This window comes from Bradyrhizobium sp. GCM10028915, assembly GCF_042666195.1.
GTDB lineage: Bacteria > Pseudomonadota > Alphaproteobacteria > Rhizobiales > Xanthobacteraceae > Bradyrhizobium > Bradyrhizobium canariense_D.
Window position 1 is genome coordinate 1,216,105 of record NZ_JBHTFN010000044.1, and the last position, 55,361, is coordinate 1,271,465.

General features: G+C 64.1%; 58 protein-coding genes and 1 tRNA gene (2 of these 59 only partly in view). 18 read left to right on the forward strand and 41 right to left on the reverse strand.

Features of this window, described 5'->3' with window-relative positions:
• On the reverse strand, positions 1-642 hold the start of the coding sequence (locus ACFQX9_RS26020) for an exopolysaccharide transport family protein (protein ID WP_085353383.1). It extends 1,635 nt beyond the left edge of the window; the window shows 642 of its 2,277 coding nt (coding positions 1-642); it begins with the start codon at positions 640-642; its stop codon lies beyond the left edge, outside the window.
• Positions 643-845: 203 nt separating this feature from the next.
• Between ACFQX9_RS26020 and ACFQX9_RS26025 the strand changes: the two genes are divergently transcribed.
• The 3 genes from ACFQX9_RS26025 (at position 846) to ACFQX9_RS26035 (ending at position 5,087) form a co-directional block, all read left to right on the forward strand.
• Positions 846-1,979: a glycosyltransferase family 4 protein gene (locus ACFQX9_RS26025; RefSeq protein ID WP_085353585.1), complete on the forward strand. Its 1,134-nt coding sequence runs from the start codon at positions 846-848 to the stop codon at positions 1,977-1,979.
• 120 nt (positions 1,980-2,099) lie between these two features.
• A complete protein-coding gene (locus ACFQX9_RS26030; RefSeq protein ID WP_377791023.1) occupies positions 2,100-3,650 on the forward strand; it encodes an undecaprenyl-phosphate glucose phosphotransferase in 1,551 nt (516 codons plus the stop codon).
• 180 nt (positions 3,651-3,830) lie between these two features.
• Positions 3,831-5,087 (forward strand): O-antigen ligase family protein, encoded by a 1,257-nt coding sequence (locus tag ACFQX9_RS26035; protein WP_377791024.1) that lies wholly within the window; start codon positions 3,831-3,833, stop codon positions 5,085-5,087.
• On the opposite strand, the gene ACFQX9_RS26040 is transcribed toward ACFQX9_RS26035, so the two are convergent.
• On the reverse strand, positions 5,056-5,532 hold the full coding sequence (locus tag ACFQX9_RS26040) for a MarR family winged helix-turn-helix transcriptional regulator (protein WP_051112981.1): 477 nt from the start codon (positions 5,530-5,532) through the stop codon (positions 5,056-5,058). The genes ACFQX9_RS26035 and ACFQX9_RS26040 overlap by 32 nt on opposite strands.
• Before the next feature lie 146 nt (positions 5,533-5,678).
• On the opposite strand from ACFQX9_RS26040, the gene ACFQX9_RS26045 reads away from it, so the two are divergent.
• Positions 5,679-6,875: an FAD-dependent monooxygenase gene (locus ACFQX9_RS26045; protein WP_018455134.1), complete on the forward strand. Its 1,197-nt coding sequence runs from the start codon at positions 5,679-5,681 to the stop codon at positions 6,873-6,875.
• A gap of 158 nt (positions 6,876-7,033) precedes the next feature.
• Here ACFQX9_RS26045 and ACFQX9_RS26050 read toward each other — a convergent pair whose 3' ends face one another.
• The 3 genes from ACFQX9_RS26050 to ACFQX9_RS26060 are packed head-to-tail and all read right to left on the reverse strand — an operon-like array spanning position 7,034 to position 9,816.
• The gene (locus tag ACFQX9_RS26050; RefSeq protein WP_204511369.1) at positions 7,034-8,212 is read right to left on the reverse strand and encodes a trans-acting enoyl reductase family protein; all 1,179 of its coding nucleotides are present in this window, start codon (positions 8,210-8,212) and stop codon (positions 7,034-7,036) included.
• Between the two features lie 14 nt (positions 8,213-8,226).
• Positions 8,227-9,009: a DUF169 domain-containing protein gene (locus ACFQX9_RS26055; protein WP_377791025.1), complete on the reverse strand. Its 783-nt coding sequence runs from the start codon at positions 9,007-9,009 to the stop codon at positions 8,227-8,229.
• Positions 9,010-9,066: 57 nt separating this feature from the next.
• Positions 9,067-9,816, reverse strand: a complete 750-nt coding sequence (locus tag ACFQX9_RS26060; RefSeq protein WP_377791026.1) for a YdcF family protein — start codon at positions 9,814-9,816, stop codon at positions 9,067-9,069.
• A gap of 182 nt (positions 9,817-9,998) precedes the next feature.
• Here ACFQX9_RS26060 and ACFQX9_RS26065 point away from each other — a divergent pair, with 182 nt between their 5' ends.
• The 3 genes from ACFQX9_RS26065 to ACFQX9_RS26075 all read left to right on the forward strand — a co-directional run bounded on the left by ACFQX9_RS26065 (position 9,999) and on the right by ACFQX9_RS26075 (position 11,891).
• On the forward strand, positions 9,999-10,940 hold the full coding sequence (locus ACFQX9_RS26065) for an acetamidase/formamidase family protein (RefSeq protein WP_018455138.1): 942 nt from the start codon (positions 9,999-10,001) through the stop codon (positions 10,938-10,940).
• Between the two features lie 200 nt (positions 10,941-11,140).
• On the forward strand, positions 11,141-11,338 hold the full coding sequence (locus ACFQX9_RS26070) for a hypothetical protein (RefSeq protein ID WP_007603456.1): 198 nt from the start codon (positions 11,141-11,143) through the stop codon (positions 11,336-11,338).
• Between the two features lie 73 nt (positions 11,339-11,411).
• Positions 11,412-11,891 carry a GcrA family cell cycle regulator gene (locus ACFQX9_RS26075; protein ID WP_377791027.1) on the forward strand — a complete coding sequence of 160 codons (480 nt, stop codon included), beginning with the start codon at positions 11,412-11,414 and terminating at the stop codon, positions 11,889-11,891.
• Positions 11,892-12,195: 304 nt separating this feature from the next.
• Here ACFQX9_RS26075 and ACFQX9_RS26080 read toward each other — a convergent pair whose 3' ends face one another.
• A complete protein-coding gene (locus ACFQX9_RS26080; RefSeq protein WP_204511371.1) occupies positions 12,196-13,752 on the reverse strand; it encodes a porin in 1,557 nt (518 codons plus the stop codon).
• A gap of 406 nt (positions 13,753-14,158) precedes the next feature.
• Between ACFQX9_RS26080 and ACFQX9_RS26085 the strand changes: the two genes are divergently transcribed.
• Positions 14,159-14,665, forward strand: coding sequence for a MarR family winged helix-turn-helix transcriptional regulator (locus ACFQX9_RS26085; RefSeq protein WP_007611061.1), 507 nt, complete (start codon positions 14,159-14,161; stop codon positions 14,663-14,665).
• Positions 14,666-14,675: 10 nt separating this feature from the next.
• Here ACFQX9_RS26085 and ACFQX9_RS26090 read toward each other — a convergent pair whose 3' ends face one another.
• The 3 genes from ACFQX9_RS26090 to ACFQX9_RS26100 form a co-directional block, all read right to left on the reverse strand.
• Positions 14,676-15,794, reverse strand: a complete 1,119-nt coding sequence (locus ACFQX9_RS26090) for an alpha/beta hydrolase family protein (RefSeq protein WP_377791028.1) — start codon at positions 15,792-15,794, stop codon at positions 14,676-14,678.
• Positions 15,795-16,069: 275 nt separating this feature from the next.
• Positions 16,070-17,041 (reverse strand): SDR family NAD(P)-dependent oxidoreductase, encoded by a 972-nt coding sequence (locus ACFQX9_RS26095; protein ID WP_377791029.1) that lies wholly within the window; start codon positions 17,039-17,041, stop codon positions 16,070-16,072.
• 144 nt (positions 17,042-17,185) lie between these two features.
• Positions 17,186-18,094: a dihydrodipicolinate synthase family protein gene (locus ACFQX9_RS26100; protein WP_377791030.1), complete on the reverse strand. Its 909-nt coding sequence runs from the start codon at positions 18,092-18,094 to the stop codon at positions 17,186-17,188.
• Positions 18,095-18,425: 331 nt separating this feature from the next.
• Between ACFQX9_RS26100 and ACFQX9_RS26105 the strand changes: the two genes are divergently transcribed.
• Positions 18,426-18,665 (forward strand): hypothetical protein, encoded by a 240-nt coding sequence (locus tag ACFQX9_RS26105; protein ID WP_007603449.1) that lies wholly within the window; start codon positions 18,426-18,428, stop codon positions 18,663-18,665.
• Positions 18,666-19,046: 381 nt separating this feature from the next.
• Here ACFQX9_RS26105 and ACFQX9_RS26110 read toward each other — a convergent pair whose 3' ends face one another.
• The 11 genes from ACFQX9_RS26110 to ACFQX9_RS26160 form a co-directional block, all read right to left on the reverse strand.
• The gene (locus tag ACFQX9_RS26110) at positions 19,047-19,382 is read right to left on the reverse strand and encodes a hypothetical protein (protein WP_143273391.1); all 336 of its coding nucleotides are present in this window, start codon (positions 19,380-19,382) and stop codon (positions 19,047-19,049) included.
• Positions 19,383-19,617: 235 nt separating this feature from the next.
• Positions 19,618-19,965 carry a hypothetical protein gene (locus ACFQX9_RS26115; RefSeq protein ID WP_018455146.1) on the reverse strand — a complete coding sequence of 116 codons (348 nt, stop codon included), beginning with the start codon at positions 19,963-19,965 and terminating at the stop codon, positions 19,618-19,620.
• A 666-nt stretch (positions 19,966-20,631) separates the two neighbouring features.
• On the reverse strand, positions 20,632-21,102 hold the full coding sequence (locus tag ACFQX9_RS26120; protein ID WP_377791031.1) for a hypothetical protein: 471 nt from the start codon (positions 21,100-21,102) through the stop codon (positions 20,632-20,634).
• A gap of 51 nt (positions 21,103-21,153) precedes the next feature.
• Positions 21,154-21,465, reverse strand: coding sequence for a hypothetical protein (locus ACFQX9_RS26125; RefSeq protein WP_085353403.1), 312 nt, complete (start codon positions 21,463-21,465; stop codon positions 21,154-21,156).
• Between the two features lie 164 nt (positions 21,466-21,629).
• A tRNA-Pro gene (locus ACFQX9_RS26130) sits at positions 21,630-21,707 on the reverse strand.
• 110 nt (positions 21,708-21,817) lie between these two features.
• Positions 21,818-22,396 (reverse strand): MerR family transcriptional regulator, encoded by a 579-nt coding sequence (locus ACFQX9_RS26135; RefSeq protein ID WP_377791032.1) that lies wholly within the window; start codon positions 22,394-22,396, stop codon positions 21,818-21,820.
• A 27-nt stretch (positions 22,397-22,423) separates the two neighbouring features.
• Entirely contained in the window at positions 22,424-22,765 is a 342-nt protein-coding gene (locus ACFQX9_RS26140; RefSeq protein ID WP_018456841.1) for an integration host factor subunit alpha, read from the reverse strand.
• A gap of 133 nt (positions 22,766-22,898) precedes the next feature.
• On the reverse strand, positions 22,899-23,879 hold the full coding sequence (locus ACFQX9_RS26145; RefSeq protein WP_026233249.1) for a beta-ketoacyl-ACP synthase III: 981 nt from the start codon (positions 23,877-23,879) through the stop codon (positions 22,899-22,901).
• Positions 23,876-24,937 (reverse strand): phosphate acyltransferase PlsX, encoded by a 1,062-nt coding sequence (gene plsX, locus ACFQX9_RS26150; protein ID WP_247338762.1) that lies wholly within the window; start codon positions 24,935-24,937, stop codon positions 23,876-23,878. Before plsX ends, ACFQX9_RS26145 begins: the two co-directional genes overlap by 4 nt.
• Positions 24,938-25,234: 297 nt before the next feature.
• Positions 25,235-25,798 carry a YceD family protein gene (locus ACFQX9_RS26155; RefSeq protein WP_377791033.1) on the reverse strand — a complete coding sequence of 188 codons (564 nt, stop codon included), beginning with the start codon at positions 25,796-25,798 and terminating at the stop codon, positions 25,235-25,237.
• Positions 25,795-26,346, reverse strand: coding sequence for a ubiquinol-cytochrome C chaperone family protein (locus ACFQX9_RS26160; RefSeq protein WP_085383899.1), 552 nt, complete (start codon positions 26,344-26,346; stop codon positions 25,795-25,797). Before ACFQX9_RS26160 ends, ACFQX9_RS26155 begins: the two co-directional genes overlap by 4 nt.
• Positions 26,347-26,444: 98 nt before the next feature.
• Between ACFQX9_RS26160 and ACFQX9_RS26165 the strand changes: the two genes are divergently transcribed.
• On the forward strand, positions 26,445-26,930 hold the full coding sequence (locus ACFQX9_RS26165) for an outer membrane protein assembly factor BamE (protein WP_085383900.1): 486 nt from the start codon (positions 26,445-26,447) through the stop codon (positions 26,928-26,930).
• A gap of 85 nt (positions 26,931-27,015) precedes the next feature.
• Positions 27,016-28,017: a tripartite tricarboxylate transporter substrate binding protein gene (locus ACFQX9_RS26170; RefSeq protein ID WP_026233252.1), complete on the forward strand. Its 1,002-nt coding sequence runs from the start codon at positions 27,016-27,018 to the stop codon at positions 28,015-28,017.
• 73 nt (positions 28,018-28,090) lie between these two features.
• Here ACFQX9_RS26170 and ACFQX9_RS26175 read toward each other — a convergent pair whose 3' ends face one another.
• From ACFQX9_RS26175 to ACFQX9_RS26250, 16 genes are all read right to left on the reverse strand, one after another.
• Complete coding sequence (locus tag ACFQX9_RS26175; protein WP_085353407.1) at positions 28,091-28,354, reverse strand: acyl carrier protein; 264 nt, start codon at positions 28,352-28,354, stop codon at positions 28,091-28,093.
• The gene (locus ACFQX9_RS26180) at positions 28,351-29,829 is read right to left on the reverse strand and encodes a hypothetical protein (protein ID WP_377791034.1); all 1,479 of its coding nucleotides are present in this window, start codon (positions 29,827-29,829) and stop codon (positions 28,351-28,353) included. The genes ACFQX9_RS26175 and ACFQX9_RS26180 overlap by 4 nt, the downstream gene beginning before the upstream one ends.
• A gap of 35 nt (positions 29,830-29,864) precedes the next feature.
• A complete protein-coding gene (locus tag ACFQX9_RS26185) occupies positions 29,865-31,415 on the reverse strand; it encodes an amino acid adenylation domain-containing protein (protein WP_377791035.1) in 1,551 nt (516 codons plus the stop codon).
• Positions 31,412-32,320, reverse strand: a complete 909-nt coding sequence (locus ACFQX9_RS26190) for a class I SAM-dependent methyltransferase (protein WP_377791036.1) — start codon at positions 32,318-32,320, stop codon at positions 31,412-31,414. The genes ACFQX9_RS26185 and ACFQX9_RS26190 overlap by 4 nt, the downstream gene beginning before the upstream one ends.
• A 650-nt stretch (positions 32,321-32,970) precedes the next feature.
• Positions 32,971-35,091: a sodium-translocating pyrophosphatase gene (locus ACFQX9_RS26195; RefSeq protein ID WP_026233254.1), complete on the reverse strand. Its 2,121-nt coding sequence runs from the start codon at positions 35,089-35,091 to the stop codon at positions 32,971-32,973.
• A 235-nt stretch (positions 35,092-35,326) separates the two neighbouring features.
• Positions 35,327-36,325, reverse strand: a complete 999-nt coding sequence (thiL, locus tag ACFQX9_RS26200; protein WP_026233255.1) for a thiamine-phosphate kinase — start codon at positions 36,323-36,325, stop codon at positions 35,327-35,329.
• Positions 36,326-36,501: 176 nt separating this feature from the next.
• The gene (nusB, locus tag ACFQX9_RS26205; protein ID WP_007611091.1) at positions 36,502-36,999 is read right to left on the reverse strand and encodes a transcription antitermination factor NusB; all 498 of its coding nucleotides are present in this window, start codon (positions 36,997-36,999) and stop codon (positions 36,502-36,504) included.
• Between the two features lie 2 nt (positions 37,000-37,001).
• Positions 37,002-37,493, reverse strand: coding sequence for a 6,7-dimethyl-8-ribityllumazine synthase (gene ribH / locus ACFQX9_RS26210; protein WP_018456854.1), 492 nt, complete (start codon positions 37,491-37,493; stop codon positions 37,002-37,004).
• Between the two features lie 72 nt (positions 37,494-37,565).
• Positions 37,566-38,189, reverse strand: a complete 624-nt coding sequence (locus tag ACFQX9_RS26215) for a riboflavin synthase (protein ID WP_085383906.1) — start codon at positions 38,187-38,189, stop codon at positions 37,566-37,568.
• Positions 38,189-39,337, reverse strand: a complete 1,149-nt coding sequence (gene ribD / locus ACFQX9_RS26220; RefSeq protein ID WP_085357405.1) for a bifunctional diaminohydroxyphosphoribosylaminopyrimidine deaminase/5-amino-6-(5-phosphoribosylamino)uracil reductase RibD — start codon at positions 39,335-39,337, stop codon at positions 38,189-38,191. Before ribD ends, ACFQX9_RS26215 begins: the two co-directional genes overlap by 1 nt.
• A complete protein-coding gene (nrdR, locus tag ACFQX9_RS26225) occupies positions 39,334-39,816 on the reverse strand; it encodes a transcriptional regulator NrdR (RefSeq protein WP_007603426.1) in 483 nt (160 codons plus the stop codon). The genes ribD and nrdR overlap by 4 nt, the downstream gene beginning before the upstream one ends.
• A 29-nt stretch (positions 39,817-39,845) precedes the next feature.
• Positions 39,846-41,144: a serine hydroxymethyltransferase gene (gene glyA / locus ACFQX9_RS26230; protein WP_018456858.1), complete on the reverse strand. Its 1,299-nt coding sequence runs from the start codon at positions 41,142-41,144 to the stop codon at positions 39,846-39,848.
• A 247-nt stretch (positions 41,145-41,391) separates the two neighbouring features.
• On the reverse strand, positions 41,392-41,613 hold the full coding sequence (locus ACFQX9_RS26235) for a hypothetical protein (RefSeq protein WP_018456859.1): 222 nt from the start codon (positions 41,611-41,613) through the stop codon (positions 41,392-41,394).
• 37 nt (positions 41,614-41,650) lie between these two features.
• Entirely contained in the window at positions 41,651-41,887 is a 237-nt protein-coding gene (locus ACFQX9_RS26240) for a hypothetical protein (RefSeq protein WP_026233256.1), read from the reverse strand.
• A 202-nt stretch (positions 41,888-42,089) separates the two neighbouring features.
• Positions 42,090-42,608 (reverse strand): transcriptional regulator LdtR, encoded by a 519-nt coding sequence (gene ldtR / locus ACFQX9_RS26245; protein ID WP_018456861.1) that lies wholly within the window; start codon positions 42,606-42,608, stop codon positions 42,090-42,092.
• A gap of 406 nt (positions 42,609-43,014) precedes the next feature.
• On the reverse strand, positions 43,015-43,512 hold the full coding sequence (locus ACFQX9_RS26250) for a DUF6163 family protein (protein WP_007611119.1): 498 nt from the start codon (positions 43,510-43,512) through the stop codon (positions 43,015-43,017).
• 122 nt (positions 43,513-43,634) lie between these two features.
• On the opposite strand from ACFQX9_RS26250, the gene hemB reads away from it, so the two are divergent.
• From hemB to ACFQX9_RS26265, 3 genes are all read left to right on the forward strand, one after another.
• Positions 43,635-44,696: a porphobilinogen synthase gene (hemB, locus tag ACFQX9_RS26255; RefSeq protein WP_018456862.1), complete on the forward strand. Its 1,062-nt coding sequence runs from the start codon at positions 43,635-43,637 to the stop codon at positions 44,694-44,696.
• Between the two features lie 345 nt (positions 44,697-45,041).
• Positions 45,042-45,581 (forward strand): RDD family protein, encoded by a 540-nt coding sequence (locus ACFQX9_RS26260; protein ID WP_007611123.1) that lies wholly within the window; start codon positions 45,042-45,044, stop codon positions 45,579-45,581.
• A 149-nt stretch (positions 45,582-45,730) separates the two neighbouring features.
• Positions 45,731-46,507, forward strand: coding sequence for an arginyltransferase (locus tag ACFQX9_RS26265; RefSeq protein ID WP_018458387.1), 777 nt, complete (start codon positions 45,731-45,733; stop codon positions 46,505-46,507).
• A gap of 121 nt (positions 46,508-46,628) precedes the next feature.
• Here ACFQX9_RS26265 and ACFQX9_RS26270 read toward each other — a convergent pair whose 3' ends face one another.
• Positions 46,629-47,981, reverse strand: coding sequence for an Nramp family divalent metal transporter (locus ACFQX9_RS26270; RefSeq protein WP_018458388.1), 1,353 nt, complete (start codon positions 47,979-47,981; stop codon positions 46,629-46,631).
• A gap of 167 nt (positions 47,982-48,148) precedes the next feature.
• On the opposite strand from ACFQX9_RS26270, the gene ACFQX9_RS26275 reads away from it, so the two are divergent.
• Positions 48,149-49,393, forward strand: coding sequence for an MFS transporter (locus ACFQX9_RS26275; protein ID WP_018458389.1), 1,245 nt, complete (start codon positions 48,149-48,151; stop codon positions 49,391-49,393).
• A gap of 114 nt (positions 49,394-49,507) precedes the next feature.
• Here ACFQX9_RS26275 and ACFQX9_RS26280 read toward each other — a convergent pair whose 3' ends face one another.
• Complete coding sequence (locus tag ACFQX9_RS26280) at positions 49,508-50,767, reverse strand: adenylate/guanylate cyclase domain-containing protein (protein ID WP_026233569.1); 1,260 nt, start codon at positions 50,765-50,767, stop codon at positions 49,508-49,510.
• 184 nt (positions 50,768-50,951) lie between these two features.
• Between ACFQX9_RS26280 and ACFQX9_RS26285 the strand changes: the two genes are divergently transcribed.
• Positions 50,952-52,109: an MFS transporter gene (locus tag ACFQX9_RS26285; protein WP_018458391.1), complete on the forward strand. Its 1,158-nt coding sequence runs from the start codon at positions 50,952-50,954 to the stop codon at positions 52,107-52,109.
• Positions 52,110-52,140: 31 nt separating this feature from the next.
• Positions 52,141-52,332, forward strand: coding sequence for a hypothetical protein (locus tag ACFQX9_RS26290; protein ID WP_085353412.1), 192 nt, complete (start codon positions 52,141-52,143; stop codon positions 52,330-52,332).
• On the opposite strand, the gene ACFQX9_RS26295 is transcribed toward ACFQX9_RS26290, so the two are convergent.
• The 3 genes from ACFQX9_RS26295 to dmeF form a co-directional block, all read right to left on the reverse strand.
• On the reverse strand, positions 52,329-53,207 hold the full coding sequence (locus ACFQX9_RS26295; protein ID WP_377791037.1) for a DMT family transporter: 879 nt from the start codon (positions 53,205-53,207) through the stop codon (positions 52,329-52,331). The genes ACFQX9_RS26290 and ACFQX9_RS26295 overlap by 4 nt on opposite strands.
• An 83-nt stretch (positions 53,208-53,290) precedes the next feature.
• On the reverse strand, positions 53,291-54,130 hold the full coding sequence (locus tag ACFQX9_RS26300) for an N-acyl homoserine lactonase family protein (protein ID WP_085353415.1): 840 nt from the start codon (positions 54,128-54,130) through the stop codon (positions 53,291-53,293).
• A gap of 89 nt (positions 54,131-54,219) precedes the next feature.
• On the reverse strand, positions 54,220-55,164 hold the full coding sequence (dmeF, locus tag ACFQX9_RS26305; RefSeq protein WP_085357530.1) for a CDF family Co(II)/Ni(II) efflux transporter DmeF: 945 nt from the start codon (positions 55,162-55,164) through the stop codon (positions 54,220-54,222).
• 194 nt (positions 55,165-55,358) lie between these two features.
• Here dmeF and ACFQX9_RS26310 point away from each other — a divergent pair, with 194 nt between their 5' ends.
• Positions 55,359-55,361 carry the 5' portion of a chromate resistance protein ChrB domain-containing protein gene (locus ACFQX9_RS26310; RefSeq protein WP_085353419.1) on the forward strand. Its footprint extends 816 nt past the window's final position, so the window shows 3 of its 819 coding nt (coding positions 1-3); its start codon is at positions 55,359-55,361; the stop codon falls past the right edge of the window.

Sequence of the window (55,361 nt, forward strand, 5' to 3'; positions counted from 1 at the left end):
GAGATCGGGATCGGCAGACTGGAATTCGATCACGATGACGCGTGACTTGTCGACGGCGTAGGCCTGGAGGCGCTCGTAATAGGCGTCCAGCACCCGCTCTTCCGGCGTCATCGAGAACGGATCGCGGCCGATGCCGACCAGCGCCGCAAGAGACTTCAGCGGCGAAACGCCTTGCAGCACCGGATCGAACTCGGGCCGCTCCGCAAGCTTGTTCTTCTTGATGATCTCGCGCGCGAGATCGCGCGACAGCACGAGCTGCACCTGGCTGGTGACGGCTTCGGCGTCGAGCGCCTGCCGTTCCTCGGCGCGATCGCTATTGGGCCGCAGAAACACGTTCTCACGGCCGTCGATCAGGATACGGGATTCAGACTTGTAGCGCGGCGTGATGAGATTGACGATTGCGATGGATGCGACGAGCGCCAGCACCGTCGGAACGATGATCCAGCCGCGCTTGCGCGCCAATGCCGCGCCGAGCGCGTGCAGGTCGATGTCGCCGGATTCGACTGGCGCCGACCGCGGAGCAACGGGCGCAGGCTTTGCTTCAATGCTGGGCTCGAGTTCAGCCCGCTTGGCTGCTGCCTTCGAGACAGCCCGCTTGACCACCGCCTTGTCCTTGCCGGCACGCCAGAACGCTAAACGCATCGAACACTCCCGCAGGCGCAACGCCACGAACCTACCTCAACCAGGGCGATTACACTCCATTAAGGTTGCCGCTGGGTTAATCGCAGCGTCGGGCGGCTCGCGCAGGTGCGTCCGTCACCGTTTGTTAACCACGAGGCCTCTTAATCCGTCTCGATATTTCGTCAGATTGTTCGAGCATTCGCCGTCGAGCGCTGGTTTTGATCATGCCCCCCTCTCCCGACCAGCCGCTTCGCATCCTGCACGCCGTGCGCGCTCCGGTCGGCGGCATCTTCCGCCACATCCTCGACGTCGCCAACGGCCAGGTCGATCGTGGCCATCACGTCGGAATTCTCGCCGACAGTCTCACCGGCGGTGAGCGCGCCGACAAGGCCCTTGCCGAGCTCGCACCGCGGCTGAAGCTCGGCGTGCACCGGATGGCGATCCGCCGCGAACCGTCGCCTGACGATGTCCTGGTCTGGTTTCGCTTGCGGCGCCTGATCGCCACGCTCAAGCCCGACGTCATGCATGGCCACGGCGCCAAGGCCGGCGCTTTCATCCGGATGCGGCGGCGATCCGACGACACCATCCGCATCTACACCCCGCATGGCGGCTCGTTGCATTATCCCCTCAACACCCTCAAGGGCGAGTTTTACGCGCGGCTCGAGCGTGCGCTGATGGATGCGACCGACCTGTTCCTGTTCGAAAGCGCGTTTGCCCGCGACACCTATCAGCGCATCGTCGGCAAGCCGAAGGGCGTGGTGCATTGCGTCTTCAACGGCGTGACGCCGGAGGAATTCGAACCTGTCGTCATGGCCGACGACGCCACCGACCTCGCTTATGTCGGTGAGTTCAGGCACATCAAGGGCGCCGATCTGCTGGTCGACGCGGTGGCGCGCCTGCACGAGGGCGGTAAGAAGGTCACGCTGACGCTCGGCGGTGACGGCGAGGAGACCGCGGCGCTCAAAGCGCAAGTCGAGAGGCTCGGCCTCTCCAGCGCCATCCGCTTCATCGGTCACGTCAAGGCACGCTACGGCTTTTCCAAGGGGCGGCTGCTGGTCGTTCCCTCGCGTGGCGATTCCATGCCCTATGTCGTGATCGAGGCCGGTGCCGCCGGGATACCGATGATTGCGTCCAAGATCGGCGGCATTCTCGAGATTTTCGGCGCGGAGAACCCGGCGCTGTTTGCGCCGAGCAACGCGGAAGCCATGGCGGAGGCGATCGCGGCCGCGCTCGACAATCCGCTGGGAACAGCGCAGCGCGCCTTGTCGCTTCGCGAGCGCATCTCCGCGCATTTCTCGCAGCAGGCGATGGTCGAGGGCGTGCTCGCGGGCTATCGCGACGCATTTACCAATCACTAACCATTCTTAAGACCCGCTTTAGAGAATCTTCCGATTTGTCCGATAACCCAAGCGCCAGGGGATACTCGCCCGGGACGCAAGGACGCGGCCCGCGGGTTTTTGGAATGGACGTGGACGCCCGTGGAACCGCTCAACGCACGCTCGATGCTCGATGCCGCGACCAGCGCCGCGGCGAAGCCGGCTGACCGGCCCTTTGTGGAGCGGCGTCAACGGCTCTCGGCCGCCGCGCTCGACGTCGTCAACCAGAAGGTCGCCCGCGCCTATTCGCCGATCGTGATCACCGGCTTCGTGCGCCTCGCCGATTTCGCGCTGCTGAGCCTCGTCGGCATCGTACTCTATCTCGGCTATGTCATGCCGCACGCCGGCTCCTTCAGCTGGATCTATCCCGCGCAGATCATCGCCGTCGCGGTCTCCGCCGTGGTCTGCTTCCAGGCCGCCGACATCTATCAGGTGCAGTTGTTCCGCGGTCAGCTCCGGCAGATGACGCGGATGATCTCGTCCTGGTCGTTCGTCTTCCTGTTGTTCATCGGCATCTCCTTCTTCGCCAAGTTCGGCAGCGAAATATCGCGGCTCTGGCTTGCCGCCTTTTACGTCCTCGGGCTCGCCGCGCTCCTCTGCGAGCGTCTGGTGCTGCGCTCGCTAGTGCGCGCCTGGGGGCGCGAGGGCCGGCTCGACCGCCGCACCATCATCGTCGGCTCCGACCGCAACGGCGAACAATTGGTCGAGGCGCTGAAGCAGCAGGAGGATTCCGACATCCATGTGCTCGGCGTGTTCGACGACCGCAACGACAGCCGCGCGCTCGACACCTGTGCCGGCGCGCGCAAGCTCGGCAAGGTCGACGACATCGTCGAATTCGCCCGCCGCACCCGCGTCGATCTCGTGCTGTTCGCGCTACCGATCTCCGCCGAGACGCGCATCCTGGAGATGCTGAAGAAGCTCTGGGTGCTGCCGGTGGACATCCGCCTCTCCGCACACACCAACAAGCTGCGCTTCCGCCCCCGCTCCTATTCCTATATCGGCCAGGTGCCGACGCTGGACGTGTTCGAGGCGCCGATCACCGACTGGGACCTGGTGATGAAATGGCTGTTCGACCGCATGGTCGGCACCCTCGCGCTGCTCGTGGCCTTGCCGGTGATGGGATTGGTAGCGCTGGCCGTGAAGCTCGACAGCCCCGGACCCGTGCTGTTCCGCCAAAAGCGCTTCGGCTTCAACAACGAGCGCATCGACGTCTACAAGTTCCGCTCAATGTACCATCATCAGGCCGATCCGACGGCCTCGAAGGTCGTGACCAAGAACGACTCGCGCGTCACCCGCGTCGGCCGCTTCATCCGCAAGACCAGCCTCGACGAGCTGCCGCAGCTCTTCAACGTGGTCTTCTCCGGCGATCTCTCTTTGGTCGGCCCACGTCCGCATGCGGTACAGGGCAAGCTGCAGAGCCGCCTGTTCGACGAAGCCGTCGACGGCTATTTCGCCCGCCACCGGGTCAAGCCCGGCATCACCGGCTGGGCCCAGATCAACGGCTGGCGCGGTGAGATCGACAACGAAGAGAAGATCCAGAAGCGCGTCGAGTTCGACCTCTATTACATCGAGAACTGGTCGGTGCTGTTCGATCTCGTCATTCTGCTGAAGACGCCGATCTCGCTGCTGACCAAGAACGAGAACGCGTATTGAGTTGAATATTTCCGTCATGCCCCTCCTTGTGCGCTGTTGCGCACTGGGGCGGGGCATCCGGTACTCCGCGGCGCCGGCCGTTTCCGCAATAGACGCCGCGGAGTACTGGATCGCCCGGTCAAGCCGGGCGATGACAGCGGTATTTGTGGCGTACCAGTTGCGTAAACGTGTGAGCGTGTGATGGCGTATGCGGCAACAGCCGGGGAGATGAATGCAGCGGTTCGGGCCGCGCCCGGCGTGTTGGCGCTCCAGCGCGCGCTGGTATGGCTGGTCGGCGCCTCCGGCGCGATCGTGTTCATCGAGCCGAGCCCCTACGAGATCGTGACGCTGCTGGCCACCGTCACCTTCTTCGCCACCGGACTGCGTCTGCGGCTCGCTTTGATGCCGCTGGTGCTGATGCTGGTCCTGCTCAATATCGGCTATACGATCAGCGCGATCCCGCTGTTCGAGCAGTCCGAGGTGGTCAGCTGGATTGCGACCTCCTGGTACATGGCGGTGACGGTCGTGTTCTTCGCCATGGTCACGTCGGAGGACACCGCTGCCCGGCTCGACATGCTCCGCCGCGGGCTCGTGATCGGCGCGATGGTCGCCTCGCTGTCGGCGGTCGCCGGCTACTTCCACCTGGTTCCCGGCGGCGACGACCTCCTGACACTGTACGGACGCGCGCGCGGCACCTTCAAGGATCCGAACGTGCTCGGCGCCTTCCTGATCCTGCCGGCGCTGTTCTCGCTGCAGACCGTCGTCTCCGACAAGTTCGGCAAGGCCCTCCGCAACGTCATCGCCTTCGGCATCATGTCGCTCGCGATCCTGCTCGCGTTCTCCCGGGCCGCCTGGGGCGGGCTGGTGCTGACATCCGCCTTCATGCTGGCGCTGATGGTGCTGACCAGCCGCACCAACGCGCAGCGCTCGCGCATCATCGTCATGGCGATTTTGGCCGCGGTGCTGGGCCTCGCGCTGATCGCGGTGTTGATGTCGTTCGATTCCACCGCCGAAATGTTCAAGCAGCGCGCGAGCTTCGACCAGAGCTACGACGAAGGCAGGTTCGGCCGGTTCGGCCGGCACATCCTGGGAGCGGAGATGGCGCTCGACCTGCCGTTCGGCATCGGCCCGCTGCAATTCCACCGCTTCTTCCCCGAGGACACCCACAACTCTTATCTCAACGCCTTCATGTCCGGCGGCTGGCTGTCAGGCATCTGCTATCCCGCGCTGGTCTTCACGACCGTCATCATGGGTGTCAGGCACATCTTCGTGCCCGTGCCCTGGCAGCGCGCTTATCTGGCGGTGTTCTCCGCCTTCGTCGGCACCGTCGGCGAAAGCTTCGTGATCGACACCGACCACTGGCGGCACTTCTGGATGATGCTGGGCGCGATGTGGGGCATGATCGCGGCTGCACAGATCTACAAGGCTAGGTCTGGCGACGAAGCTTCTTCAGCTTGAGATCGGGGCGTTTCTCCGGCGGCGTGTCGAGCAGGCCCTTCAGCGCCGCGGTCGCCGCGAGCACGCCCTTGTAGCCCTCATTGGCGAAGCGCAGCAGCAGGCGCAATTCCTGGTCGGAATAGCCGCCAAAAACCTTCTCCATCGCCTGCTGCATCGGCACGTAGAACTGGCCGAGCCTTTCGATCGCCTCCGGCACGACGGCAATGAAGACCTTGCGACGATCGGCATCGTCGCGCTCACGACGGACCAGGCCCGCCTTTTCGAGCCGGTCGACCACGCCGGTGATGGCGCCGGTCGTGAGCCCCGTGACTTCGGCGAGCCGGCCGGCGGTGACGCGGCCTTCGAGGTACAGGATGTCCATGCATTCGAGGTCGGAATTGGCGATTCCGGCAACGTTCGCAACGGTCTGGCCATAAAGCACGCCCTGCGCGGACGACCTGCGCATCGCCTCCTCGAGCTCCTGCAGCAGCGCGGCGCGCGCCTTCGTCCTTGACAAGGCAAACCTCGTATCTTAGTCGATATATATCTTAGTCACTAAGAGATTTAGCGACTGTAATTCTCCTAGCACCACGGAAACGTCGGGAGCAAGCCATGTCCTATCGTCCTCGCAAGGCCCTGATCATCGGCGCCGGCATCGCCGGCCCCGTCGCGGCGGTCCTGCTGCGCCGCGCCGGCATCGAGTCCGCGATCTACGAAGGCTGGCCCTATTCGAAAGGCATCGGCGGCGGCCTTCAGATCGCGCCGAACGGCATGCAAGTCATGGACGAGATTGGCCTTTCCAATGAGCTGATCAGCCGCGGCTCGATCGCGGAATCGTTCGACTTCTATTCGCAAGCCGGAGAGAGGCTCGGCTCGATCAATCGCGACATGGCGCGGCGCTTCGGCCAGCCCGCGGTCAATGTCTGCCGCGCCACGCTGAACGAGATGCTGATCGACAAGGCCTGGTGCGCATGCGTTTCACTTTATTTCGAGAAGCGCCTGATCAAGATCGAGGATCGCGCCGACCAGCCGATCATCGCCTACTTCGCCGACGGTACCACGGCCGAAGGCGACTTCGTGATCGGCGCCGACGGCGTGCACTCGGTGACGCGGCGCCAAGTCGTCCCGGACGGGCCGCAGCCGTTCGATACCGGACTGATCGGCTTCGGCGGCTTCGTGCCGCACGCCGTCCTGGATGGCCGGCCGATCGGCCGGCACGTTGAAACCACGTTCGGACAGAGCGGCTTCTTTGGCTACGGCTATTGCAGCCCCGATCCGAACGACGGCGTGATGTGGTGGAGCACGCAACCCGCGCACGGCATGGACGCGGCGATGTTTCGCGCGCTCGACCATGCAACGCTGAAGCAGCACCTGCGCGGCTTCCACCGCGGCTGGCACGATCCGATCCCTGGCATCATCGAGGCAGCCGAGAACATCGTGGTCACCGACACGCTCGACGTCGCCACCCTGCCGACCTGGTCGCGCAAGCGCTCGCTGCTGATCGGCGATGCCGCCCATGCGACCAGCCCCCATGCCGGCCAGGGCGCCTCGCTCGCGCTGGAGGATGCGATGCGCCTCGCCCGGTTGATGCAGCAAGGCCGGGAGCTCGGCGCCACCTTCCAGGCCTTCGAGGCCGAACGGCGCCCGCGCACGGAAAAGATCGTCGCCATGGCCCGCCGTAACGGCAACAACAAGCGCGAGTTCAGCGCCACCGGCGCGTGGATTCGCAATCAGATGATGAAATGGCTGCTGCCGCTGGGCGCGAAAAGCATGGAGTTCATGTACGCCTACGACGCGCGGGCGGTGTAGTGGCACGAACGCTGTCATGCCCGCCTTGTGCGCACTTGCGCACCGGGGCGGGCATCCAGTACGCCGCGGCCTCTCGATTCAATCGGTGCCGTCTCTGGAATACTGGATCGTCCGGTCGAGCCGGACGATGACACCGTGATTGCGGCAAGTGACCGCCTCTACTTCTCCACCGCGAACGTCAGCCCGGCATTCTCGACCAGCCGCTTGATCAGCTTGTGCTGCATCGCCGCGCCCGGGGTCCAGAAGCCGGCTGCGACGTCAGTCGTGTCCCGCAGCATGCAGATGGCGCATTCGGAGATCATCTTCGAGGTCGAGCCGTAGCCGGGATCGCGGTCGCCGGTGACGCCGGCGCGAACCATGCGGCCATCGGGTGCGATCGCGACATAGAGCAGATCGAACAGACCGTTTTCACGCTCTTCCTTCGACGGCCCCTCGCCCGGCTTCGGTGCGTCGGGGCCGGTCTTGCCCGCATTGGCAGCCATCACGAGCTTGGCGTTGGCCTCGCCCTTCTCGCCGGGACCGGTCAGGACCATCTCGTCGTAGACGAAGTCCTGGCCGTAGGGGAATCCCATCAGCATGTTGGAGCGGTGAACGTTGCGCGTGTTGATCAGCGCCATCGTGAACGGCGCGGCCCAGGATTGCAGATCCTCCTCGAAGGCGGCCCTGTTGCCTTTCGGCTGCTTCGGGCCGGTGAAGCCGGGCGTCAGCGCAAAATGATCGTTGAGAATCGCGACAAGGCTGAGATCCTTGGCCACCGCATCGAAGGTCGCCTTAGCGCTGGCGGCGGTGCCGCCCGAGAGCGTGCCCCGCATGTCGCGCACACGCCCTTTCACCCGCGGGGCCGGCGCGCCGAAGACACGTTTAGCCTCTTCCTGGACGAAGAATGTACCGAGCTCGAACGGCACGGAATCGTAGCCGCACGACAACACGATCCGCGCGCCGCTCTCTTTTGCAGCCGCCTCGTACTTGTCGATCATCTGGCGCATCCAGATCGGCTCGCCGCAGAGATCGAAATAATCCGTGCCCGTGGCCACGCAGGCCGCGAGCAACTCCTCGCCGTAGAGCTGATACGGGCCGACGGTGGTGATCACCGACATGGTCTGCTCCGCCATCGCCTTCAGCGAAGCCGCATCCGAGGCATCCGCGACAATCAACGCCGTATTCCCGGGCGCGCCAATCGCATCGCGGACCGATTTCAGCTTGCCGAGGCTGCGGCCTGCCATCGCCCATTTGAGCGCGTGGTCGCTCTTGTAACGCTGGGTCAGGTATTCGGCGACGAGCTGGCCGGTAAAACCGGTCGCGCCATAAACGACGATGTCGAATTTCGCAGAGCTCATGATCCGCCTTTGCTTTACTTCTTCGCGTAGCTCACGCCCATGCCGGCACGGACGTCGCTTTGAATACCATAGGGCGGGATCGGATAACGCAGGCCGTTCTTCGCCAGCGCCTTCATGCCCACAACCGCCTTGGCGAGATGTTCCGGCTTCAGGGCCATCAGCATCTCCTCGTCCGGCACGCCGCCATAGCGCCGTTCGGCGTAGCATGGCAAGGACAGGCTGGGCTCACCGCTCTTGAGCGCCCTGCCCCAGGAATCGGCGCAAGCGGTCTCGCCGACCACGCCCCATTCGAACTTCTTGTAGCCGGTGTATTGCAGCCCGTTGATCAGGATGATCATCTGCCCCGGCGTGGCATAGACGAGACAAATGTCCGGCGGATCGAACCGGCCGCTCGCCAGCGGACTGACCGCGAGCGCCTGATATTGCCCGAACGGAACCACGTCCAGCGCCTCCTGGCGCTTGCGTGCGTCCTCCGCCGTGCCGTGCCAGACCCCGACATAGTTTTCGCCGGCGAGCCATTTCTCGTCCTGCGGTGCAAGGCCGATCACCGCGCGGCATTGCGCGCCGACGAGATCATCGGCCGTGATGCCCACGGTCCAGCCCAGGCGCGCAGCCATGCTGACGATCTGGTCGGTGGTGTGGACCGCGTTCGGCCGCCGGATTTTCGGGATTGCCTCCATGTCCGCGGTCCGCGCGAACAGCTTCATGCCGATCACCGTGGTCTTCAGCCGCAACAGGCTGTTGAGATCGGCGACGAGGCCGGCAAGATCGATGCTGTCTGCACTCTGCTGTTGCATGGCGTCCTCCGGGGCCGGCGACCGTGAGCCGGTGCTGTTATTGCTTCTTGAACGGTTCTAGTCCTTCGCCGGCCCCGGGAGCAACTCGCCAGTCCGGCCCATCAGGCGGTAGGCGACGAGCCCGATCCATTCGCGCACGGCGACCTCGGTTCGGCCGAGCCCGTCCGTGCCGACATTGGTGAAAGAGAAGAGATCGTCACGCCCGCCCATTCGCCAGTCCACGGGATAGGCTTCGACGTCGAATCCCGCCATGCGAAAGATTCCCATCGAACGCGGCATGTGAAAGGCCGACGTGACCAGGAGCCAGCGTTCGCCCGCCTTCGGCGACACCAATTGTTTGGTGAAGATGGCATTCTCGTAGGTGTTGCGGGAGTCCCGCTCCAGGATCAGGCGCTGCTTCGCGATGCCCAGATTCTCCAGGATCGGCGCGGAGTAGTCGGCCTCCCGGGAGTCCTTCGAAACCAGGTTCGCGGTGCCCCCGGTGAAGACAATGCGCGTGTTCGGATAGCGGCGCGCGAGCTCGGCCGGCGCAAACAGGCGATCGGCCGCGTGCGCGACGACCGGCGTGCGGTGCGCCGCCGACAGATCGGTGTCGATCGAGCCGCCGAGCACGATGATGCCATCGGGCGCACCGCGCGACGGATCCCACGGCGGAAAACGCGACTCCAGCGGATAGAGCAAGAGGTTGCCGAGCGGCGAAAACGCGGCGAGCGCCAGCAGGATCAGCGTGGCCGCGGCGAGCTTGCGGCCGAAGGCGGCAAAGCGCGTCGCCATCAGGACGATCGAGACGATTCCGAGCTCGATCATCAAGTTGATCGGCAGCACCGCTGCGCCGAGGGTCTTGGACAGGACAAAAAGCAGGGGAGCCTCGCTGGAATGATCGTGCCTGTTGCGCGCGGGCTTGACCCGCCCGTCGATCTTCAGAAAGCTTCTTGGAAGAGGATCGATTGCCTGGTCAAGCCCGGGCCTGTGAAACGGACGGACGCCACATGACCCATCACCACCTGCATTCCAGCCCCGAGACCTGCCATTGGGGGTTCTTCGAGGCTGCGCTCAAGCCCGTCCTCACCATCGCGAGCGGTGACGAGGTCACGGTCGACACCATCAGCGGCGGTCCGGACATGCTGCCCGACCGCAGCAAATTTCACATTCCGCCCGAGATGCACGAGGTTCATGCCCAGAACGAGCGCATGCTGCCCGGCCACATCCTCACCGGCCCGATCGCGCTCGAGGGCGCCGAGCCCGGCGACGTGCTCGCGGTCGAGATCCTCGACGTCCAGCTCCGGCAGGATTGGGGCTGGAACATGATCAAGCCGCTGTCCGGCACCCTGCCCGACGATTTCCACGAGACGCGCATTCTGAACATCCCGCTCGACCGTTCCCGGATGGTCGCCCGCATGCCGTGGGGGCTGGACCTGCCGCTCAAGCCGTTCTTCGGCGTGATGGGCGTTTCGCCGCCGCCGGCCTGGGGCCGCATCTCCTCGCTCGTTCCTCGCGCCATGGGCGGCAATCTCGACAACAAGGAGCTTGGCGCCGGGGCGACGCTGTATCTGCCGGTGTTCGTCCCGGGCGCGCTGTTCTCCTGCGGTGACGGCCATGGCGTGCAGGGCGACGGCGAGGTTTGCGTCACCGCGATCGAGACCGCGCTTCAGGGCCGCTTTCGCCTGACGCTGCGCAAGGACCTCAGGCTCGACTATCCCCGTGGCGAGACGGCGACGCATTACATGACCATGGCGATGGACCCCGATCTGGACCAGTGCGTGGTGCGGGCGCTGCGCGACATGATCGTGCTGCTCGGCGAGAGGCGCAATTTGTCGCGCGAGGACGCCTATACGCTGTGCAGCCTGGCGGCCGATCTGCGGGTGACCCAGACCGTCAACGGCTCCAAGGGCATCCATTGCATGATCGAAAAGACGATCGTGCACGGCTGAGCCGACCGGCCCACTCCTGACCGGTCGAAGCCACGCCGCCGCCGGCCTGCCGCGCGGCGTGCCTTGCCATGCCTAAATTTCCCTCGCGATTCCAACGGGCTGACCAGGCGCCGCAGCCTGCATTTGACTTCTGCCTCCAAACCTAAATAGAGTCTTAATCGTAACTTTTATGTACCCGAGTAAGAGGCTAGCGTTCGGCCATGGCCACCGAAAAAGCCGAGACTGACCGCATTCCCGTAACCCTGGCGCTCTCGACCATCACCTATCTGGAGAAGCTGGTGAGACAGGGCACCCACGGCACCAGCGTTCCCGGCGTCGCACGTACCTTGATCGAGGAAGGCATCCGTCTCGCCATCAAGGACGGGCTTTTGTCGATTCGCGACAATGGCAGGACGTGAGCGCGCGCCGAACGTGAGGCGGACGGATCTCGAGAGGCGGATGGCCGACATCTGCAACCTGGGACCGTTACACATGCCTGTTCTCTCACCCACCTGGACCGACGAACGCATCGAACTTCTGAGGCAGCATTTCGAGGCCGGGCTCTCCTGCCGCGAGATCGCCGCCGACATTGGCGTCAGCCGCAACGCCGTGATCGGCAAGCTGTCTCGCCTCAATCTCACGCGCGGCCGAACCATCGACGATCGCAAGGTTCACGACAGGGGCCTGGCGGCGGCGCGCGCGCCGCGGACCGTGCCGCGGCTGCAATATGAGATGCTCGCCACGATCTACCGCGAGACCGGCGCGCCGATGGTCTCCGGTCCGATCGACGACGCCAATCGCTGCTCGCTACTCGAGCTTGCCGAGAACCGCTGCCGCTGGCCGATCTCGACACCTGGCGCCGACGATTTCTGCTTCTGCGGCAACTCCGCACCCGACGGCCAGTCCTATTGCGCCGGCCACAGCCGCCTCGCCTACCGGCCGAATTCCCGCGCGCGCGTCATGCGCGGCTAGAGCCAAGTCCTGGAGGCGAGTCCTGGAGCCATGCCCAAAACGAAAAACCTCCGGCAGGGCATTGCCGGAGGTTTCTGGAGGTTTAGCATCAAGTCAGAGCCGCAACTTTCGTCATCGGCTGGGAGCTATATAGCTTAGTAGCTCAGGTAAGTAAATAAATTTGGGCCGATCGATTCGCATGGCTCGTCTTCGTCGCCCGCACGTGCCGCCGGATTTCCGAACGCCCGCTCGCAAAGAAGCCCACCTCATAAAAAAGCCCCGGCGGTGTCCCGCCGGGGCTGCGTCCTATCCGAAGGTCTTGAGCTTACCAGTTGCGCTGGGCGCGAACCAACAGGCTGTAGGTGTCCTGGTCCTTCAGCTCATAGGTCGCCGCGGGCTTGGCAACGCTGGTGAGCGCCGGCGTGGTGATCACGCCCGAGTACTTCTGGTCAAGATGGCTGTAGGTGAAGTCAGCCGAGAAGGTCAGGTTCTTGATCGGGGTCCAGCGGGTGATGACACCGATCTGGCCGATGTTGAAGTCCGGGTTGCAGGTGCCGGTCAGGGTCGCGAACGCGGCGCTGCCGCAGATCATGCCCTTGGCGGTGCCGCTGTAGTTGACGGCAGCCCACGCACCATAAAGCGCCGAATTCCAGTACGGGCTCCAGTTGTGAGTGTAGGCACCACGGAAGCCGTAGGTCTTGGTCAGCTCGAGGCCGCTGCCGGGTGCGAACACCGCGTCAGACACGCCGGCGAAGCCGATGCTCTGATACGCGCCGCCCGAACCGCCGAACATCGAGTAGCTGGTCGCTGCCAGCTCCTGGAAGTTGTAGCGGCTCGCGCCGTCGGTGTAGACGCCCGAGATGTTGATCACGTCGCCTGCACCGGTCGGGATGTTCTTGATCGACAGCGCCAGCTGGACGGCCCAGCCCCACTTGTCTTCAGGATGACCGGTTACTTCGCTCGCGCCGTAATAGCCGACGTGGTTGTCGTGCGCAGCGACCGAGGCCTGGAACAGGCCCCAGGCCTGGTCGACACGGAGCGTGCCGACGAGATCGGGGGAGCGGGTGCCGCCGAGATCGTTGGAGCCGTAGGCACCGCCGAGGACGCCGGCGGTGGACATGCCGGCCGTATTCCAGAGCGCGGTCTGGAACACCTGCGTCTGGTCCTGGGCCGAGACGATCGCCGTCACGCCCTGGCCGAGATCGGCAGTGTAGGTGAACTGGGCAACACCGTTGGTGGTGCCGCTGCCGCCGACGAGCTGGTCGAAGTTGTTGCCGGGATAGTTGATCCAGGGCGCGTCGAACTGCGACACGGCCTTACCCATGGTGAAGCCGGCGAACTGGATGAAGGCGTAGTAGACGCCGAGCGCGCCGCCCGAGATCGTGCCGTCGGTGCCGTTGACGGCGCCGCCGCTGGAGCCGATCAGGCTCGTGCCTGCGGCGTTGAGGCCGAGCGTACCGCTGTACTGGGTCGCACCCGTTCCCGAACCGGCGCCGACATAGTTGCCGGTCGTCCAGGTGAAGACCGCATCGAAATAGGTGCGGACCACGCCGTACTCGGTTGCGGTGCGGGTGTCGATGTTGAGATCTTCACGAGCGCGCATCGAGTAATAGTTGGTCAGGCGGTTGTTGGCCGCGAAGACGTTGTTGTACTGGGCGCTGTAATTGCCGCCGGCATTGAGCGCCACTTCGGCACGCAGATAGCCGCCCAGCTTGATGCAGGTGTCGCTGCCCGGGATGTAATAGAAACCCGCGCCGTAGAGCGAGCAGACCTTCACATACTCGACCGCCTTGGCCTTGACCGGAAGATCAGCCGCCTGAGCTCCACCGACGGCGATCAGACCCGCCGCAGTGCCGAGCAAAAGGCTCTTCACCACTTTCATATTAAAACCTCCAAGTTGCTCATTTTACGAAGACCGGACCGTGAGGCCCCCCAAGATCCCCGTCTTTGAAATCCGCTCGGCCGCTTTGCGCTTCGGACACACCCTCTTTCGACGCGAGGGACGTGAGCAAACCACCTGCAACGGGACGATCGAGTACCCCCCACCGCCACGAAGCAATATGCCTGCGCCTTTCGGTAATCAAAATACCTTATTTAGTCAGCTTTGTTGGTTTTGCTAAACCTGTGCCCCGTTCGCAACACCATTGCGAACCGATTCCGTGAGCTGATCATCTTTGTAGTTTTACTGACAAAATTACCCTGCTCTGCACTTGCGTCAGAGCAGGCTTGCGTGGACTATGGCTTGCACGACACCGGCCGCATACAAATCAGATCACGGGAGTGACGCTGTGTCAGCGACGAGGAAAGAAGGGGCGCGCCTCCGCACCATCGGCAATCTGGATATCATCAGGCGCTTCACCTGGGAGATATCGTCGATCAACATGTATCTGGAGGAGCTGCGTCAGTTCTGGGCGAGAACGCTCGGCATCAGCGGCCCGCAATGGCTGATCCTGATGGCGATCTCCGACCTCGACAAGGACGACGGCATTCCGGTCAACGTCGTCTCGAAACTGCTCCACGTCGATCCGTCGTTCGTCACCACCCAGTCCAAGCTGCTCGAGAAGAAGGGCCTGTTGCGCCGGCGCCCCTCGCCGACCGACGCAAGGGTGGTCCGACTATCACTGACCGAGAAGACGCAAAAGCACCTGGCGAGCCTCAACGAGCAGTACAAGACGATCAAGGAATTCGTCTTCCAGGAGTTCGACGAGAAAGAGCTGACGGAATTCACCACCAAGCTCGCGATGTTGAAGACCCGTCTCGAAAAGGCCTGCGTCCGCCTGACCCTCGACTTCTGAGGCGACGTCCTCAGATGCGCCCCGCGGCGCCGAGCCGCGATTCCAGCCAATCGAAGATGTATTCATTGGCAAGGCTCGGATTGTCCGCATGGGCCTGCGCCGCGCCAGTTTCGGCCGCGGTGAACACCTTCAACATGACATCCGAACTGCCGAGCCGGGAGGTCTGGACGATCTGACGCGCCCGATCGGCCTTGAGCCAGCCGTCCTCGCCGAGCGTGATCAGCACCGGACAGTCGGCGCTGGAGGCCATCAGCGGAGCATGCGGCACCGGAACGATGCTGACGTCGCTCATCGCGAATCGGCTGGCAAAGAAGGCCCGCTCGTGCAGGTCCCATAGGCCGCCATCGCAGACGGCGGCGGCAAGCCGCGGCTCCTGCAGCACCGCGCGCGCCACGAAGGAAGAGCCCCAGCCATCGGCGACGATCGCGACGCGCTCGAAATCGACCTCGCTGCACGTCTCCAGATAGTCCATGACGCACGGAATCGCACTCTCGAGATCCCGGCGCCGCAACAGCGCGTCGAGATAATCGTCGCGCTGGTCGCCGAACAGGTCCAGCGCCAGCAGCGAAAAGCCGCGCTCGCGCGCGTGCGGCGCGAGCTTGAACAGAAACTCTTCCTTGCGATGGCCGGGCTCGCCGATGCAGATCACGGTCGGGGCTCGCACGCGTCCCAACGGCGCGTGCGCGGGCAGGAAATAGCCCTGCAACGAATGTCCGTCGAGCCAGGGTATCGTCACGACTGCCCCGGCAGGGTCGCGCGCGGCGAGGAAGCGGCGGGCGCAATCCTGCATCGCGAGGACCGCGACCCAGCGGCGCTCGTCCGCCTGATCGAGCGGCATTGCGGCCGCGCTGTAGTAATTCATGGCGCGGAGCCAATTGCGCTGCGCGGTCGCCCTGTGACCTTCCGCGAACGCGGCCTCGGCACGATGGCGATTGGCCTGCGCCAGCTTCTTCCACTCGCGATGCCAGGACTGGTCGTCGCCCCGCTTCAGCTGCCGCGCGATCATCAGGCATTCGGCGATCGTGGCGCCGCCGTCCTGGGCCGCGGTGAGGAGCCGCGTGAACTCAGCGGAGATGTCCTCTCCCTCCGGGCAAAGGATCCAGTCGTCGGAGAGGCATGCGGGTATCATCGGGAGCTACGCTCTGGTCATCGCCTTACACGTGACTGAATAAACTATTTTGGTTCCCTGACCAAGCTGCGGCGCGCCCAATGAGAGCCGTTCGAGATCACCATCGCTTGAACGCAGGGATGTGTCGCATGCGTGACATTCCAATGCGTCAGGAGTGGCCGACACGGCCAAGAAACGCCGGCAGCGAACTGGCAAGAGGTGGCACGTGAAATTGCCTGCGCGCCTCTTGCCATGATGCGCATCATACCTATATCGGCGCGCGCTCGTCGCCTGCGTCAGCCGAGCCGCCAGCCGACCTCCTGCGTGAAACTTTCGTAGAAGGCGCGGTCGTAGGCCTGCTCCGGCGTAGCACGAACGCGCTCGTCAAGGCGCTTTGCATCCTCACCCACGAGAATGCGCCATTGCTCCGCCTTGACCCCGTCGAGGATGATCCTGGCGGCCTGAGCCGCCGTCGTCGGCGCATCCTCGAGGAAGCTGCGGGCGCGCTCGGCGAACGCCGCCTGGATGTCCTCGTCCGACATTTTGTCGGCATCCGGCACGCCGGCCGCGACCATGCGCTTGCGGGTCAGCGCGATCTCGTCGGCGTTGAGCCGCTCCGAGCCGTCGGCGCTCTGCACCTTGCGCGAATTGGAGACGATCGAGGTGCCGATATGGCCGGGCATCACCACCGAGCATTTGACATGCGGCGCGTGCAGGCGGAGGTCGTTGATGAGCGCTTCGGTAAATCCCTTCACGGCGAACTTCGCCGCGCTGTAGGCGGTGTGCGACTGGTTCATGCCGATGGAGGCCCAGAAGCCGTTGACGCTCGCGGTGTTGACGATGTGGGCCTCGTCGGCCGCGACCAGCATCGGCAGGAAGGTGCGGACGCCGAGATAGACGCCGCCCCAGCAGATGTTGAAGGTGCGCTCCCACTGCTCGCGCGTGTTGGTGAACAGGCTGCCGCCGCCGCCGATGCCGGCGTTGTTGAACAGGAGGTGGATCCGGTCGGTCTTCTGCTGCTCGGCGAGCTCGTCGCGGAATCGCTTGAGATGATCCTCGATCGAGACGTCGGCGACATGGGTGGTGACGCGCAGGCCCTGCGGCAGCTTCTCGAGCTCGCACAGCCGCTTGGTCTCGGCCATCGCGGCTTCCGAGACGTCGCACATCGCGACATTGCAGCCCTCGGCGACGAGCTGCCGCGCGAGCTCGCGTCCCATTCCCGTGCCGCCGCCGGTGATGACGGCGATCTTTCCTGCAAAATCCTTCATGGGACTTTCGGCCCCTCCCCTGTCGGTATGTTTCTTCATGGCTACGCCGCGTGCATCGAAGCGCGCACAAAATGTAGCAGCGCCGCATCCGCAGGTAAAAGCGGATCGGCGCTGCCATGTTCATCAGGAATTTCGGGGCGCGGACTATTCGGCCGCCTCGACCCGCCGCCCGTTCAACGCGCCGAGGCCGTCCAGCGCCTTGCGGATCGCCGCCTGCTGCGCGCTTGAGGGCTCCGGCATCGGCGCGCGCGGGTAAGTCCTGGGCAAGCCCTGCAGCGTCTGCGCATGGCGCGTGCAGGCCGGCAGATTGTCGGCGATGACAGCGTTCCACAGCGTCAGCAGCTTCTTGTGCAGATCGAGCGCGCGCGGATGATCACCCGCCTTCACCGCATCCCACAGCGCGACGGAGGCATGCGGCGCGGCGGTCAGGATCGCGGCGATCGAGCCATGGGCCCCCAATGTGTAGGACGGATACATCAGGGCATCGACCGCACTGTAGATCAGCTTGTCCGGCGCCATCATCATGAGGTCCGCGAACAGTTTCAGGTCGCCTGCGCTCTGCTTGACGCCAACCACCAGCGGCACCTCGGTCATGATCCGCGTCAGCAGCGCCGGCGACAGGTACGACCACGGCACCACGTTGTAGATGATGATGGGCATGCCGGTCTCGTCCGCCATGGCGCGGAAATGCGCCACCATCGCCTCGTCGTCCGGCTTGAACAGATAATGCACCGGCGTGACCTGGAGCGCCGCGACATTCATGTCGCGCACCAGCTTGCCGCGGCGGATCGCATCGCGGGTGGAGTCGACGATGATGCCGGCGATGACGGGAATGCGCCCCTTCACCGCGGCGACCGTCGCCTCCATCAGGTCGCGATATTCCTCGTGATCGAGCGTATGCCCCTCGCCGGTCGAGCCGCCGGCCGCGACGCCGTGTGCGCCGGCGCCGATCATCCAGTCGACCTGGGCTGCTACGAGGGTGTAGTCGATTTCGCCATCCTTCCGGAACGGCGTCGTCATCGGCGGGATTACGCCGGTCGGTCGTGTCTTCATGGTGTGCCCTCGCGTTTCCATATCCCTTGTGGCGGCCCCGCTCTTTTGGCGAGTGGCCACGGTGCTGCGAGCCTACCGGCTGCGCGCGGCCTGTGAAGCGCCACCGACGCGGCGCTGCTCCCAGCATTCGACATCCCTGCGGTTGTTACTGACCCGGTTCCCCGTACTTGCCCGGCTTCGGTTCAGGGGCAATTTTTTTACAATCCGAATCGTTAAATGGAGTCCGGACGCTGGGTCGAGTCGGCCAGGCCAGCGTGTTGTTTGCGTCACAGGCTCTGGCACTCCGCTTGCATCCTCTTCGTGGTCAGAAACTACCGATGAGGTGACTGGAATGTTCGTGACCGTCGTTGCCGTGCTCTGCCGGCTGAGTGCAGCCAGCTCAGGCAGTTGCATCGAGGAAATCGTGACCGACAGCAACATGACGCCCGAGATGTCGATGATGCAGTGTGCGATCGGCGCACAGGCTCCATTGGCGAAATGGATGGGCGAGCATCCGATCTACCACGCCAACTGGCGGCTCGATCGCTACAAATGCGTTCCGGGTCGCTACGAGATCAAGGGCCACGCCTAAGGCCCCGCAAAACTACCGACACCAAGACGACGAACGAGGAAACGCCCCGGAGGCCGCATCGTCCTTCCGCGCGGGCATCGACAGCGCCAGCCCCATTGCGGCGGCACGCTTTGTGACAACGATCACACCTTCCCCTTAAGCCACCGCTCGCAGAATGATCGCACGCGCGCGTCGCCCTCCGGCGTCGGCATCAGCGCGTAATTGTGCGGCTGTTCGCGGAGCAGATGCAGCTCGACCGGCACGCCCGCCGCCCTCGCCCCGGCATCAAACTACAGAGTGGCTGATCCAGGTTTGAGTCGAGGGAGCCCATCAATTACTCGAGCGACGACGCTCAGCATGCTAGTCGCAAAGATTCGAGCCTCGACCAGTCTTTCGTCTTGTTCAAGGTCCAGCTGTAAGACTGACGCTAACCATTCGGCCTTGTTTGCGGGAAAAGCTCCTGCAAAAGCCTTCTAGCTCTCCCTCCCTTAAGATCAGAAGACCTATGGCCTGCGACGCAACACATATCTTCTCGAAGGCATTGATCAAATCTGAATCGGCAAATCCTCGATACCCGTCTTCTTTGATCCTTTGCCAAGGTGAAGCGCTCATTTCCATCTCAGCTATTTGCTTCCGAGATTGGTCCGCAATGGCTTGGCTATTCCGCAACACAGCAGCGATCCGTTCAAGCTCCAGCGCGACTTCTATGGTTGAAGGCTCCAATCGTTTTGATTTCACTTTGGTTATCCCTATAGGTGAACCAGTGAACCAACGACATGAGTCAACTTGGAAGTGAACTGGAAATGGACAGGACACTAATGTGTAGACAGGAAAAAGAGAGAGAAAATAGAGCACAAGAGAGACCGCGCCCAACTGCCCGGGGTACGGCGACGGTGGTAAATGGTAAGGGCGGGGCTACAACGCAACAAATAGAAAGAAATCGCTGCGCCGCCCGACGTAGGCTTCACAATCGTTATCGCCTGGGCCAGCCTATCAAGAAGCCAGTGGCCTTGTTTCTGAAGGTAGAAAGGGTAGGAGCAGCGAGCACACCCCGAAGCGGATCCATAATCGCGATGTAGTCGGTGTTGTCCCGCTGAATCCCATAAGCGACGACTACATGAGCTGGGTTTTTCCCTTCCATTACTATGTAGAGATGGTTCCCGGACGTCCCCGCCAGAGGAAACATCTTTTCGTATACATAGTCGAACGTGAGGTCGGCTCTGTCGATTTCCTCGTAATCCATGTTGATCGAGAGGCTGTTTGCAATCTCACCAAAGTACGCAAGATCGAGCGCATTTCCATTGCAGTACATCTGAAACATTTGGATGATTGAGCTATATGACCAACTGACCCCGCGAGTGGCTTCAAGCCAGGAGCTAAGGGCGCAAGCCCAACACACGGGCAGTGAAACTTCGTCGTCGCCAGTTCCTACCGATGGTTGCTTTACAATTCGGGGTTTCGATAGACGATACGTGACCATCTGATACCCTCATTCCCGACAGCATGATCCCCAGATCAAAGCCCGTACTAATGTGTCTTCATTGTTGCTGCTAAGTTCAAGCGCAGGCAAGAATTGTACTGCGGCCAACCGAAGCCGTTCTTCAATCCGCTCGAAGCCCTCGAAGCCGTCCATTAATCCGCGCGCTCGTTCGCACCGAATCGCAGCGCCCTCGCGCGCTGGATTGCAGCGCGTTAGTTCTGCTGACTAGTGCTCCGTTACGCTGCGTTACGCTAATTGCAGCACTTTTTCATGGATTCGAACCCCTTCTTTTCGAGGGCTTCCAGAGTTGCGTAAATCGTCGCCATCGGAACCGCCTTGCGCACCGCAGAAGGGCATACGTCGCCTGGCCGTTTGCCGTTTAGGGCCGCCTCCAATGCGGCAACCTTTTCCTCAAGCGCCTTCGTCCGATCAGGTATCGTCCCGAGTTCCTTCCATAGCGGTACGTCGTTTAGCCACTTACGGACGTCGTCGATTACTCCGATTGCCCTACCGCCTGGTGTGCGACTTGGAAATCAGATAGGTGAGGAACGATGCGCATGCTCCGATAAAGAAGATCGCGTCAGCTTCATCAACGTCCGCTTCAGCCTCACTTAAGAGCGCATGTCGGATGCCCTTCTCATCGCTCGTATATCCATAGAGTGATAGGAACGCCTTTTTAAGCGCCGGATGGAGCAACCTCTGTTCTAATCCCGACAATGCCTTCGAAAGATCGCCAGTAGGTTCGAGCACGCGCGCAACTGACTCCGCTGCGCTGATACTTTCACGAACGCTTGCTGGGTAATCTCCTTCGGTGAGTTTCGAAGCAGCATTTTTTAAGTGAGTTTTTGCGCCACCGAATTGCGAAGCAGATAATGCTGCGTTCGCCTGGATAAGCGCGTCGGCTTCCTCTGTTGAGGCAGTCGGCCAGAACACACCGTCTTCAATGCGGTAAGCCGCGCGGCAGTTCTCTAATACCAACTGAACTGCTGGACCGAGATCAGGCGGACAATTTGGGTGCCGAAGAACAGCCTAAAGCCAACCGTACACCTTGTGGCATTCGGCTTTTTCGAACAAGTCACCGATCTTGGTGACGATCCCGTTCGGATTGAATTTGTCGATGCGAACGTGGTGGTGGTCGACATGCAGATCCTTCAGAATTCTGGACCAGTTTCCACGATAATGGAGAATGTCGGTGTAGGCTCGATCAAGCCTTGCATGAATGCAGGCCCAAAGCTTCGCCCGAAGTTCTCGACTAAGTTCCTTGCGGTCGAGCTGCGCCGGGAGAGGTGCCAAACCCTCGGCTTGTTCAAAGGTCAGCGATCTACGATCCGAGGTGCCCATGTGCCTGGCTCCGGGCGAATCAACGCGCGATGGTGGTACGCCCCACGTACACGCGGGCAAGCTGTCGTTGGTTATCCGGGCTATTCACATCCCGGCGACATAAGCCCGTTACCCTATCCGTTACCTTTGAGAAAATCCGGACGCCCTGAAATCCGGCTAAGTTTTGGTCGGAGCGAGAGGATTTGAACCTCCGACCCCTAGTCTCCCAGACTAGTGCGCTAACCGGGCTGCGCCACGCTCCGAACGTCGTTCCATTAGCTAGGATCGCCGCTTTGCGCAAGGCGAGGTGACACCATTTTGCTGTCTCCGCCGAAAGGCCCCGGAACTTGCCCAAAGCCGAGGAGATCCGGCGTCAGGTGTCCTTGAGCGCCTGATCCAGCATTTCGCGGCAGGCGATGAGCTCGGCGAGCACCCGTCCGAGGCGCTCCCGGTCGATGGCGCTGGGGCCTGCGGGCGCGGCGGGGGTGCCGCCCTTGCGGAAGGTGGTGAGGATTTCCTCATCATCGGTCTCGGAGAAGCGGAAGTCGATGCCCTCCTCCTCCTCGCCCTGGTAGTCGTCATCGTCGCTGTCGCGGGCGCCGCGCACGCCGGTCTCCTCCTCGGGCTCCATCAGGCTGGCGCCGACGGCGTCCTCGATGGCGCCGAACGAGACCGCGGCCGCGCTGTCGGCGAGGCCCTGCACCGATTTGACGCCGTGCTCTTTCAGGATCCGCTGCACCCCGCGGATGGTGTAGCCCTCCCCGTAGAGCAGACGGCGGATGCCCTTGAGCAGGTCGACGTCGTCGGGGCGGTAATAGCGGCGGCCGCCGCTGCGCTTCATCGGCTTGATCTGGGAGAATCGGGTCTCCCAGAACCGCAGCACGTGCTGCGGAATGTCGAGTTCCTGCGCTACTTCGCTGATGGTTCGGAACGCATCCGGCGCCTTGTCCAAATGCCAAATCCTTATCCGGAGGGCGGATTACGCCTCGGGTTGCGCCTTGCTGGCGTCGCCATTGGTGCGGTGCTGGGCGTTGATCCGCTGCTTCAGGATCGCCGACGGCTTGAACACCATGACCCGGCGCGGCGAGATCGGCACCTCGGTGCCGGTCTTCGGGTTGCGACCGATGCGCTGACCCTTCTTGCGGACCATGAAGGAGCCGAACGAGGACAGCTTCACCGTCTCGCCCTTCTCAAGGCAATCGGTGATCTCCTTCAGCACGAGTTCCACGAAGGCAGACGATTCCGTGCGCGACAGCCCCACCTTCTGGTAGACGGCTTCGCACAGATCGACACGCGTTACGGTTTTACTTTGATCGGTCATCGCCCTGCCCCACATCACGGCGAACAATTGTTGTCTGAAATTATGAGCTTACGATACAGCGGTCAACAGCGCTCATCAATGCAGGCGCATCGATAATCCGCGCTGATTCGGGCAAAATTTTACCGAGTGTGGCTTACCAGCGCACCAGCGCGGAGCCCCAGGTGAAGCCGCCGCCCATGGCTTCGAGCAGAACCAGGTCGCCGCGCTTGATGCGGCCGTCCTTGCGCGCCACCGACAGCGCCAGCGGGATCGAGGCCGCCGAGGTGTTGCCGTGAAGGTCCACCGTCAGCACCACCTTCTCCGGCGCGATATGGAGCTTGTGCGCGGACGCATCGATGATTCGCTTGTTGGCCTGGTGCGGCACGAACCAGTCGATGCTGTCGGCATTGAGCCCGGTCGCCTTGAAGGCGTCGACGATCACGTCGGTGATCATGCCGACCGCGTGCTTGAAGACCTCGCGGCCCTCCATGCGCAGATGGCCGACAGTCTGGGTCGAGGACGGGCCGCCGTCGACGAACAGCTTCGCCTTGTGACGGCCGTCGGAGCGCAGATGCGTGGTCACGATCCCGCGGTCGGTCGCGGCATTGCCCGGCTGCTCCTGCGCCTCCAGCACCACCGCGCCGGCACCGTCGCCGAACAGCACGCAGGTGCCGCGATCGGTCCAGTCGAGGATGCGCGAGAAGGTTTCCGCGCCGATCACCAGCGCGCGCTTGAAGGCGCCGGTGCGCAGGAAATTATCGGCGGTGGCGAGCCCGAACACGAAGCCCGAGCACACCGCCTGAAGGTCGAAGGCCGCGCCATGGTTGATGCCGAGCCCGTGCTGCACGGCGACCGCGCTTGCGGGGAAGGTGTTGTCAGGCGTCGAGGTCGCGAGCACGATCAGGTCGATCGACTGCGCGTCCACGCCAGCGTCCGCGAGCGCAGCCTGCGCCGCCTTCAGCGCCAGATGCGAGGTGAACTCGCCCTCGGCCGCGATATGCCGCTCGCGAATGCCGGTGCGTTGCACGATCCACTCGTCGGACGTGTCAATGCGCGCCGCCAATTGGGCGTTGGTCACCACCTGCTCCGGCAAATAAGAGCCGCAGCCCAGCACGACCGAACGAATTTGAGTCACGAAACAGCCTCCTGCGCGGCCTGCACGGAACTGAGTGCACCACCTTCGCGATTGAGCATCTGATTGATCTTGTTGAGGAGATCGAATTTGACCATCTCATAGCCAACATCGATCGCATAGGCAAAGCCTTCGGCAGCGATTCCGCCATGGCTCTTGACCACGATCCCGTTCAACCCCAGCAACACGCCGCCGTTGGATTTGTTCGGATCCATCTTGTTGCGCAGGGCCTGGAAGGCGTTGCGCGCAAAGAGATAGCCGAGCTTTGACAGCCAGCCCCGCTTCATCTCGTCCCGGAGCAATTCCGCCATCTGCCGCGCGGTTCCCTCCGCGGCCTTCAGCGCGATGTTGCCGCTGTAGCCCTCGGTGACGATGACATCCGCCACCCCCTTGCCGATGCCGTCGCCCTCCACGAACCCGAGATAGTCGAGCTCGGGCAGGTTCCTGGCGCGCAGGATTTCGCCGGCCTCGCGAATCTCCTCATGCCCCTTGATCTCCTCGACCCCGATATTGAGCAGGCCGACCGTGGGACGCTTTTTGTTGAACAACACGCTGGCCATCGCCGCGCCCATGATGGCGAGCGACACCAGATGATGCGTATCGCCGCCGATGCTGGCGCCGAGGTCGAGGACGACGGAATCGCCGCGCCTGGTCGGCCACATGCCGGCAATGGCCGGACGGTCGATGCCCGGCAGCGTGCGCAGGTGGAAGCGCGACATCGCCATCAGCGCCCCGGTATTCCCGGCGGAGACCGCAACATCCGCCTCGCCCTTTTTCACCGCATCGATGGCAAGCCACATGGACGAGGTCCTGCGGCCGCGCCGCAGCGCCTGGCTCGGCTTTTCCTCGCCGCTGACCGCGACATCGGTGTGGATGATCTTCGAGGCCGCCTTCAGCGTGGGGTGGCGGTCGAGCTCGGGTTCGATCTTGGCGCGGTCCCCGATCAGCAGGAATTCGATCTCGCGATGCCTTTGGAGCGAGATGGCGGCGCCTGGGATGACCACCGCGGCGCCGGCGTCGCCCCCCATGGCGTCAAGCGCGATGCGAACCTTGCTTGGCATAAAAGTCCTGGAAACCTGGGTCTGGTGCGGTCTTGAACGAGCGGGGCCGCAAATGGGTTCGCCACGAACATGGCGGTCGGTCAAGCGCCACGCCGCACCCGGACCGGGGCGCGACAATAGCGTTTTGTTATCCCGAAACAACCTCTTGCCCCCAGCCTTTTGCATTCGGGAGCATCGGGCTGCGGACGGACTAATTCACAAGAAGTACATCAAAATCAAACGGATAATCGAGCTTTTCAAACCACCGCCGCAAACATCTCGCCCCGTCCCGAAGCGGTCCTCTGGAGAAGGTGGCACCTATTTGTCTTTCTTCCCGTCCTGAAGTGCCTTCAGGACCGCAAAGGGGTGGTCCTCCGGATCCCGGGCGATAACCTCGGGCTCAAACACGACCCCCGGCTTGCGCGGATAGGGATCGACCGCCAGGAACAGGGCATCGGTGGCAAGTCTCCCAAGGTCGATGATGCCATTGACGATCGCCTCCGGCGGGTCGGCGACCTGCTCCTGATCGTCGTGCCCCTCCTCCATCAGGTCGGCCAAGCGGCGGACCTCGGCCTCGGGGGCGAATATCAGGTCCACATCCTCGTCGATGTCGCTCTCCATCGGATCAAGCGTGACCACACAGGTCTGGCCGATCCGGGCGCGAACGTGCCCCGTGACCTGGATCCGGTTGCCGCTTTTCGGCACGACATCGAAATCGGCCTGGACCGAGACAACCTCGCGCAAGCCTGCCGTCTCAGCCATAGCCTGTCGCTCGGCGGCCGAGGCCTCGAGCTTGCGATGCAGGCCGGTATCCGGGATCTGTGCAACGATGACGGTCACCCGCCAGGGATCGGGCCCGGATGCTGGTATCGGTCGGGTCATGGCGTGACATCCTCAGGAAGCGCTGGAGGAAACTTGAAGGACGCACCCAGCAGTGCGGCCTCGCCGGTCTGGGCGAGGTTGGCCTCGGCCGCCCTGGCATAGGCCGCGAGCTGCTGCGCCTGGTCCATGCCGGCCCCGTTCAAGATATTCTTGCAGATCGCGGATGCCAGCGCCTCGCCGCCGCCTTCCATGGCCTGATCGTAGGCCTGGACCCGGCCATAAAACGCCTCGCCGAAGGCCCGCATCCGCTTCGGCACGGTCTGGTCGCCTATCCCCATCTCGCGCAGATTGTCGTCCATGTCCTCGCAGAAGCGGTCGAACAGCGCCTGCGACAGCTCGGTGGCGCTCTGGACCGTGCGCAGGCGGCGCAGCAGCAGCCAGAGGTGCAGCAGCAACAGATCGAAACGCCCGTTAACGGTATCCGGCACGCCCAAGTCGCGGTAAAATATGGGTTCTCGCGCCTGCGTCACGATCATGCCATAGATGGCTTCAATGGTGCCCGGCGAGGCTAGGCGGGGTTTCCTGAAGTGATTGAACGGCCAAAGCATTGTGGTTTCCGCAAGCGGGCGCGCGCGTGTTGCATTCAGAGCCTCCGCCCGGTACTTCAGCGCCTCGCGCGACGCAAGGGGACGGAATCAGTTCCGCTATGACGATAACGAACCAGACCAGCCTGCGTGCAGACAAGCCGCGCGGCCTTCTTGCACGTTGGCGCGGCTTGCGCCTGTTCGCGGCCGCGGCCCTGGTTGGCGCCGCGCTTGCGGGCTGCACCGGCGAGCAGTTCCAGAAGGGTTACATCCTGCCGCCCGGCGCACTGGAGCAGATCCCGATCGGTGCGAGCCAGGACCAGGTGCTGATCGTGATGGGCACCCCCTCCACCGTCGCAACCCTCGACGGCGAGGTGTTCTATTACATCTCCCAGCGCTCCGAGCGCATTGTCGCCTTCATGAACCAGAGGGTGGTCGACCAGCGCGTCATCGCGGTCTATTTCGACAAGAACCGGCGTGTGCGCCGGCTTGCGAATTACGGTCTCCAGGACGGCAAGATCTTCGATTTCATCAGCCGGACGACGCCGACCTCGGGCCAGGAGATGAGCTACCTCACGCCGATCTTCAAGCTGCTCAGCTTTAACTGAGCCTTCAGCCTGCGGCTTCGTGCGGCTTGCCGTTGCGCATACGCTTCCATACGCTCCTGCAAAATAAGATGCAGGGAGTGGATTCGTGCCCAATCAATTGCTGTCCCGCCGTCGCGTGCTCACTGGCGCTGCCGCTATCTCGGCCGCAGCGATCCTGCCGCGATCGAGCTTGGCGGACTGGAAGCCGACCGAAAACGTCCGCCTCGTCGTGCCGGCTGCCGCCGGCGGTTCGACCGACGTGATGGGTCGGCTTCTGGCGGCGCATCTGCAGGCCGCCTGGGGCCAATCGGCCGTGGTGGAAAACCGGTCCGGCGGCGGCGGTACGATCGGCACGGCCGAGGTGGTCCGCGCCAAGCCGGACGGCCACACCATCCTGATCGGCAATCCCGGCCCGAACGCGATCGCCTACAGCATTTTCAAGAACCTCACCTACAAGCCGGACCAGCTCCAGCCGGTCTCCAACATGATCCGGATCCCGAACATCGTCTCGGCGCATCCCAAGACCGGCATCAAGTCGATCGCCGAGCTGGTCGCCTATCTCAAGGCCAATCCGGACAAGCTCAGCTACGCCTCCTCAGGCGTCGGCCAGAGCCCTCACCTCACCGGCGCCTGGTTCCTGCAGCTCACCGGGCTGAAGATGACGCACATCCCGTTCCGCGGCGCCGGTCCCGCGCTCCAGGCGGCGCTCGCCGGCGACATCCAGATCCTGTTCGACAACCTCTATCCGAGCCTGCCGCAGGTACAGAACGGCACCCTCACCGGCCTCTGCGTCACCACGACGGAGCGCAGCGACCTCGCGCCGAACCTGCCGACCATGCGCGAGAGCGCGCCGGAGCTTGCGGCTTTCGACGTCTCGTCGTGGTTCTCGGTGTTCCTGCCGAAGGGTGTGCAGCCCGCCGTTCTCGAAGCGCTCAACCTTCAAGTGAAGGCGATGCTCGAGCGCGACGACATCAAGAAGAACATCCTGGCCATGGGGGCCCGCGCCGACTACGGCACGCCCGACCAGTTTGCCGCCTTCGTGGACGCCGAGACGAAGAAGTTCGCCGGCATCATCCAGAAGGAAGGGCTGCAGATGGACGTGCAGTAGCCTTCGCATCCGCGGACCAACATGCAGCGCCGGGCCGCCGCTTTCGCGTTGAGTGCGTGGCGACCCTCGGTTGCTATGCAAGCTCGGCCGACGGCTGTCCCACCAAAGCGGCAATCGCCGAAATCGAGTCCAGGCGCGTCAAATCGAAGCCGATGTCGGAGAAGTTGATCCCGTGGTCGGTCTCAATGCTCATGATCAGCTCGACCGCGTCGAGCGAATCGAGGCGGCCGCTGGTGAACAGCAGATCATCGTCACCAAGCGGCGCGCTGTCGCCCTTCATCAGCAGCCGCTGCACGATGTAGCGTCGCATCTGCGATCTGACTTCATTCGTGGTCATGTCGAGACTCCCAGGAGATAGAACAGGAATTCGGCGCGTTGCCCGAGCGAATGCTCGCGGTCGAGCGGCGCATCGAAGACGTGAATGAGACAAAAGAAGCTCGACACCCACAGGCAAGGCAGCAAGCGGCCACGCAGCCATCCTCGCGGCGCCAGTTGTGGGGCGCGGCGCATCTGCGAGAGCCCGACGCTGATGGCCAGGACAAACGTGTAGAACGCGTGCGATTGCTGACCGACCACGGCACGCCAAAGGCCCATTTCGCCGACGAAATGAATATCGCGGATGAAGTGAAACAGCAGGTTGCCGACACAGGCCGCGGCAAAGGTGGCGAAGAACATGCGAAGCCGCCGATGGCCGCGGAGGCAGCGAACAAAGGTGGGGTAGAAGAAATGGTCGACGAGCAGTTCTTTGTAATAGAAATAGTAGCGATTCCAGAATTCCGCGAGCGTCGTTGACTCCAGAGGCCGGTAGGTGTTGCGCAGCAGGCGAAAGCCGGCAAGTCGCGCCGTGGCGATGATGACGCCGCCGAACACGGTCATGCTCAGCAAGTCCTCGACGAAGAAGCTGACGAGGCTCGCCCATCCGACGAAACGCGGCCAGGGATGGCGCGCGAGATATTGCAGCAGGTTGTCGTCGAACATTGGAAGCTGCAAACGTCCGTGGACGATCTCGACGAGACAGACTCTGACGATGGCGAGCACAAGGATCCAGACCGCAAGCTTGAGGCCCTTGAGCTGCGTCACTGCAAGCTCCTCGGGTGTCTTGGCCTCGAAGCGGTCGAGATAAGACAGCCCCTTCCCGAACGGCGTCAGCGACGATCCCCAGAAGGGGTGGAAAACGCTCAGGTGCCGCCACACCGGAGATCGCTTCCTGCCCGCATCGGCCAAACCATAGGCAAGAAACCACAAATAGGGCTGGAACGTCATCAGAAACGACCACAGCAGAACACGCGGCAGGCCGGCCATCATCGTGGCCTGCGTCAGCGCGACGAGTGCCAGGAACGCCAGCAACAGGCTGAGCGTCGGGCGGCGGAAGACCACCGTCCCTGGCCCCTGCATGATCAGCAGGCCCGCGAACAGCGCAAACACGACGACCAGCATGACCGCTTCCAGCAGCGGCTGATGGATCCGGTCGCCGACGCCTTCGTCGATCGTCAGCCGTTCGAGAAAACCGCGGTCGATCAGGAAGCCGCTGCGATAGAGCAGCAACAAGGTTGCGAGCAAGATCAGGACGCGCCGGTACCGGCCGGCATAGGCGCACACCAGCGCGAGTCCCGCCGCTGAAAAATCGATACCTATCTGCCGAAACAAAACCGCGAGCAGTCCGACCGCGCAGCAGAGCAGCACGCGGCCACCGATGTCCTGGACCCCCGCCACGAGCCTCGGGTCCCGATCGATCTTGGGGATCAACCGCCACGACGGCTTCGCAGGAAGACCCGATGGCGCGTAGCCGTAGGGCTGGCTTTCAACACTCATCGGACAACGCGCGCGATCATTACGAGCTGTTGCATCTACGAGGCCCTTGTAACAGCTTCGCCGAGCAGTGACGCTACCGAGCGCCGGTCTGCCTTGCCATTGGCATTGACGGGAATGTCTTCCATCCAGATGAACCGGCCCGGCACCATGTAGGCGGGAAGGTGCGCAGTGCAGTGCTGGCGCAGATCGCTTTCCGCCATTCTTGCACCCGAATACGCGGCCAGCAGCCGACTGGCGCCACTGGCGTCGTGCTGCACCACGGCGAGCGCACGGGTTATTCCCCTGCACGCCATCAGCGCGTGGTCGATCTCCTCCAGCTCGACCCGATACCCCCGAAGCTTGACCTGATTATCCGCGCGACCGCGGAAACGCAGGATGCCGGTTTCAAGGTCGGACTCCACGAGGTCGCCGCTCCGATAGAGGATCGACCGATAGCCGTCGATCAGAGGGTCCTGACGGAAACGGCGGGCGGTCTCTTGCGGGTTGTTGATGTAGCCGAGCCCTACCCCAGGGCCTCCCAGCCACAACTCGCCGGCAGTGCCCGCAAGCGCCGGCTTCATCTCTTCGTCCAGGATCCGGTAGCTGAAATTGGGATTGAGCCGCCCCAGTGGCGCCAACCCGTCCTTGGTCTCAAAAACGGATTCGACGATCTCGAAACCGCTGCAAATGCAGCTCGTCTCGGTCGGGCCGTAGCAATTGATCAGCTTCGCCTTGCCGGCAAACGCGTCGTGGAACCGACGAAGCCGGGCCAGCGGAAACCCTTCACCGCCGAACATGAACCGGCTGACGCTCGGCAGCCAATTCGGGCTCAGAAGGTGCATGGAGTCCAGGAACATGAAGAGGGTCGGCACGGCGAAGAAGAACGTGCACTGATGCTTGGTGATCTCCGACACCAGCTCTGCAGGGGGCCGCCCCTTCTGCGCGTCCAGCGCGACGACCGCCGCTCCGTTCAGGAAGCCGGCATAGATGTCGAAGACCGAATTGTCGAAATAGATCGGGTTGACATTCGTCAGCCGGTCACCGGGTCCAATTCCAAGATCGCTCTTCGCCCAGGCGATCAGGTGAAGCACCCCTTGATGGGGGATGACCACGCCCTTCGGTTCGCCCGTCGATCCCGAGGTGAACATGACATAGGCCGGATCGGCCCCGGTGATCAGGGATGTCAGCGGCAGATTGTCGTCTTCAAGCTGCGACAGGGCATGATGCAAGGCAGCCCGGGCAATTGCATCGCCGATCAATGTCCGCGGCCCAGCTCCCTCGCGCACGCTGACGATCAGCGCGGGCCGGCATCGCTCCAGCATCAGCCGGGCACGTTCCTCGGGGGCCGCAGGATCGAGGAAGGCATAGGGTGCTCCGATCTTGATGCAGGCGATCGCGAGCGCATAGGCCTCGGCGATTTTCGGCAATTCAAGGCACACCACGGCGCCCTTGTTGACGCCCCGCGATGTCAACCAACGCGCCAACCGGTTTGCCAACCGGTTGAGCTCCGAAAAGGCAAAGCTGTCGCCTTCGCACAACAGGGCGACGGCGTCCGGCGAGGACGCAACGGTCTCTTCGAAATGCAGCGCCAGATTATGGGCGGTCATACCGACGCCTCGACCAATTCATTGTCGCCGCGATCGCCCGGCGCGTTCGACGAGGCCTGTACGATCTCGGCAAAATCTCGCTGGTTGAGCGCGATCACGGCCGCCGGCAATTTCGCCTCCGGAAACTGGGCCTGCAACACGTCCCCGAGCTCCATGCCGAGATGCTGAAGGAACGCGGCGGCCATCGGATCGGTCGCCAGCGGCCTGCCCTCACTTTCCCCTTGCTTCATGTCCGGCACGAGGCTGCTGTTCCCGCTGTCAGCTGAAGCAGCTTCGCGATCGACACGCAGCACCACGTCGTAGCGATAGCGGGTCAGTTCGTAGCTTGATCCGCGCTTGAGCAGGATTTCCGCACCCGATATCCGCGGGATGGATCCGAAAATACCCTGAAAGTAGCGGGGGTCGATCACCAACTCGCGCTCCTGGGCGATCGACAGGAAGATCTTTCGCGCGAGCGCGGCATCCGTGGCTCCCGAAACTTTCGCGGATTGAACTTCGCGATGGAAGACCGGCAGGAGCTCGAGGTTACGAACGTCGCCGACGAAGATGTGCCCCCCAGGAGCCACCAGGCCTGCGGCTTGCTCCAAGACTAAGTGCAGGTATTCGATGCCGGGAAAGTATTGCACGACCGAATTTAGCACCACTGCATCGAACGAATTCAGCGGCAAGCCGCTCAAATCGGCGGCTTCCCGCTCTAGAAACTCGACATGCCGAAGCTCGGGCTTCGACTGCGCGAACGCACGCAGCCGCTGAACGGCCACCGGCGAGAGGTCGGTCCCGCAATATACGTCACAGCCGGGCGCGAGCTTTTCGACGAGCAAGCCGACGCCGCACCCGATCTCCAACAACCGCCTTGCGCCAAGAGCACGAATTTGCAGGATCGTATGATCGAGCCAATCGACCATATCGGGTTCGGGAATGGGCCTGTTGGTGAAGTTGCTGGTCCAACCGACGAATGACGGCACAACACCGTCGGCGTCATGGCGATATGCTTGATCGAAAGCGCGACGCCATTGCGCAACTCTGCGATCCGACTCGGCCTGGAGATGCTTCGCCTTGCCGGCGCTCAGATGATCGGGGTCAATTGCGACGAAAGCGACCTCGGACTGACCGCCGTGGCCAGGCTCGGCGCTGAGGAAAGCATCCGCCACGCCCGGATGCGCCATCAATGCCCGCTCAATCTCGTTCACAGGCCGTGCAGGCAACGGAACCTCCCTCTCGCGGCGGGCAGCGAACCCCTGAGCATGTCGAGAGCGCGCCGCGCGCGGAGCACCACACGCGTGCTGCGGAGCTCCCTAAGATGCCGCTGACAGTCTCTCGTATTTCTAGAACTCGGCCGGTTAAGCAACCCTAAATGTGCGCACGCGTAGGGTGCACATTTTCGGGCGGCTTACGCCCTCGGCATCGATGGATCGCTCTGATGACCGGATTGTTGCGTTCCGCGTCCCGCCGGGCGGGTTTCATGTTCAGATGATGCGCCGGCCTCCGGCAGCACACACGCAAAGAAAGACCCCGCAGGCCTGCGCCGCGGGGTCTTCGTTCAGCAACGTCTACCTCAGTGCGCGAGGACTGCCAGCAGCAGCAACGCCACGATGTTGGTGATCTTGATCATCGGGTTCACCGCCGGGCCGGCCGTGTCCTTGTAGGGATCGCCGACGGTGTCGCCGGTCACGGCCGCCTTGTGGGCGTCACTGCCCTTGCCGCCGAAATGACCGTCTTCGATGTACTTCTTGGCGTTGTCCCAGGCGCCCCCGCCCGAGGTCATCGAGATCGCGACGAACAGGCCCGTCACGATCACGCCGAGCAGCATCGCGCCCACCGCCGAGAACGCCGCCGACTTGCCGGCCGCCCCGCCCCCCGCGATCGCATAGATCACGAAGTAGACGAAGATCGGTGACAGCACCGGAAGCAGCGAGGGGATGATCATTTCCTTGATCGCCGCTTTGGTCAGAAGGTCGACCGCCTTGCCGTAATCCGGCTTGTCGGTGCCTTGCATAATGCCCGGCTTCTCGCGGAATTGTCGGCGGACCTCCTCGACGATCGCGCTCGCCGCGCGGCCCACGGCGGTCATGCCCATCGCGCCGAACAGATACGGCAAGAGACCGCCGAACAACAGGCCTACCACGACGTAGGGATTGTTGAGCGAGAAGTCCGGTTTGACGCCGGCGAAGTAGGCGTGGTGCGCGGAGTCCGCAATGAAGAACTTGAGATCCTCGTTGTAGGCCGCGAACAGCACCAGGGCGCCGAGACCGGCGGAGCCGATCGCGTAGCCCTTGGTCACCGCCTTGGTGGTGTTGCCGACTGCATCGAGCGCGTCGGTCGACTTGCGAACCTCCTTCGGCAGGCCCGCCATCTCGGCAATACCGCCGGCGTTGTCGGTCACCGGACCGAACGCGTCGAGCGCGACGACCATGCCGGCGAGCGCCAGCATCGTGGCGGTCGCGATCGCGATGCCGAACAGGCCGGCGAGGCTGTGGGTGACCAGGATGCCGGCGATGATGACGATCGCGGGCAGCGCGGTCGCTTCCATCGAGATGGCGAGGCCCTGGATCACGTTGGTGCCGTGGCCGGTCACCGAGGCCTGGGCGATCGACTTCACCGGACGATAGTCGGTGCCGGTGTAGTATTCGGTGATCCAGATGATCAGCGCGGTGACGGCAAGGCCGACCACGCCGCACTCGAACAGCGCCATGCCGGTATAGTCGACGCCGGCGAGCTTGCCGAAGCCGATCAGGTAATGGATCACACCGGCGATGCCGACCAGCGAGAGGACGCCGGTTGCGATCAGACCCTTGTAAAGCGCGCCCATGATCGACTGGCTCGGCCCGAGCTTCACGAAGAAGGTGCCGATAATCGAGGTGATGATGCAGATGCCGCCGATGGCGAGCGGCAACGTCATCATGTCGGCGAGGATCGGCGTCTTGGCGAAGAAGATCGCCGCCAGGACCATGGTGGCGACCGCGGTCACCGCATAGGTTTCGAACAGGTCGGCGGCCATGCCGGCGCAGTCGCCGACATTGTCGCCCACGTTGTCGGCGATGGTGGCCGGGTTGCGCGGATCGTCCTCGGGGATGCCGGCCTCGACCTTGCCGACGAGGTCGCCGCCGACGTCCGCACCCTTGGTGAAGATGCCGCCGCCGAGACGAGCGAAGATCGAGATCAGCGAGGCGCCGAAGCCGAGCGCCACCATGGCGTCGATGACGACGCGGCTGTCAGGCGCAAGCTTCAGCGAATGGACCAGGAAGCCGAAATAGAGGGTCACGCCAAGCAGCGCGAGACCCGCCACCAGCATGCCGGTGATGGCGCCCGCCTTGAAGGCGAGCTCGAGACCACCTGCGAGCGACGTGGTCGCCGCCTGGGCGGTGCGCACATTGGCGCGGACCGAGACGTTCATGCCGATGAAGCCGGCCGCCCCCGACAGGATCGCGCCGATGGCAAAACCGATCGCGACGTAGAGTCCCAGGAAATAGGCAAGCAGCACGAAGATGACGATGCCGACCATCCCGATCGTGGTGTATTGACGCCGCAGGTAGGCCTGGGCGCCTTCGCGCACCGCTGCCGCGATTTCCTGCATGCGCGGAGACCCCGCATCCGCGCTCAACACCGAAGACGTCGCCCAGATCGCGTAGACGACGGAAAGCACTCCGCAGAGCACAATCAACCATAATGCTGTCATGTGATTTTTTGCCTCAGATCCTTGATGAACGTACCCCCGGCGCCTTTTGTTTTCCGTCGTGCGGTGCGGCGCCTTGATTTTGAAGAAGGCCGCTCCTTGCCCGAAGGCGCGGCCTTAGTCGGTCACGACCTTGCCAAAATCAAATTGAGGGTGCAACGCCAGATAAGGCCGAAAAGCCGATCTCGGCAGGTATTTAGCCTGTCTTGGCAGCCGGGACGCCGGTTTGGAGCAATTCCTAGAAGTGGCTGTAGGAGAGCCGCTTCAAGACCAGCTCCTGGCCCTGCCCGTCCAGGAAGCGCGGCCGCTCATGGCCCGCGACGATCGTGCCGATGGCCGTGACGGCAAGGCCTGCCGCACGCCCCAAGGCAATCAGCGCGTTGGCTTGCGCTGGCGGAGCGGTGCACAGCACCTCGTAATCGTCCCCTCCGGCCAGCAGCGTCTCGACGGAAACGACCTTGCCTGCGATCAGGCCGGCGGCAGCGGCCGAGAGCGGCACGCTCGTCACGTCGATCGTGGCCGAGACGCCTGATGCCGCACAGAGCTTGGTCAGATCTCCAGCAAGGCCGTCGGAGACATCCATCGCAGCCGTCGCATGGTCACGCACGGACTGCGCGAGAGCATTGCGCGGCTGCGGCACGCGATAGCGCGAGATCAGCGTCTCGCGCGCGTGCGGATCGGAGGCCAGCGCATTCGCGACCGCGCCGCCCTTGAGCACGTCAAGGCCAAGCGCGGCGTCGCCGATCGTCCCCGTCACCAGGATACGGTCGCCCGGTTGGGCGCCGGTGCGGCCGACCATCCGCCCCTGCGGCACGCGGCCAAAGGCGGTAATCGAGATCATTTGCGGCCCCGGCGTCGACACCGTGTCGCCGCCGAGCAGCGGACAGACGAAGGTTTTCGCATCCTCGCCGAGCGCGTCCGCGAACGGCCTGAGCCAAGCGTCTTCCTTGCTGCGCAGCGCCAATGTCAGCACGAAGCCGGCCGGCACGGCCCCCTTGGCGGCGAGATCGGACAGGTTCACCCGCAGCGCCTTGCGCGCGATGGTATCGGGCGGATCGGTGGCAAGATAATGCACGCCCTCGACCACCGCGTCGGTGGTGACGACGATGTCGCTGCCGAGCGCCTGCAGGATGGCGGCATCGTCCACCAGCCCCAAGGCGCCGGGATCAGTCGCCAGCGGCTTGAAATAGCGCGCGATGAGGGAGTCTTCGGCGGAGGGATTGTGCGGGTTTGTCATCAGCGTCAGCCACACACTTCGCTGTCATCGCCGGGCTTGACCGGGCGATCCAGTATTCCAGAGACGATCGTGTGACATCGATAGGCCGCGGCGTACTGGATCACCCGCCTTCGCGGGTGATGACGGCGGAATATGGGGCAGCCACATCGCATCAATTCACCGCCCTGCGCCTCAATTCACCCCCGCCCGAACTCGTCACCGCGAAACTGGCGGCCGATCTGGTCGAGCACCGCGTTGACCATGCCGGTCTCCTCGCGGTCGACGAAGGCATTGGCGACGTCGACATATTCGGACACGACGACGCGGCCCGGCACGTCCTTGCGGTGTTCCAATTCGTAGGCCCCTGCCCGCAGCACCGCGCGCAGGATCGCTTCGATGCGCTTCAATGGCCAGCCCTTCGACAGCGCCTCGTCGATCAGCGGATCGAGTTTCTTCTGGTCGCGCACGACGCCGGAGACGACGTCGCGGAAGAACGCCGCTTCCGCCGGGAGATATGTGTCGCCCTCGACCTCGTTGCCGAGCCAGTGGCTCTCGAACTCCGCAAAAATGTCGTTGATGCCGGCACCGCCGATATCCATCTGGTACAGCGCCTGTACGGCTGCGAGCCGCGCCGCACCGCGCCGGTTCGCCTTCTTCTCCGTGCCGGCCGGCGGCTTCTTGTTGTTATCGGCCATGATCAAGCCCGCGCCAGCCGGCGCTTTATGCGCAGCATCGCAATCGCGGCCCGCGCGGCATCGCCGCCCTTGTTCAGCTCGCTGGCGCGCGCCCGCGCCCAGGCCTGCGCCTCGGTGTTGACGGTGAGGATGCCGTTGCCGAGCGGCAGCTTTCGCGCCACCGCCAGGTCCATCAGCGCGCGCGAGGATTCCTGCGAGACGATCTCGAAATGGATGGTGTCGCCACGGATCACGCAGCCGAGCGCGATCGCGGCATCATAGGGCTTGCCATTGGTCGCCGCGGCGTCAACCGCGATGGCGATCGCCGCAGGAATCTCCAGTGCACCGGGAACCGTGATGACGTCGTGGGTCAGACCGGCCGCCTTCAGCTCGGCCACCGCGCCTTCGAGCATCGCGTCCTGGAGATCGTCATAGAACCGCGCCTCGACGATCAGCGCGCGTGCGCCGGAAACGTCGGTCTGGTCCTTCAGGGGTGCGCGCCGCGCGTCTGCCATCGTCAAATCCGTTCCACAGGGGTTGGCGCTATGTAGTCGCCACCAGCGGGTAAGCCAAGTTTAAAGACGCCGTCACTTCATTTCCGTCAGCCGCGCCGCGTAGCGGGCCATCAGATCGACCTCGATATTGACCTCATCTCCCGCCTTCCAGCCGCCGATCGTCGTGACCGTCAGGGTGTGCGGGATGATCAGCACCGAAAAGGTCACGTCCTTCACCGTATTAACCGTCAGCGAGACGCCGTCGAGCGTGATCGAGCCCTTGGTCGCGATGAACCGCGCCAGCTCCCGCGTCGTGGAGAGCTCGAACCGCGCCATGTCGGGCAGGTCCTCGCGGCTGACGAGGGTCGCGATGCCATCGGCATGGCCGGCGACGATATGCCCGCCAAGCTCGTCGCCGATCTTGAGCGCACGCTCGAGATTGAGCCTGGTGCCGACCCTCCAATGCTTTGCGGTCGTCAGCGCCAACGTCTCGGCCGCGGCATCGACGTCGAACCAGGTCTTTTGAGCAGAGTCCTTGCCGCCTTCGACGCCGGAAGCAACCACCGTCAGGCAGACGCCGTTGCAGGCGATCGAGGCGCCGTCCGCAATGGTGGTCTGCTCGTAGCGGCAGGCGATGCGCAGCCGGTGCAACTGGCCCTGCGCCGTCGGCGTGAAGCCGACGATCTCGCCGATATCGGTGACAATGCCGGTGAACATCACGCGCGCTCGTAGATGGTGAGAGTATCCTGATCGAAGGTCTCGCTAGCATGAACCTTGTAGGCCTGCGACTGCGTGATTTTCGACAGGGGCAATGCAGCGAGCGCATCCACCCCGTCGGCGCCCACCGCTTCCGCGCCGTGGAACAGCCAGATCTCGTCAACGAGGTCCGCGGCGATGAAGGACGCCGCGACGCGGCTGCCGCCCTCGACCATCAGCCGCGTGATGCCCTTGCCGGCCAATGCATGCAGTACGGCCGCAAGATCGAGTCCCGAGGCATTGCCGGGCGGCACGCGGATCACCTGCGCACCGGCCGCACCGAGCCGCGTGGCGGCCGCGGCCTCCGCGAGTTCAGAACCCACCACCCACAGCGGAATCTCGCGCGCGGAGCCCACGAGCCTGCTTGCGCCGGGAATACGCAGATTCTGGTCGAGCACCACCCGCACCGGCGAGCGCACCGCCATGCCCGGCAGGCGGCAGTCGAGCTGCGGATCGTCCGCCAGCACGGTGCCGATGCCGACTAGGATGGCGTCGCTTTGCGCGCGGAGGAGATGCACCCGGTTGCGCGCCGCCTCGCCGGTGATCGCGACCGGCTTGCCGCCGGCCGCGCCGATCTTGCCGTCGGGCGAGACCGCGAGCTTCAGGATCACATGCGGGCGGCGATCCCTGATGCGACGGAAATGCCCGGCGTGATCGAAGGCGGCTTCGCGCGCGCACAGACCCACATCCACCATGATGCCGGCGGCGCGCAGGCGTGCGTGGCCCTGACCGGCGACTTCCGGATTGGGATCCTCGATCGCGGCCACCACGCGTTTGATGCCGGCGGCGATCACGGCGTCCGCGCACGGTGGCGACTTGCCGAAATGCGAGCACGGCTCCAGCGTGACGTAGAGCGTGGCGCCTCGCGCGGCCTCGCCTGCGCGCCGCAGCGCTTCAGGCTCGCCATGCGGCCGTCCGCCAGGTTGGGTCCAACCGCGGCCGACGATCACGCCGTCCTTGACGATGACGGCGCCGACGGCGGGATTGGGCCAGGTACTTCCCTGCCCGCGCCGGCCGAGCGCCAGCGCAAGCTCCATGAAGCGCCGGTCGGCATCCCTGGACTCGCGCGCCTTCTGCGCGAATTGATCCTCCAGGATGCGGAAGATCATTTGCGAATCGCGGCGAGCCGCGCTTCCTCCTCGCCGGAGAGCTCGCCGAGCACGTCGGCGAAATCCTTGGCCTCGCGGAAATTGCGGTAGACCGAGGCGAAGCGGACATAGGCGACGTCGTCGAGCGTGCGCAGATGCTCCATCACGGTCTCGCCGATCACCTCCGAGGAGATTTCAGCCTCGCCCCCGGTCTCGAGCTCGCGCACGATGGTGGAGACCATCTTCTCCACCCGTTCCGGCTCGACCTGCCGCTTGCGCAAGCTGATCGACACCGAGCGCATCAGCTTGTCGCGGTCGAACGGCACGCGGCGGCCGTTGCGCTTGATCACCGTGAGCTCGCGCAGCTGCACGCGCTCGAAGGTGGTGAAGCGGAAATTGCAGGCGACGCACACGCGCCGCCTGCGTATCACGGAAGAGTCCTCGGTCGGACGCGAGTCCTTCACCTGCGTATCGAGACTGTTGCAGTTCGGGCAGCGCATCCGTTGACCTTGACCGGTTTTCTTGAGCCTTACTGATAGATCGGGAAACGGTCGGTGAGCACCTTGACCCGTTCCTTGATCGCGGCTTCCACCAGCGGCGCCTTGCCGTCGTCGGACTGCGCGATCGCGTTGAGGACTTCGGCGATCATGCCGCCGACCTGCTGGAATTCAGCGACACCAAAGCCGCGGGTGGTCGCAGCCGGCGTGCCCAGACGAATACCGGAGGTGACGAACGGTGACTCGGGATCGAACGGAATGCCGTTCTTGTTGCAAGTGATGGCGGCGCGAACCAGCGCCTTCTCCGAGGCGTTGCCCTTCAGGCCCTTCGGCCGGAGGTCAACCAGCATCAGATGATTATCGGTGCCGCCCGAGACAATGTCGAACCCGTGGCCCTTCATCGCCTCCGCCAGAGCCTTGGCGTTCTCGACGACGTTCTTGGCATAGACCTTGAAGTCCGGCCGCAGCGCCTCGGCGAAGGCGACCGCCTTGGCCGCGATTACATGCATCAGTGGGCCGCCCTGCAGGCCCGGGAAGATCGCCGAGTTGAATTTCTTGGTCAGCGCCTCATCATTCCACAGCATCAGGCCGCCACGCGGACCGCGCAGCGACTTGTGGGTCGTGGTGGTGGTGATGTGCGCGTGAGGCACGGGCGAGGCATGCACGCCGCCGGCGACGAGACCGGCGAAGTGCGCCATGTCGACCAGGAGATACGCGCCGACGCTGTCCGCGATCTCGCGGAAGCGCTTGAAGTCCCAGGCGCGCGAATAAGCCGAGCCGCCGGCCACGATCAGCTTCGGCTTGACCTCCTCGGCCTGCTTGGCGACCGCGTCCATGTCGATGATCTGGTCCTCGCGGCGCACGGTGTAGTGCGCGGCCTTGAACCACTTGCCGCTCATGTTGACCGGGGAGCCGTGGGTGAGATGGCCGCCGGCCGCGAGATCGAGGCCCATGAAGGTGTCGCCGGGCTGAAGCAGCGCCAGAAACACCGCCTGGTTCATCTGGCTGCCGGAGTTCGGCTGCACGTTGGCGAAGTTGGCGCCGAACAGCTTCTTGGCACGATCGATCGCGAGGTTCTCGGCGACGTCGACCCACTCACAACCGCCGTAGTAGCGCGCGCCCGGATAGCCTTCCGCGTATTTGTTGGTCATCACCGAACCCTGCGCTTCCAGCACGGCACGGCTGACGATGTTCTCGGAGGCGATCAGCTCGACCTCGTGGCGCTGGCGGCCGAGCTCGCCCTTGATGGCGGCTGCGATTTCCGGGTCAGCCTGCTCGAGCGAGGCGGTGAAAAACGAATCGGGCGCGGAGGCGGTTTTGGCGAAGGTCATCTTGCGAATATCTCCACCGCCGCAGCCTTTTGGCGGGCTACGGGCGGGTCTGGTGTGGCGATCGGAAGCGGCGAGCGCGATCTACCACATCGCCCGCAACAGGCCAAGGGTTTGCGGGTCGGACCTGTGATTTATGCAAGATATGGTGGGATCGGAGGATTTGGATGACGGGGTGGTATCCGGCGTCCATGTCCAGGAAAGGTCCGCTTTGGCCTCGAAAGGCCGCGCGGGTGCGAGCGGCCGGCCTCTACAGCCCGGTATACCCCGCCTTCACGGGATCCACGCTGCCGTCGAGCTGCCGCAGATAGGTCAGGCCGCAAACCGTCAACCTGTGGGTGTCCTTCTCGCCGGCTTCCATCAAGGTGGTGATGTAGTTCGTGACCTTTTCCCGCGCCTCCGCGCTCGCCGCAGACGTGCGGTTGGCGAGCAAATCGTAGGTATGCATGATCCGGTCGATGGCAGCTTCCATGGCACCCTCTGGTTCTTGCCGCGTTTGGGAGTTGAGATCAGGCAACCGCTTTGGCCTCGGACTGCGCCTCGAACCTGACAATGGCCTTGTTGGCCAGCCTGATCTTGTTGAATTCGCCGTGCTGGAGCAACTTGATGACGATCTCGAGCAGGCGCTCGTCGGTGACGAGGGTGTCCCGGATCGCGCCGGAGCGGCGAAGATAGTTCGCGGCGATGGCGTAGGCCTCGCTCACGAGTTCCACGTTCATCACCCCCACGCCACGCTCGACCAGCATCGTCAGCCTCCGATCCGGAGGAGATAAGCATCGAACCGGGAACTCGTTCCCTGGTGTCGGGGATTTTTTTCGCAACCGCGAAATGGAAAAACGCACCGGTCCGGACACAGCCGGGCCGGCGCGCTTGGGGAAGCTCAGGCACGTTCGGGAGGCTTGCCGGTCTTGTTGCGGGCCGGCTTGGCCTTGTCCCGTCGAAAAGAACTCAGAGACGATACAGGATCTGGTCGGTCCAGAACCGCTCGAGGCGGTGCAGCGATTTGTTCAGGGTCGAGAACTCCTCGCCCGAGATGCCGCCGACCTGTTCGACCGTCTTGACGTGCTTCTGGTAGAGCGAGTCGACGATGCGGCGGATTTCCTGGCCCTGCGGCGTCAGGCGGATGCGCACCGAGCGGCGATCGACGCGCGAGCGCTGATGGTCGAGGAAGCCGAGCTCGACGAGCTTCTTCAGATTGTAGGAAACGTTGGAGCCGAGGTAATAACCGCGCGTGCGCAGTTCGCCCGCGGTCAGCTCCTTGTCGCCGATGTTGTAGAGCAGCAGCGCCTGCACCGAGTTGATGTCCGCACGGCCGCGGCGATCGAACTCGTCCTTGATGACGTCGAGCAGCCGGCGATGCAGCCGCTCCACCAGAGTCAAAGCTTCCAGATAGAGCGTCTGCACCGAACCCTGCTGGCCGGAGACGCGCTCTGCGGTATCTGCCGCAGTTGCGACGGCTTTCATCATGACACTTCCCCTGTTGTCGTTTTTATCGACACTCATTCGACGAAACTTGTGTCCCGTCTGATAGGTGCAACTTAAGGGGCTCGTTTGAAGATCGGCTTAAATAAGAGAATAAAGAGATCATGAATTTAAGACAGTGAATTGCGGATTAAGCCTGTCCCACAAGCACTTTTCGCAACAGTCTGTTGACTCTCGCAAGGTCCTGTTCACCCTCCGTCCGCCCCGATTGTCGCATTCCAGAACAGCCCCGACCCGTTTCGAAACGGCCGCGTAAGAGCTGTGGCGGAACACGCTGGTTAGCGAAAACTTACGTCGAATTTTACGCAACCAGCCGTCAACCAAGCGCGACAATCTCGTGTCCCGGACCAGCACAGCGAAGCCGAGCGCAGAGTCGGGGCAAGAGAGTTTGCTATGGCGGTCGTTCGCGTGCGGCCATCCAGGCGAGCGCGAGATAGGCCGCCAGCATGAAGGCTTCGACGCCGACCACGACCAGGCTGCCGCCGTAGATGCCCGGGAACATCAGCTCGATCACCGCCATCGACACCACGGTCGTCAGCCACACCACGGCGCCCCAAGGCGTCGCCAGCCACAGCCCGACCGCGGCAACGAGTTCGATCACGGCGAAGTAAATGGTCGAGGCCTGCCAGGCCATCGACTGGTTCTCGAAGGCCTCGTCCTCGCCGCCCACGAAGCCCGTCACCTGCGCCCAATGATAGAGGCCCTTGAGGATCGAGAGCAGCGCCATCACCCGCAGGAACAGCACGAGCCGGCGCGTCCAGACATTGTCGTCGGATTCAGCCCGCTCCGACGAGATCGCCGCCACCGACATGGCGCTGTCTCTGGCATTGTCTCGGACGGCATCCCTGGTGCTGTCGCGGGCCGCATCGCGGGTGGAGATCTCGGACATGCCCCCTTCTGGCTGCTTTGCCCCGCAAAATCAATCGGCTGCCATCTTTTGCGACAGGTCAACCCGCGGTGACGGGAACCATGCGAGCTGGTATAAGAATAATTCCAGCCGGAGGAAAAGTAATGGCGATCAAATACGGACGTCCGATCGAGTTGCGCGAGGTCTCGCGCCGGGATGGCACTGGGGCCTCCCCTGCCCTCGATCTGACCGTCCGCCCGCGCCGCAACCGCAAGGCCGAATGGGCCCGGCGCATGGTGCGCGAGAACGTGCTCACGACGGACGATCTGATCTGGCCGCTGTTTCTGATCGACGGCAACAACAAGCGCGAGCAGATCGCCTCGATGCCGGGTGTCGAGCGTCTCAGTGTCGACCAGGCCGTGCGCGACGCCGAGCGGGCGATGAAGCTCACCATCCCGTGCCTCGCGTTGTTTCCCTACACCGATCCGTCCCTGCGCGACGAGGAGGGCTCGGAAGCCACCAACCCGAACAATCTGGTCTGCCAGGCGGTGCGCGCGATCAAGAAGGAATTCCCCGAGATCGGCATTCTCTGCGACGTCGCGCTCGATCCCTTCACCAGCCACGGCCATGACGGCCTGATCTCCGACGGCAAGATCCTGAACGACGAGACGGTCGCTGTGCTCGTGCGTCAGGCCCTGGTGCAGGCCGAAGCCGGCTGCGACATCATCGCGCCCTCCGACATGATGGACGGCCGCGTTGCCGCGATCCGCGAGGGCCTGGATCGCACCGGCCTGCTCGACGTGCAGATCATGGCCTATGCCGCAAAATACGCCTCCGCCTTTTACGGCCCGTTCCGAGACGCCATCGGCTCGGCCAAGACGCTCACCGGTGACAAGCGCACTTACCAGATGGACAGCGCCAACACCGACGAGGCGCTCCGCGAGGTCGAGCTCGACATCGCCGAGGGCGCCGACATGGTGATGGTCAAGCCCGGCATGCCCTATCTCGACGTCGTCCGTCGCGTGAAGGACACGTTCGCGATGCCGACCTTCGCCTATCAGGTGTCCGGCGAATACGCGATGATCGCGGCCGCCGCCAACAACGGCTGGCTCGACGGCGACCGCGCCATGATGGAGAGCCTGCTCGCCTTCAAGCGCGCCGGCGCCGACGGTGTGCTGAGTTATTTCGCACCGAAGGCGGCGGAGAAGCTGCGGACGCAGGGGTAGGCCCCAAGGTCGTCCCGGCGAAGGCCGAGCGCCCCTGTCTCTAATCGTCGTCTTGGCGAAAGCCAGGACCCATACCGGGTGATCTAGCGAGAGCACGCGGTATCGATACCGGCGAACGTACTAACTTCCAGTTTTCGCCAAGCTTGTCCCTGGGGTAATGGGTCCTGGCTTTCGCCAGGACGACACTGAGGGTGTGGCGCCGCGTCCTTTCCTCCCGCCTCCGCCGCCCCCGAATCGCCGGAATATTTCGGCTTGTTAATCTCGGCGCCCTTGGCACGCGGACGGCCTGTTCCCATGTCCTTCCACGGGAGTCCTGCCACGGGAGTTTCCCTCGGGAGAATGGTCATGTCGTATTCGGACTCGGGCAATGCCTGGCGCAATGACGGTGGGGCGCAGCCACATGCCTACGATCCCTATCTGCATCCGGAACTGTTCCGCGGCGTTGCGACGCGGCGGGTCTTCGCCTTCCTGATCGACATGGTTGTGATCTCGGTGCCGGTGATCCTCGGCTACCTCTTCATCGCGGTGTTCGGCGTGGTCACGCTCGGCATCGGCTGGGCGCTGTTCTGGCTGGCCTGGCCGGCCTCCGTGATCTGGGCCATCGTCTATTACGGCGCCTGCATCGGCGGTCCGTCGTCCGCGACCATCGGCATGCGCGTGATGGATCTTGAGTTGCGCACCTGGTACGGCGCGCCCGGCTATTTCGTGCTCGGCGCCACCCACGCCGTGCTGTTCTGGGTGACCGTCTCGTTCCTGTCGCCCTTCGTGGTGCTGGTCGGGCTGTTCAACGGCCGCAGGCGCTTGCTGCAGGATTTCGTGCTGGGAACGGTCGTGATCAACAACTCCGTTCGCGCGCCGGTGCCTCAGGGCGCCAGAACCTACTGATCAAAGGACCTGCTGATCAACGAACCCGGATCAAGGACCTATCAACCTGGACCCGCTATGCTGTCCGATCTGACCTGCCGAGTAGACCGATTGACCGGGGGCTTTCGTAGCGCGATGCTGATGCACATTTTGGAGGCCCACGACGTCCCTTGACCCAGCACTCGCGCGACACCCCACAATTTTACCTCACGGCGCCCTCCCCCTGCCCCTATCTGCCGGGCCGGCACGAGCGCAAGGTGTTTACGCACCTCGTAGGTGAGCGCGCCGGTGACCTCAACGACCTCCTGACCCATGGCGGCTTTCGTCGCAGCCAGTCGATCGCCTACCGTCCCGCCTGCGACCAGTGTCGCGCCTGCGTCTCGGTCCGGGTGATCGCCAACGAGTTCCGCCCCTCCCGCAACTTCCGCAAAGTCATCGCGCGCAACGCCGACATCATCGGCGAGCAGCGCAGCGCGGTGCCGACCTCCGAGCAATATTCGGTGTTCCGCGCCTATCTCGATTCCCGTCACCGCCATGGCGGCATGGCCGACATGACCGTGCTCGACTACGCCATGATGGTCGAGGACAGCCACGTCGAGACCCGTATCATCGAGTACCGCAAGCGCGGTCCCGACAGCGGCATCACCGGCCGCGGCGAGGAGTTGATCGCGGTGGCGCTGACCGACGTGCTCAGCGACGGCCTGTCGATGGTCTATTCGTTCTTCGAGCCGGGCGAAGTCAGCCGCTCGATGGGCACCTTCATGATCCTCGACCACATTGCCCGCGCCCGGCGGCAGGGATTGCCTTACGTCTATCTCGGCTACTGGATCGAGGGCTCCAAGAAGATGGACTACAAGGCCCGCTTCCTGCCGCAGCAGCGCCTCGCGCCGTCAGGTTGGCTGCGCATCGACGCGCAAGGCGATGCGACGTCCGAGCCGCAGGATTAGCTCTCCGTCATGCCCCGCGAAAGCGGGGCATCCAGTACGCCGCGGCGCCTCGGCTCAGTCACTACTGTCTCTGGAATACTGGGTCGTCCGGTCAAGCCGGACGACGACAGCCGTGGTGTGGTCACCCGAACAGCGTGTCCGCGAGCAGCTTCAAGTTCAAAACCACGATGATGCCGGCGACGATCCACGCGATCGCCGCGACCCATACCGGTATGACGAACTTGCCCATCTTGCGGCGGTCGGAGACGAAGCGGACCAGCGGGATGACGGCGAAGGGCAATTGCATCGACAACACGACCTGGCTGAATACCAGCAGATCAGCCGTGCCGCGCTCGCCATAGATCGCGGTGACGACGATCACGGGAATGATCGCGATGCCGCGGGTCAGCAACCGCCGCGCCCAGCTCGGCAGGCGCAGGTCGAGAAAGCCCTCCATCACGATCTGGCCGGCGAGCGTCGCCGTCACCGTTGAATTCAGGCCCGAGGCGAGCAGCGCCACTGCGAACAGCGTCGAGGCGATGCCGAGGCCGAGCAACGGAGACAGCAGCTCGAAGGCCTGGCCGATCTCGGCGACGTCGGAATGGCCGCTCTTGTGGAAGGTTGCAGCAGCCACCACGAGGATCGCGGCATTGATGAACAGCGCCAGCATCAGGGCGATGGTCGAATCCGTCGTCGCCCATTTGATCGCCTCGCGCCGGCCTTCGTCGTTGCGCTCATAGGCGCGCGTCTGCACGATCGAGGAGTGCAGATAGAGATTATGCGGCATCACGGTGGCGCCGATGATGCCGATCGCGATGTAGAGCATTTCGGGGTTGGTGAAGATCTCGGTCTTCGGCACAAATCCCCTCAGCATCTCGGCGACCGGCGGGGCTGCCGCGGCAAGCTGGACGGTGAAGCAGACTGCGATCACGACGAGCAGCGCGATGACGAAGGCTTCGAGGAAACGGAAGCCCCGATTCATCAGGATGAGCAGCAAAAAGGCATCCAGCGCGGCGATCAGCGCGCCGCCAATCAGGGGAATGCCGAACAGCAGCTTGAGCGCGATCGCGGTGCCGATGACCTCGGCGAGATCGCAGGCGATGATCGCCGCCTCGCAGGCAAGCCAGAGTAGAAAGTTGACGGCCGGCGAATAGGTCCCGCGGCAGGCCTGCGCGAGGTCGCGGTCGGTGACGATGCCGAGCCGTGCCGCCAGCGATTGCAGCAGGATCGCCATCAAATTCGAGAGCAGGATGACGGAGAGCAGCGTGTAGCCGAACTTGGACCCGCCGGCGAGATCCGTCGCCCAATTGCCGGGGTCCATGTAGCCGACCGAGACCAGATAGCCCGGGCCGACGAAGGCGAGCAGGCGCCGCCACCACACCCCCGCGATGGGGAGGGCGACCGAGGCATTCACCTCGGCCAGGCTCTTTGTCATCGGCGCGTCATTGCGCCAGCCGGCAGCATCTCGGGTCAGATCGGGAGAGCGAGCATCCATGCGGCGAGAATACCGAAGTCGAGCCTTATTGCAACTCATTTGCAACTGCATCTAGCCGCGTCGGTCCCTCGGCGGTCGCTATGTGTCGCCCCTGTCGGGAAGCGGGTGGGTTTGGGAGCCTCCCGAGGCGGATACTGGCGCCAACCCGACTTTGCAGGAAACGAGCCATGTCAATTCCCCCGCGCCTCCCCGAGACATTCAACCGCCTCGCCTGGTCCAATTTGGCGGCACAGTCGGCCGAACAGATCGCGCTGGCCGCGGCCCCCATCGTCGCGGTGCTGACGCTCGGCGTGGCAGAAGGCCAGACCGGCCTGCTCCAGACCGCGCTGACCCTGCCCTTCGTCCTCTTCGCCATCCCCGCCGGCCTGCTGGCCGACCGCATCTCCCGCCGTTCGCTGATGGCGGGCGCCGAGGCGCTGCGGGCCGCGGCCCTTGCAGCGATCGTGCTGCTGCTCGCGCTCGGCGCGCTCAATCTGCCGCTGCTGGCGCTGCTCGGCTTTGCCGCCGTGTGCGGCACCGTCGTCTACAGCGTGGCCGCGCCGGCGCTGGTGCCCTCGCTGGTGAGTTCGGACCTGCTACCGGCGGCCAATGCGCGGATCGAGCTCGCACGCACCATCGCCTTCGCCAGCGGCCCTGCGCTCGGCGGCGCGCTGGTGGGCTGGTGGGGCGCGAGCCCGGCCTTCGGCTTTGCGGCCGCGCTGTCCGCGATCGCCGTCGTGCTGCTCTCCGGCATCTACGAGCCCGCCCGCACGCCGGCGCCACGGCGGCATCCGTTTCAGGACATCCGCGAAGGCGCGGCCTTCGTGTTTCATCATCCGCTGCTGCGGCCGGTGTTCATCACCCAGTTCATCTTCAACACCGGATGGTTCCTGCAGATCGCGGTGTTCGTGCCCTATGCCGTACGTCACCTCGGCCTAAACGCGGTCGGCGTCGGCACCGTGCTGACGATGTACGGTGTCGGCATGGTGATCGGCGCGCTGTTCGCGACGCGGGTGATGAAGCGCATCGCGTTCGGCACGGTCGTCGGCCTCGGCCCCGTTACCGGCTTCGTCGCGGCGGTGGTGATGGCGCTGACGGTGCTGGTCCCCTCGCCCTGGCTTGCGGCCTTGAGCTTCTTTCTGCTCGGCGTCGGGCCGATCCTGTGGGTGATCTCGACCACGACGCTGCGCCAGTCGGTGACGCCGCCTCGCCTGCTCGGCCGCGTCTCCGCCATCAACATCATGAGCTATGGCGCCCGTCCGGTCGGCTCGGCGCTGGGTGCGATCGTCGGCGGCCTGTGGAGCGCCGAAGCGTGCCTCTATCTCGCCGCCGCCGTGTTCGGCGTGCAGGCGCTGGTCATTTGGCTCTCGCCCGCGGTGGCGCTGGACCGGCAGCCGGACATGGTGGGCGATGAGGCGGTGGCGCGGTGTTAGCTGCACCGTCATTGCGAGCGAAGCGAAGCAATCCAGAATCCGTCCGCGGAGACAGTCTGGATTGCTTGGTCGCAAGAGCTCCTCGCAATGACGGAGTATGTTGAAGCAGCCAGCCTAGTTCGCCAGATACCGCTCGTAGCTGCCTGTCACCGGCTCGCTCGCGTCCACCTCCGGATCAAGCGTGTAGAGATCCTGCGCACGGCCGATGCCACGCAGCGCGTAGCGGCCTGTGGAGACGAGATAGCGGCGGCCGGCGGCGTCGAGGCCCTTGTAGAATTCTGCCGATGCCAGCAGCTCGCGATCGACCGAACGGCTCATCGAGGCGATGCGGCTGACCTCGTTCACGGTCGGACCGACCACGGTGAAGTCGAGCCGGTCCTCGCTGCCAATATTGCCGTAGAAGACCTCGCCGACATGCAGGCCGATATAGGCGGACGTGGTGGGACGGCCCTCCGCGCCCCGCCTCAGGTTCAGCGCAGCGACGTTCTTGCGGAACAGATGCTCGGCGCGCAGCGCCGCGCGCCGGGCATGCGCCATGTCTTCACCGGTGAACATCGCAAGCACGCCGTCGCCGATCAGCTTCAGCACGTCGCCGCCGGCGTCGTGGATCGCGTCGATCACGGCCTGCGCATAGTCGTTGAGGAACGGGATGATCTCGTCGGGGCCGATGCTCTCGCTGATTCCGGTCGAGCCGCGCAGATCCGAATACCACAGCACGGCGTTGATGCGCTCGGTGACGCCGCGCGAGATACGTCCGCTCAAGACCTGCTCTGACGCATCGCGGCCGAGATAGACGCGGCCGAGCGTGCGCGCGATGTCGACCTGCTGCGCCGACTTGATCGCGAGCCCCAGCACCGGCACGAGATCGCGCAGCGCGGCGAGTTCGGCGTCGGCGAAGCCGCTGTCGCGTCGCGTTGTCCAGGAGGAGTAGAGGCAGTCCATCTGCCCCAGCGCTCCGGTCTCCCCGAAGCGGTGCACAAAGGCCAGGAAATGGCGATGACCGGTTTCGGCGAGCTCGCCGATTTGCGAAAAATCGAGCGAGGGCGCGTCGGCGAGGTCGATCACCATCTCGTCGTGACCGTGCTCGAGCAAATGATAGAAAACCGACCGGCGCCAATTGTTGGCCGCGTCGCCCTCGGCCGTCGAGCCGTATTCGACGACGTCGCTCTCGTTGGTCGGTGTATCGCTCCAGCGGAAGGCGCGACCCTCGTAGATCGGGTGCAGCGTATCGATGACGACAAGGCCACGCGAGAGTTCCAGCCCCTCGGCGCGGCAGCGCTCGCAGAAGCCGCGCAGCAGTTCGGGTTCGGGCAGGCCGGTGAGCCCCTGGCCGGCCAACCAGTTCATCAGCGCAAGGCGAGAGGTCAATTGCATGCGCCATTATGGCGTGCATTCGTGACGAGCGAAAGGCGGCGCGCGGAGCTTGCGTCGCCAAAGCTCCGCTCACGGCCAAGGCTCCCGCCCGCGGCAGGTCGCATATGTCGCGGACGCTGTTGACGCGCTCCCGCCTCGGGCGGCAAATGCGAATGATGACACCGCCGATCAGAAATACGGGGATATGAGCCAGCGCCAGCTTCCGATCATCCTGGCGCTCGGTACCACGCAGACCCTGGCCTGGGCCTCGAGCTACTATCTGCCGGCGCTGCTCGCCGATCCCATGGCGCGCGATCTCGGTATCTCCTCCAACTGGGTGTTTGGCGCGTTCTCGGCCTCGCTGGTGATTTCGGCGCTGCTCGGGCCGCGCATCGGGCGACAGATCGATCTGGTCGGCGGCCGGCAGGTCCTCTCGGTGTCGAACCTGACGATCGCCGCCGGCCTCGTTCTGCTCGGCCTCTCGCAATCGGTGGCGGTGATGGCAATGGCCTGGCTCGTGCTCGGCATCGGCATGGCGATGGGTCTCTACGACGCCGCCTTCGCCGCGCTCGGGCGCATCTACGGCACCGAGGCGCGCAGGCCGATCACCGGCATCACGCTGATGGCGGGCTTTGCATCGACCGTCGGCTGGCCGCTCACCGCCTGGGGCCTGTCGCATTTTGGCTGGCGCGACACCTGCTTCGCCTGGGCCGCTGCCAATATCCTGATCGGCCTGCCGCTCAATTTCTTCCTGCTGCCGACGATCAAGGGCGCCAAGCAAGCAGCGGCGACAGCGGCGAAGCCGCATCTGCCGCTCGACCGCACCATGGTGCTGCTCGCCTTCATCTTTGCCGCGGTCTGGACCGTCACCGGCGCGATGGCCGCGCATTTCCCGCGCATCCTGGAGGCAACCGGCGCGACGCCGGTCGAGGCGATCGCGGCCGGTGCGCTGATCGGCCCCGCGCAAGTGGCCGCACGGGTTCTGGAGGCAGGCTTCCTCAGCCGCTTTCATCCGCTGTGGTCGACGCGGCTCGCCTGCCTCACTCACCCGATCGGCGCGGTGGTCGTGGCGATCTTCGGCGGCGCCGCGGCCAGTGCGTTTGCGCTATTCCACGGCTCCGGCAACGGCATCCTGACCATCGCGCGCGGCACGCTGCCGCTGTCGATCTTCGGCCCCAAGGATTTCGGCTATCGCCTCGGCATCATCGGCGCGCCGGCACGGATGGCGCAGGCCGTGGCGCCGCTGGCCTTTGGCCTGCTCATCGACGTCATGGGCGCCAAGGTGCTGATCGTCTCCTCCGCGCTCAGCCTCTCGGCGCTGGCCGCGCTGTTCATGATCCGCGCGCAACCGCGGCCGGATTGACCGGGCCGGAGCTTTCGCGCACAAGCGCAGCATGACCGAAGACACGCGCCCACCCCGCACATTCAAAGGCCTCCTGCGCTGGGCGACTACGCCGCCGCAGGCCTGGGGTGTCTATCTCCTCGCCGTCATCCTGGTCTGGCTGATCTCCTTCTACGCCGGCTCGCTGAAACCGAAGAAGGCGCCGGAAGCGAGCCCGCCGCCGGTCACGGCACCGCGCACCTAGGCCGGCTTCGTTTCGCCGGTCGCGATCCAGATGCCGGCGAACACGGCGACCAGCCCGATCAGTAGATTTGGCGTGATCGGCTCGCCGATCAGCAGCGCGGCGAGCAAGGTGGCGGCGATCGGATTGACCGTCATCGTATTGGCGACCCGGGTCGGCGTCGCGCGCGCCAGCGCCATGACCCAGAGGATGAAGGCGAGCGCACCGCCGCCGATGCCGAGATAGATGCCGGCAATCCACTGCGCCGTCGTGAACTGCCCCAGCGCTGCAAAGCTGCCCTTCACGATACTCGCAAGCACCAGCACGGCGGCGCCTGCTCCCATGCCGACCGTGAGAAAGCCGAGCGGGCTGGAGCGCTGCATCAGCGGGCGCGACAGCACGTTGTAGAACGCCATGCAGAACACGGCACCGGTCATGATCAGCTCGCCGCGCCAGGCCTCGGGCGGGCTTTGCGCCAGGCCCGCGGCCAGTGCCGCCGCCACGCCGAGCACCGCGATGCCGACGCCGGTGATCTTGCGCGCCGTCAGCCGCTCGACGCCGAGGATGGCGCCGACCACCATGGTGTGGAGCGGCAGCGTCGCCAGCGCGAGACTGGCGCGCGCGGCGGTCGTGTAGGACACCGCGATGTTGTAGAGGATGAAGAACACGCCGAAAAAGCAGATGCCGAGCAGCGCCACGGCCGGCCAGTCGGACCGCTGCGGCCAGCGCACGCCGAGCAGAAGCGCGCACGGCAGCAGGCAGAGAAAGCCGATCCCCCAGCGCAGGATCGCGAGCAGGATCGGATCGGCGCCGCCGACCAGATAGCGGGTGATCGCCGCGGCAGTGCCGCCAAGGCTGCTCGACGCCAGCGCGATCGCAACCCCGGCCCACTCACCCACAATCGTCTCCCGTTGCGGAGCTTGCTGAGGGCGCTAGCACGCCCCTGCTGCCACCGTAGTGGCAACAGGGGCGTCGCGGGAAGCTAGTCGTAAAACTCGGGCGACATCTTCTGGCTGTCGCGCTGGATCTTGTCGTGGTTGATCCAGAGTTGCGCCTTCTCCTTGCCGAGCGTGTCGGCGATCTTCTGCATCGAGGCCGCGCTCTGGTCCTTGTTGGCGTTCATGCTCGGCACACGGCGGTTGTCCCAATTGTCTTTGAAGTGCACCGCATCGCCCGACAGCACGACGGCGCCGGTCTTCGGCAGCTTCACCAGCAGCGATTGGTGTCCCGGCGTATGGCCGGGCGTCGACAGGATGGTCACGCTGCCGTCGCCGAACACGTCCTTGTCGCCCGCAAGCAGCTCGACCGGATGCGACGGCTTGAAGCGCGGCTCGTTGTTGGCGCCGGGCCAGTCATACTCGGCCTTCTGCACATAGAGCATGGCCTGCGGGAACAGCTCGACATTGCCGGTATGGTCGGGATGGGTGTGCGAGACGGCCATCATCTTGACGTCACCGGGCTTGAGGCCGAGCTGTTCGAGCTGCGCGGCAAGCGTCTTCGGCCGGCGCCAGGTCACGGCTTTGGGATCGGCGGGCGCAAGGCCATTCGGCATCGCGGCGACTGCGTCGGCGATGCCGGTATCCCACAGGAACCAGCCCTTGGCGTGCTTCACGAGATAGCAGCTGTCGACGAAGTCCATCGTCTTGCCCTCATTGAGACCGGGCGTCCAGCGCGAGATGTCGCCGGCGGTACCCTCGCCGCAATTGAGCACGTAGAGTTTTTCGACACCGGTCTTTTCGGACTGCGCGAGCACCGCATGACCGGACAGAACGAGTGCAGCGACAACGACGGCGAGCTTGATCTTTTTGATCTTTGGCATCATTCGTTCCTCCCTTGCAGCCAGGTCGGCTGTCTTGTCGGGTGTGACCGAGGATCAACCCTGGTCCGTTCGCAGAATTCCCGCAGACCGCTTCAGTGCGGGCAGGTCTCGACCTCGACGGTGACGTGGCTGAGCCCCTTCAGTCCGGCGAGCCGCTTCTTGTAGACCGCCGGCTGCTTCGGCTGGTCCGACACCACCGACACCAGCACGGCGCAATGGCCGGGGCCGACCTGCCAGAGATGCAAATCCGTGACGCGGTCGTCGCCGATCTCCATGCGCGCCCGGATCACACGCTCGAGCTTCTCGTCGGCGCGCACGTCAAGCAGCACCGCGCCCGATGTCTTGATCAGGCCGAACGCCCAGCTCGCGATCACGGCGCTGCCGATCAGGCCGACCGCCGGATCGGCCCAGGCCCATCCCGAATACATGGCGACGACGAGCGCGGCGATCGCCAGCACCGAGGTCGCTGCGTCCGCCATGACGTGGACATAGGCAGCACGGAGATTGTTGTCGTGGTGGTGGTGATCATGGTCATGATCATCGTGATCATCATGCGCATGGCCATGATGGTGATGACCATGGTTGTCGCGGAGCAGCCAGGCACTGGCGAGGTTGACGCACAGGCCGAGGGCAGCGACCACGATCGCCTCGCCATAGACGATCGGCACCGGATTGATCAGCCGCAGCACGCTCTCATAGGCGATCTCGACCGCGATCAGGCCGAGGATGATCGCGCTGGCGAAGGCGGCAAGATCGCCGAATTTGCCGGTGCCGAAGCTGAAATGCGAGCTCCCCAGGTGCCGCCGTGCAAAGCGATACGCGAACGCGGCAATCCCCAGCGCTGCCGCATGCGTGCCCATGTGCCAGCCGTCGGCGAGCAGTGCCATCGAGCCGAACAGCGAGCCGGCGACGATCTCGCCGACCATCATGACCAGCGTCAGGATGACGACGAGCCAGGTGCGTCGCTCGTTCTCGTCGTGCTTCTCGCCCAGGAAGGCGTGGTCATGGGTCCATTGTTCGACGGAATGGGAATGCATCGCAAAGTCTCCGAAAGGCCCGGGCCGTTAACCCCTATATAGACCTGCGAGTCTTCTGGGCAAAATCGCCGGAATGAGCCGATTGACAGGTAGGTGCCGTTTCGGTGTAATGAACGCCATGGGGATTTGAGCGATCTCCCCACGAGGCGACATGCCCAAGTATCGCGTCCCGTTGTTTTTCACGAGGGCGCATCATG

Excerpts from the sequence above, each read along its gene's own strand:
- ACFQX9_RS26055 (WP_377791025.1), bottom strand. The coding sequence starts at position 9,009 with ATGCAACAGCAGAGTGCAGACAGCATCGATCTTGCCGGCCTCGTCGCC.
- ACFQX9_RS26250 (WP_007611119.1), bottom strand. The coding sequence starts at position 43,512 with ATGTCCGAGATCTCCACCCGCGATGCGGCCCGCGACAGCACCAGGGAT.
- ACFQX9_RS26270 (WP_018458388.1), bottom strand. The coding sequence starts at position 47,981 with ATGGATGCTCGCTCTCCCGATCTGACCCGAGATGCTGCCGGCTGGCGC.
- ACFQX9_RS26275 (WP_018458389.1), top strand. The coding sequence starts at position 48,149 with ATGTCAATTCCCCCGCGCCTCCCCGAGACATTCAACCGCCTCGCCTGG.
- ACFQX9_RS26155 (WP_377791033.1), bottom strand. The coding sequence starts at position 25,798 with ATGACCCGACCGATACCAGCATCCGGGCCCGATCCCTGGCGGGTGACC.
- ACFQX9_RS26040 (WP_051112981.1), bottom strand. The coding sequence starts at position 5,532 with ATGCGCAGGTCGTCCGCGCAGGGCGTGCTTTATGGCCAGACCGTTGCG.
- ACFQX9_RS26095 (WP_377791029.1), bottom strand. The coding sequence starts at position 17,041 with ATGAAGGATTTTGCAGGAAAGATCGCCGTCATCACCGGCGGCGGCACG.
- thiL (WP_026233255.1), bottom strand. The coding sequence starts at position 36,325 with ATGACAAACCCGCACAATCCCTCCGCCGAAGACTCCCTCATCGCGCGC.
- ACFQX9_RS26105 (WP_007603449.1), top strand. The coding sequence starts at position 18,426 with ATGTTCGTGACCGTCGTTGCCGTGCTCTGCCGGCTGAGTGCAGCCAGC.
- dmeF (WP_085357530.1), bottom strand. The coding sequence starts at position 55,164 with ATGCATTCCCATTCCGTCGAACAATGGACCCATGACCACGCCTTCCTG.
- ACFQX9_RS26180 (WP_377791034.1), bottom strand. The coding sequence starts at position 29,829 with ATGAGTGTTGAAAGCCAGCCCTACGGCTACGCGCCATCGGGTCTTCCT.
- hemB (WP_018456862.1), top strand. The coding sequence starts at position 43,635 with ATGGCGATCAAATACGGACGTCCGATCGAGTTGCGCGAGGTCTCGCGC.
- ACFQX9_RS26060 (WP_377791026.1), bottom strand. The coding sequence starts at position 9,816 with ATGATCGAGCTCGGAATCGTCTCGATCGTCCTGATGGCGACGCGCTTT.
- ACFQX9_RS26070 (WP_007603456.1), top strand. The coding sequence starts at position 11,141 with ATGGCCACCGAAAAAGCCGAGACTGACCGCATTCCCGTAACCCTGGCG.
- ACFQX9_RS26080 (WP_204511371.1), bottom strand. The coding sequence starts at position 13,752 with ATGAAAGTGGTGAAGAGCCTTTTGCTCGGCACTGCGGCGGGTCTGATC.
- ACFQX9_RS26280 (WP_026233569.1), bottom strand. The coding sequence starts at position 50,767 with ATGCAATTGACCTCTCGCCTTGCGCTGATGAACTGGTTGGCCGGCCAG.
- ACFQX9_RS26190 (WP_377791036.1), bottom strand. The coding sequence starts at position 32,320 with ATGGTCGATTGGCTCGATCATACGATCCTGCAAATTCGTGCTCTTGGC.
- ACFQX9_RS26140 (WP_018456841.1), bottom strand. The coding sequence starts at position 22,765 with ATGACCGATCAAAGTAAAACCGTAACGCGTGTCGATCTGTGCGAAGCC.
- ACFQX9_RS26185 (WP_377791035.1), bottom strand. The coding sequence starts at position 31,415 with ATGACCGCCCATAATCTGGCGCTGCATTTCGAAGAGACCGTTGCGTCC.
- ACFQX9_RS26165 (WP_085383900.1), top strand. The coding sequence starts at position 26,445 with ATGACGATAACGAACCAGACCAGCCTGCGTGCAGACAAGCCGCGCGGC.
- ACFQX9_RS26290 (WP_085353412.1), top strand. The coding sequence starts at position 52,141 with ATGACCGAAGACACGCGCCCACCCCGCACATTCAAAGGCCTCCTGCGC.
- nusB (WP_007611091.1), bottom strand. The coding sequence starts at position 36,999 with ATGGCCGATAACAACAAGAAGCCGCCGGCCGGCACGGAGAAGAAGGCG.
- nrdR (WP_007603426.1), bottom strand. The coding sequence starts at position 39,816 with ATGCGCTGCCCGAACTGCAACAGTCTCGATACGCAGGTGAAGGACTCG.
- ACFQX9_RS26075 (WP_377791027.1), top strand. The coding sequence starts at position 11,412 with ATGCCTGTTCTCTCACCCACCTGGACCGACGAACGCATCGAACTTCTG.
- ACFQX9_RS26260 (WP_007611123.1), top strand. The coding sequence starts at position 45,042 with ATGTCGTATTCGGACTCGGGCAATGCCTGGCGCAATGACGGTGGGGCG.
- plsX (WP_247338762.1), bottom strand. The coding sequence starts at position 24,937 with ATGCCAAGCAAGGTTCGCATCGCGCTTGACGCCATGGGGGGCGACGCC.
- ribD (WP_085357405.1), bottom strand. The coding sequence starts at position 39,337 with ATGATCTTCCGCATCCTGGAGGATCAATTCGCGCAGAAGGCGCGCGAG.
- ACFQX9_RS26175 (WP_085353407.1), bottom strand. The coding sequence starts at position 28,354 with ATGACCACGAATGAAGTCAGATCGCAGATGCGACGCTACATCGTGCAG.
- ACFQX9_RS26065 (WP_018455138.1), top strand. The coding sequence starts at position 9,999 with ATGACCCATCACCACCTGCATTCCAGCCCCGAGACCTGCCATTGGGGG.
- ACFQX9_RS26050 (WP_204511369.1), bottom strand. The coding sequence starts at position 8,212 with ATGAGCTCTGCGAAATTCGACATCGTCGTTTATGGCGCGACCGGTTTT.
- ACFQX9_RS26100 (WP_377791030.1), bottom strand. The coding sequence starts at position 18,094 with ATGAAGACACGACCGACCGGCGTAATCCCGCCGATGACGACGCCGTTC.
- ACFQX9_RS26215 (WP_085383906.1), bottom strand. The coding sequence starts at position 38,189 with ATGTTCACCGGCATTGTCACCGATATCGGCGAGATCGTCGGCTTCACG.
- ldtR (WP_018456861.1), bottom strand. The coding sequence starts at position 42,608 with ATGATGAAAGCCGTCGCAACTGCGGCAGATACCGCAGAGCGCGTCTCC.
- ACFQX9_RS26025 (WP_085353585.1), top strand. The coding sequence starts at position 846 with ATGCCCCCCTCTCCCGACCAGCCGCTTCGCATCCTGCACGCCGTGCGC.
- ACFQX9_RS26045 (WP_018455134.1), top strand. The coding sequence starts at position 5,679 with ATGTCCTATCGTCCTCGCAAGGCCCTGATCATCGGCGCCGGCATCGCC.
- ACFQX9_RS26195 (WP_026233254.1), bottom strand. The coding sequence starts at position 35,091 with ATGACAGCATTATGGTTGATTGTGCTCTGCGGAGTGCTTTCCGTCGTC.
- ACFQX9_RS26285 (WP_018458391.1), top strand. The coding sequence starts at position 50,952 with ATGAGCCAGCGCCAGCTTCCGATCATCCTGGCGCTCGGTACCACGCAG.
- ACFQX9_RS26240 (WP_026233256.1), bottom strand. The coding sequence starts at position 41,887 with ATGCTGGTCGAGCGTGGCGTGGGGGTGATGAACGTGGAACTCGTGAGC.
- glyA (WP_018456858.1), bottom strand. The coding sequence starts at position 41,144 with ATGACCTTCGCCAAAACCGCCTCCGCGCCCGATTCGTTTTTCACCGCC.
- ACFQX9_RS26035 (WP_377791024.1), top strand. The coding sequence starts at position 3,831 with ATGGCGTATGCGGCAACAGCCGGGGAGATGAATGCAGCGGTTCGGGCC.
- ACFQX9_RS26300 (WP_085353415.1), bottom strand. The coding sequence starts at position 54,130 with ATGATGCCAAAGATCAAAAAGATCAAGCTCGCCGTCGTTGTCGCTGCA.
- ACFQX9_RS26115 (WP_018455146.1), bottom strand. The coding sequence starts at position 19,965 with ATGTTTCAGATGTACTGCAATGGAAATGCGCTCGATCTTGCGTACTTT.
- ACFQX9_RS26125 (WP_085353403.1), bottom strand. The coding sequence starts at position 21,465 with ATGGGCACCTCGGATCGTAGATCGCTGACCTTTGAACAAGCCGAGGGT.
- ACFQX9_RS26235 (WP_018456859.1), bottom strand. The coding sequence starts at position 41,613 with ATGGAAGCTGCCATCGACCGGATCATGCATACCTACGATTTGCTCGCC.
- ribH (WP_018456854.1), bottom strand. The coding sequence starts at position 37,493 with ATGGCAGACGCGCGGCGCGCACCCCTGAAGGACCAGACCGACGTTTCC.
- ACFQX9_RS26160 (WP_085383899.1), bottom strand. The coding sequence starts at position 26,346 with ATGCTTTGGCCGTTCAATCACTTCAGGAAACCCCGCCTAGCCTCGCCG.
- ACFQX9_RS26090 (WP_377791028.1), bottom strand. The coding sequence starts at position 15,794 with ATGATACCCGCATGCCTCTCCGACGACTGGATCCTTTGCCCGGAGGGA.